51 protein-coding genes are annotated in these 50,567 nt (G+C 72.6%); 26 read left to right on the top strand and 25 right to left on the bottom strand.

Going from position 1 to position 50,567, the window contains the following annotated elements; genetic code table 11:
- Window positions 1-119: 119 nt before the first annotated feature.
- Both ACFV9D_RS33530 and ACFV9D_RS33525 read right to left on the bottom strand, forming a co-directional pair.
- The gene (locus tag ACFV9D_RS33530; RefSeq protein WP_385154885.1) at window positions 120-2,042 is read right to left on the bottom strand and encodes an N-acetylmuramoyl-L-alanine amidase; all 1,923 of its coding nucleotides are present in this window, start codon (window positions 2,040-2,042) and stop codon (window positions 120-122) included.
- A gap of 314 nt (window positions 2,043-2,356) precedes the next feature.
- Window positions 2,357-3,481 (bottom strand): aminoglycoside phosphotransferase family protein, encoded by a 1,125-nt coding sequence (locus ACFV9D_RS33525; RefSeq protein WP_385154853.1) that lies wholly within the window; start codon window positions 3,479-3,481, stop codon window positions 2,357-2,359.
- A 231-nt stretch (window positions 3,482-3,712) separates the two neighbouring features.
- Between ACFV9D_RS33525 and ACFV9D_RS33520 the strand changes: the two genes are divergently transcribed.
- Complete coding sequence (locus tag ACFV9D_RS33520) at window positions 3,713-5,209, top strand: hypothetical protein (RefSeq protein WP_385154850.1); 1,497 nt, start codon at window positions 3,713-3,715, stop codon at window positions 5,207-5,209.
- A 111-nt stretch (window positions 5,210-5,320) separates the two neighbouring features.
- Here the strand turns inward: ACFV9D_RS33520 and ACFV9D_RS33515 are convergent, their stop codons facing one another.
- Window positions 5,321-6,793, bottom strand: a complete 1,473-nt coding sequence (locus ACFV9D_RS33515) for a PP2C family protein-serine/threonine phosphatase (protein WP_385154847.1) — start codon at window positions 6,791-6,793, stop codon at window positions 5,321-5,323.
- Window positions 6,794-6,991: 198 nt separating this feature from the next.
- Here ACFV9D_RS33515 and ACFV9D_RS33510 point away from each other — a divergent pair, with 198 nt between their 5' ends.
- The 3 genes from ACFV9D_RS33510 to ACFV9D_RS33500 are packed head-to-tail and all read left to right on the top strand — an operon-like array spanning window position 6,992 to window position 9,839.
- A complete protein-coding gene (locus tag ACFV9D_RS33510; RefSeq protein WP_385154844.1) occupies window positions 6,992-8,866 on the top strand; it encodes a hypothetical protein in 1,875 nt (624 codons plus the stop codon).
- A 57-nt stretch (window positions 8,867-8,923) separates the two neighbouring features.
- Window positions 8,924-9,313 carry a hypothetical protein gene (locus tag ACFV9D_RS33505; RefSeq protein ID WP_385154841.1) on the top strand — a complete coding sequence of 130 codons (390 nt, stop codon included), beginning with the start codon at window positions 8,924-8,926 and terminating at the stop codon, window positions 9,311-9,313.
- A gap of 13 nt (window positions 9,314-9,326) precedes the next feature.
- A complete protein-coding gene (locus ACFV9D_RS33500; protein WP_385154838.1) occupies window positions 9,327-9,839 on the top strand; it encodes a GNAT family N-acetyltransferase in 513 nt (170 codons plus the stop codon).
- Here the strand turns inward: ACFV9D_RS33500 and ACFV9D_RS33495 are convergent.
- From ACFV9D_RS33495 to ACFV9D_RS33475, 5 genes are all read right to left on the bottom strand, one after another.
- Window positions 9,832-10,455 carry a YdeI family protein gene (locus ACFV9D_RS33495; RefSeq protein ID WP_385154835.1) on the bottom strand — a complete coding sequence of 208 codons (624 nt, stop codon included), beginning with the start codon at window positions 10,453-10,455 and terminating at the stop codon, window positions 9,832-9,834. The genes ACFV9D_RS33500 and ACFV9D_RS33495 overlap by 8 nt on opposite strands.
- Before the next feature lie 77 nt (window positions 10,456-10,532).
- The gene (locus tag ACFV9D_RS33490; RefSeq protein ID WP_385154832.1) at window positions 10,533-11,825 is read right to left on the bottom strand and encodes an ATP-binding protein; all 1,293 of its coding nucleotides are present in this window, start codon (window positions 11,823-11,825) and stop codon (window positions 10,533-10,535) included.
- 203 nt (window positions 11,826-12,028) lie between these two features.
- On the bottom strand, window positions 12,029-12,385 hold the full coding sequence (locus tag ACFV9D_RS33485) for a DUF805 domain-containing protein (protein ID WP_385154829.1): 357 nt from the start codon (window positions 12,383-12,385) through the stop codon (window positions 12,029-12,031).
- 213 nt (window positions 12,386-12,598) lie between these two features.
- Window positions 12,599-12,985, bottom strand: a complete 387-nt coding sequence (locus tag ACFV9D_RS33480; RefSeq protein ID WP_385154826.1) for an SPW repeat protein — start codon at window positions 12,983-12,985, stop codon at window positions 12,599-12,601.
- A gap of 288 nt (window positions 12,986-13,273) precedes the next feature.
- Entirely contained in the window at window positions 13,274-13,687 is a 414-nt protein-coding gene (locus ACFV9D_RS33475; RefSeq protein ID WP_385154823.1) for a VOC family protein, read from the bottom strand.
- Between the two features lie 138 nt (window positions 13,688-13,825).
- On the opposite strand from ACFV9D_RS33475, the gene ACFV9D_RS33470 reads away from it, so the two are divergent.
- The 4 genes from ACFV9D_RS33470 to ACFV9D_RS33455 all read left to right on the top strand — a co-directional run bounded on the left by ACFV9D_RS33470 (window position 13,826) and on the right by ACFV9D_RS33455 (window position 15,804).
- Entirely contained in the window at window positions 13,826-14,197 is a 372-nt protein-coding gene (locus ACFV9D_RS33470; protein WP_385154820.1) for a cupin domain-containing protein, read from the top strand.
- A gap of 111 nt (window positions 14,198-14,308) precedes the next feature.
- Entirely contained in the window at window positions 14,309-14,824 is a 516-nt protein-coding gene (locus ACFV9D_RS33465; RefSeq protein WP_385154817.1) for a DinB family protein, read from the top strand.
- Window positions 14,825-14,893: 69 nt separating this feature from the next.
- The gene (locus ACFV9D_RS33460; RefSeq protein ID WP_385154814.1) at window positions 14,894-15,424 is read left to right on the top strand and encodes a GNAT family N-acetyltransferase; all 531 of its coding nucleotides are present in this window, start codon (window positions 14,894-14,896) and stop codon (window positions 15,422-15,424) included.
- Window positions 15,421-15,804 (top strand): DUF4440 domain-containing protein, encoded by a 384-nt coding sequence (locus tag ACFV9D_RS33455; protein ID WP_385154811.1) that lies wholly within the window; start codon window positions 15,421-15,423, stop codon window positions 15,802-15,804. Before ACFV9D_RS33460 ends, ACFV9D_RS33455 begins: the two co-directional genes overlap by 4 nt.
- A gap of 139 nt (window positions 15,805-15,943) precedes the next feature.
- On the opposite strand, the gene ACFV9D_RS33450 is transcribed toward ACFV9D_RS33455, so the two are convergent.
- Window positions 15,944-16,303 (bottom strand): hypothetical protein, encoded by a 360-nt coding sequence (locus ACFV9D_RS33450; RefSeq protein ID WP_385154808.1) that lies wholly within the window; start codon window positions 16,301-16,303, stop codon window positions 15,944-15,946.
- Between the two features lie 37 nt (window positions 16,304-16,340).
- Complete coding sequence (locus ACFV9D_RS33445; protein WP_385154805.1) at window positions 16,341-16,736, bottom strand: hypothetical protein; 396 nt, start codon at window positions 16,734-16,736, stop codon at window positions 16,341-16,343.
- A gap of 242 nt (window positions 16,737-16,978) precedes the next feature.
- Between ACFV9D_RS33445 and ACFV9D_RS33440 the strand changes: the two genes are divergently transcribed.
- Window positions 16,979-18,433 (top strand): carboxylesterase/lipase family protein, encoded by a 1,455-nt coding sequence (locus tag ACFV9D_RS33440; RefSeq protein ID WP_385154802.1) that lies wholly within the window; start codon window positions 16,979-16,981, stop codon window positions 18,431-18,433.
- A 116-nt stretch (window positions 18,434-18,549) separates the two neighbouring features.
- On the opposite strand, the gene ACFV9D_RS33435 is transcribed toward ACFV9D_RS33440, so the two are convergent.
- Window positions 18,550-19,098 (bottom strand): DJ-1/PfpI/YhbO family deglycase/protease, encoded by a 549-nt coding sequence (locus tag ACFV9D_RS33435; RefSeq protein WP_385154799.1) that lies wholly within the window; start codon window positions 19,096-19,098, stop codon window positions 18,550-18,552.
- 64 nt (window positions 19,099-19,162) lie between these two features.
- Window positions 19,163-19,927 carry a metallophosphoesterase gene (locus tag ACFV9D_RS33430; RefSeq protein ID WP_385154796.1) on the bottom strand — a complete coding sequence of 255 codons (765 nt, stop codon included), beginning with the start codon at window positions 19,925-19,927 and terminating at the stop codon, window positions 19,163-19,165.
- Window positions 19,928-20,135: 208 nt separating this feature from the next.
- Between ACFV9D_RS33430 and ACFV9D_RS33425 the strand changes: the two genes are divergently transcribed.
- Window positions 20,136-20,828 (top strand): RraA family protein, encoded by a 693-nt coding sequence (locus tag ACFV9D_RS33425; RefSeq protein ID WP_385154793.1) that lies wholly within the window; start codon window positions 20,136-20,138, stop codon window positions 20,826-20,828.
- A gap of 14 nt (window positions 20,829-20,842) precedes the next feature.
- On the opposite strand, the gene ACFV9D_RS33420 is transcribed toward ACFV9D_RS33425, so the two are convergent.
- Together ACFV9D_RS33420 and ACFV9D_RS33415 are read right to left on the bottom strand one after the other, a co-directional pair.
- Complete coding sequence (locus ACFV9D_RS33420; RefSeq protein ID WP_385154790.1) at window positions 20,843-21,283, bottom strand: OsmC family protein; 441 nt, start codon at window positions 21,281-21,283, stop codon at window positions 20,843-20,845.
- A gap of 103 nt (window positions 21,284-21,386) precedes the next feature.
- On the bottom strand, window positions 21,387-22,136 hold the full coding sequence (locus ACFV9D_RS33415; RefSeq protein ID WP_385154787.1) for a type 1 glutamine amidotransferase: 750 nt from the start codon (window positions 22,134-22,136) through the stop codon (window positions 21,387-21,389).
- Between the two features lie 149 nt (window positions 22,137-22,285).
- Here ACFV9D_RS33415 and ACFV9D_RS33410 point away from each other — a divergent pair, with 149 nt between their 5' ends.
- Together ACFV9D_RS33410 and ACFV9D_RS33405 are read left to right on the top strand one after the other, a co-directional pair.
- The gene (locus ACFV9D_RS33410; protein ID WP_385154784.1) at window positions 22,286-22,624 is read left to right on the top strand and encodes a hypothetical protein; all 339 of its coding nucleotides are present in this window, start codon (window positions 22,286-22,288) and stop codon (window positions 22,622-22,624) included.
- Between the two features lie 102 nt (window positions 22,625-22,726).
- Window positions 22,727-23,728 (top strand): glutamate ABC transporter substrate-binding protein, encoded by a 1,002-nt coding sequence (locus tag ACFV9D_RS33405; RefSeq protein ID WP_385154781.1) that lies wholly within the window; start codon window positions 22,727-22,729, stop codon window positions 23,726-23,728.
- A gap of 88 nt (window positions 23,729-23,816) precedes the next feature.
- Here the strand turns inward: ACFV9D_RS33405 and ACFV9D_RS33400 are convergent, their stop codons facing one another.
- A complete protein-coding gene (locus ACFV9D_RS33400; RefSeq protein ID WP_385154778.1) occupies window positions 23,817-24,644 on the bottom strand; it encodes an NADPH-dependent F420 reductase in 828 nt (275 codons plus the stop codon).
- Between the two features lie 47 nt (window positions 24,645-24,691).
- Between ACFV9D_RS33400 and ACFV9D_RS33395 the strand changes: the two genes are divergently transcribed.
- The 4 genes from ACFV9D_RS33395 to ACFV9D_RS33380 all read left to right on the top strand — a co-directional run bounded on the left by ACFV9D_RS33395 (window position 24,692) and on the right by ACFV9D_RS33380 (window position 29,840).
- Window positions 24,692-27,049 carry a molybdopterin cofactor-binding domain-containing protein gene (locus ACFV9D_RS33395; RefSeq protein ID WP_385154776.1) on the top strand — a complete coding sequence of 786 codons (2,358 nt, stop codon included), beginning with the start codon at window positions 24,692-24,694 and terminating at the stop codon, window positions 27,047-27,049.
- A gap of 14 nt (window positions 27,050-27,063) precedes the next feature.
- Window positions 27,064-27,543 (top strand): (2Fe-2S)-binding protein, encoded by a 480-nt coding sequence (locus tag ACFV9D_RS33390; RefSeq protein WP_385154773.1) that lies wholly within the window; start codon window positions 27,064-27,066, stop codon window positions 27,541-27,543.
- Between the two features lie 184 nt (window positions 27,544-27,727).
- Window positions 27,728-28,192 carry a MarR family winged helix-turn-helix transcriptional regulator gene (locus ACFV9D_RS33385; protein WP_385154882.1) on the top strand — a complete coding sequence of 155 codons (465 nt, stop codon included), beginning with the start codon at window positions 27,728-27,730 and terminating at the stop codon, window positions 28,190-28,192.
- A 370-nt stretch (window positions 28,193-28,562) separates the two neighbouring features.
- Window positions 28,563-29,840: a YncE family protein gene (locus tag ACFV9D_RS33380; protein ID WP_385154770.1), complete on the top strand. Its 1,278-nt coding sequence runs from the start codon at window positions 28,563-28,565 to the stop codon at window positions 29,838-29,840.
- A 7-nt stretch (window positions 29,841-29,847) separates the two neighbouring features.
- Here the strand turns inward: ACFV9D_RS33380 and ACFV9D_RS33375 are convergent, their stop codons facing one another.
- Entirely contained in the window at window positions 29,848-30,234 is a 387-nt protein-coding gene (locus tag ACFV9D_RS33375) for a MerR family transcriptional regulator (RefSeq protein ID WP_385154767.1), read from the bottom strand.
- Between the two features lie 64 nt (window positions 30,235-30,298).
- On the opposite strand from ACFV9D_RS33375, the gene ACFV9D_RS33370 reads away from it, so the two are divergent.
- From ACFV9D_RS33370 to ACFV9D_RS33350, 5 genes are all read left to right on the top strand, one after another.
- Window positions 30,299-31,531: an MFS transporter gene (locus ACFV9D_RS33370; RefSeq protein ID WP_385154764.1), complete on the top strand. Its 1,233-nt coding sequence runs from the start codon at window positions 30,299-30,301 to the stop codon at window positions 31,529-31,531.
- 136 nt (window positions 31,532-31,667) lie between these two features.
- Window positions 31,668-32,621, top strand: a complete 954-nt coding sequence (locus tag ACFV9D_RS33365; RefSeq protein WP_385154761.1) for an alpha/beta hydrolase — start codon at window positions 31,668-31,670, stop codon at window positions 32,619-32,621.
- Window positions 32,614-33,813 (top strand): acyltransferase, encoded by a 1,200-nt coding sequence (locus ACFV9D_RS33360; RefSeq protein ID WP_385154759.1) that lies wholly within the window; start codon window positions 32,614-32,616, stop codon window positions 33,811-33,813. Before ACFV9D_RS33365 ends, ACFV9D_RS33360 begins: the two co-directional genes overlap by 8 nt.
- Window position 33,814: 1 nt before the next feature.
- Window positions 33,815-35,137 carry a sensor histidine kinase gene (locus ACFV9D_RS33355; RefSeq protein ID WP_385154879.1) on the top strand — a complete coding sequence of 441 codons (1,323 nt, stop codon included), beginning with the start codon at window positions 33,815-33,817 and terminating at the stop codon, window positions 35,135-35,137.
- Window positions 35,134-35,811, top strand: coding sequence for a response regulator (locus tag ACFV9D_RS33350; RefSeq protein WP_385154756.1), 678 nt, complete (start codon window positions 35,134-35,136; stop codon window positions 35,809-35,811). Before ACFV9D_RS33355 ends, ACFV9D_RS33350 begins: the two co-directional genes overlap by 4 nt.
- Window positions 35,812-35,860: 49 nt before the next feature.
- Here ACFV9D_RS33350 and ACFV9D_RS33345 read toward each other — a convergent pair whose 3' ends face one another.
- The 5 genes from ACFV9D_RS33345 to ACFV9D_RS33325 form a co-directional block, all read right to left on the bottom strand.
- Window positions 35,861-36,694 (bottom strand): hypothetical protein, encoded by an 834-nt coding sequence (locus ACFV9D_RS33345; RefSeq protein ID WP_385154753.1) that lies wholly within the window; start codon window positions 36,692-36,694, stop codon window positions 35,861-35,863.
- Window positions 36,694-37,971, bottom strand: coding sequence for a VWA domain-containing protein (locus ACFV9D_RS33340; protein WP_385154750.1), 1,278 nt, complete (start codon window positions 37,969-37,971; stop codon window positions 36,694-36,696). Before ACFV9D_RS33340 ends, ACFV9D_RS33345 begins: the two co-directional genes overlap by 1 nt.
- Window positions 37,972-38,062: 91 nt before the next feature.
- Window positions 38,063-38,971 (bottom strand): polysaccharide deacetylase, encoded by a 909-nt coding sequence (locus ACFV9D_RS33335; RefSeq protein WP_385154747.1) that lies wholly within the window; start codon window positions 38,969-38,971, stop codon window positions 38,063-38,065.
- Entirely contained in the window at window positions 38,968-40,134 is a 1,167-nt protein-coding gene (locus ACFV9D_RS33330; RefSeq protein WP_385154744.1) for a GAF domain-containing protein, read from the bottom strand. The genes ACFV9D_RS33335 and ACFV9D_RS33330 overlap by 4 nt, the downstream gene beginning before the upstream one ends.
- Window positions 40,131-41,456, bottom strand: coding sequence for an MFS transporter (locus ACFV9D_RS33325; protein WP_385154741.1), 1,326 nt, complete (start codon window positions 41,454-41,456; stop codon window positions 40,131-40,133). Before ACFV9D_RS33325 ends, ACFV9D_RS33330 begins: the two co-directional genes overlap by 4 nt.
- A 145-nt stretch (window positions 41,457-41,601) precedes the next feature.
- Here ACFV9D_RS33325 and ACFV9D_RS33320 point away from each other — a divergent pair, with 145 nt between their 5' ends.
- Together ACFV9D_RS33320 and ACFV9D_RS33315 are read left to right on the top strand one after the other, a co-directional pair.
- On the top strand, window positions 41,602-42,276 hold the full coding sequence (locus ACFV9D_RS33320; protein ID WP_385154738.1) for a GntR family transcriptional regulator: 675 nt from the start codon (window positions 41,602-41,604) through the stop codon (window positions 42,274-42,276).
- A gap of 66 nt (window positions 42,277-42,342) precedes the next feature.
- Window positions 42,343-43,533 carry a hypothetical protein gene (locus ACFV9D_RS33315; RefSeq protein ID WP_385154735.1) on the top strand — a complete coding sequence of 397 codons (1,191 nt, stop codon included), beginning with the start codon at window positions 42,343-42,345 and terminating at the stop codon, window positions 43,531-43,533.
- 76 nt (window positions 43,534-43,609) lie between these two features.
- Here ACFV9D_RS33315 and ACFV9D_RS33310 read toward each other — a convergent pair whose 3' ends face one another.
- From ACFV9D_RS33310 to ACFV9D_RS33295, 4 genes are all read right to left on the bottom strand, one after another.
- A complete protein-coding gene (locus ACFV9D_RS33310; protein WP_385154732.1) occupies window positions 43,610-44,326 on the bottom strand; it encodes a flavodoxin family protein in 717 nt (238 codons plus the stop codon).
- Between the two features lie 163 nt (window positions 44,327-44,489).
- Window positions 44,490-45,431: an endonuclease/exonuclease/phosphatase family protein gene (locus tag ACFV9D_RS33305; RefSeq protein ID WP_385154729.1), complete on the bottom strand. Its 942-nt coding sequence runs from the start codon at window positions 45,429-45,431 to the stop codon at window positions 44,490-44,492.
- A 51-nt stretch (window positions 45,432-45,482) separates the two neighbouring features.
- Window positions 45,483-46,661 carry a YncE family protein gene (locus ACFV9D_RS33300; protein WP_385154726.1) on the bottom strand — a complete coding sequence of 393 codons (1,179 nt, stop codon included), beginning with the start codon at window positions 46,659-46,661 and terminating at the stop codon, window positions 45,483-45,485.
- Window positions 46,658-47,290 carry an ankyrin repeat domain-containing protein gene (locus ACFV9D_RS33295; RefSeq protein ID WP_385154724.1) on the bottom strand — a complete coding sequence of 211 codons (633 nt, stop codon included), beginning with the start codon at window positions 47,288-47,290 and terminating at the stop codon, window positions 46,658-46,660. Before ACFV9D_RS33295 ends, ACFV9D_RS33300 begins: the two co-directional genes overlap by 4 nt.
- A gap of 272 nt (window positions 47,291-47,562) precedes the next feature.
- On the opposite strand from ACFV9D_RS33295, the gene ACFV9D_RS33290 reads away from it, so the two are divergent.
- The 3 genes from ACFV9D_RS33290 (at window position 47,563) to ACFV9D_RS33280 (ending at window position 50,314) form a co-directional block, all read left to right on the top strand.
- On the top strand, window positions 47,563-48,030 hold the full coding sequence (locus ACFV9D_RS33290) for a hypothetical protein (protein ID WP_385154721.1): 468 nt from the start codon (window positions 47,563-47,565) through the stop codon (window positions 48,028-48,030).
- Window positions 48,031-48,172: 142 nt separating this feature from the next.
- Window positions 48,173-49,393: an RNA ligase gene (locus tag ACFV9D_RS33285; protein ID WP_385154718.1), complete on the top strand. Its 1,221-nt coding sequence runs from the start codon at window positions 48,173-48,175 to the stop codon at window positions 49,391-49,393.
- Between the two features lie 3 nt (window positions 49,394-49,396).
- Window positions 49,397-50,314: an AAA family ATPase gene (locus tag ACFV9D_RS33280; protein ID WP_385154715.1), complete on the top strand. Its 918-nt coding sequence runs from the start codon at window positions 49,397-49,399 to the stop codon at window positions 50,312-50,314.
- Window positions 50,315-50,567: the final 253 nt, after the last annotated feature.

Genomic DNA, 50,567 nt, shown 5'->3' with positions numbered 1-50,567 from the left:
CTGCCCCCCCGGGGCCGGGGGGGGTTTTGGCCGGGGGTGCCGGGCCCGGGGCCCGTTGCGGGCGGGGCGGGGGGGCCCCGCCCCGCCCGCCACCCCTCACGATCCGGCCGACACCCCGCTCAGGCGCGGGAAACCCGCACGTCGGACGCCTTCACGAAGGCCACCCGATGGCCGAACTGGATCTCGTAGTACTGCTCTTGGCCCCGGACCACCGCGTGCCCGGTGGTGTCGAACACCGGCGCGAAGTAGTACTCGCCCGGGGTGCGATCGCCCACCACGTAGGCCTGGCCCGCGAGCAGCTTGTACGGGAGCGGCGACACCGACTGGACCGGCACACCCGCCGGATAGGCCGAGGCCTCCGGATAGGCACGCCCGTACACCGGGACCTCCGTCGCCCCCTCCTTCGGGGTCAGCACCCAGCCCCGCGCGTTCACCGCCGTCGGCCGCGCCTTCGGGTTGTGGAACCAGGCCTTCTGCCCCAGGTACCAGATCGCCGTCCAGTCGCCCTTCCGCTCCGCCACCGCGTACTGCTGGCCCGTCGAGGCCCGCGCCCCGGTGTCGTTGACCCCGGTCGTCGAGTCCTCGCCACCCGGCCGCAACCCGATGTCCTTGACCAGCGGGGCGTCGGCGCTCGGCGCCGTGTGCAGCCGGACAGCGCCGCTGCCGTGCGGGGCGCACGCCTCTCCCGCCTTCACGCACCCCGTGTACACCGGCTGGTGCGCGGTGTACTCCGGACGGATCGTCACCACACCCGCGTCCGGGCCCGCGCTCGGGGTGAACGGCCGGCCGAGCAGCCGGAAGTAGTGGGCCCAGTCCCAGTACGGCCCCGGGTCGGTGTGCATCCCGCGGATCGTCGAGGTGACCGTGCCCGGCACGTTGTCATGACCGAGGATGTGCTGCCGGTCGAGCGGGATGTCGTAGCGCTGCGCCAGATACCGCACCAGACGCGCCGAGGTCCGGTACATCGCCTCCGTGTACCAGGAGTCCGGGGCCGTCAGGAAGCCCTCGTGCTCCAGGCCCACCGACTTGGCGTTCACGAACCAGTTGCCCGCGTGCCAGCCGACGTCCTTCAGCGGCAGATGCTGCGCGATGTGCCCGTCGGAGGAGCGCAGCGAGTACTGCCACGAGACGTACGTCGGGTCCTGCACCAGCTTGAGCGTGACGTCCCAGGTCGCCTCGGTGTCGTGCACGATGATGTACTCGATCGACTGGGACGCGGGCCGGTTCGCCTTGTCGTGGTTGCCGTAATCACCGTCACCGAACTCCTCGTACGGCGCCGGGATCCACTCGCACGCCACCGTGCGCGGGCACTCCGTCGGCCCCGTCTTCGGCTGCCGCAGCTCCAGCGACTCCACCTGACCGGACGCGGGCGCGACATCCGGATCGGCCGCGAGCGTGACGACCTGCCCGCTGTCGGTCGTACGGGTCTCACCGCTCCGGATCACGTCGTACACGTCGTTCGCGTACGTCGTCGCGGTCGCGGTGTCGTCGGCGTCGGAGTACCGCGCCACCGCCCCGTACCAGTCGGCCGGGTCCGAGCTCAGTGGCCGGCCCGACGCGCGCTGGGCGGCGGCCAGCAGCGCCGCGCCGCCCTCGATGTTCGCGGCGGTACTGGTCCGCAGCTCCTCCGACGGAATGCCGGACAGCTCCGCGGCCCGCTCCAGCGTCTTGAGGCGGGCGGGCAGCTCGGCCGCCGTCGGCAGCGCGGCGCCTTCCTCCGCCCCGTGGCGCGGCGCCCGGGAAGCGTCGCCCCGCGCGTCCTCCTCGCCGTGCGAGTGGTGCGGGGCCTCCGCGAGCGCGGTCACCGCGTCCGTGAGGTGCATCGGACCGTAGCCGCCGGTCACGCTCGGCGCCCCACCGTGCGCGTCCCACCGCGACTGGAGGTACGACACCGCGAGCAGCACGCTCTGCGGCACACCCTGACGCTCGGCGGCGGCGGCGAACTGCCGCTGGAGCGAGCCGGACACCACCGGACCGGCGGTCGCCGGCGGGGCGGCCGAGAGAAGAGGGAACAGCAGGGCGGCGGACGCCACGGCGCCCACCGTTCGGGCGACCTGTCTGCGCGACGCGGAACGGTGCAAGGCAGCCTCCGGAAACAGGGGGTGACGAGGGGGCGTGCGGGGCCGAACCCGTACAGGGGTATCGGCTTCCGGACGATCCGTCAATCACGCCTGGCCCCAAGAGATTTCCCATGTCAGGGCCGTCTCGTGGAGTTTCGCGGCGGCGGCGCACGGGCCTGCGGCGCGTCAGTGGAGTGGACCAATGAGGCGGGTGCGAGGGGGAACGAACACCGCGCCCCGGTGTGTCGGCACCGGGTGCGCGGCGTGTCACCCCCGCTGGGTCGGTCGGTACGCGGTCACCTCGTACCGACCGCGGCGCGCACGGCCCGCCGTGCCATGGCGCAGTCGTCGTGCAGCCGCCGCAGCAGCAGCCGCTGCTCCTCGCCGGGCGAGACCGCGCCCGAGGGAACGGGAACCGAACCGGCGGGCGGCGCCTCCTTGATGGTGCGCTGCACCGCCGTCTCGTACGTACGGATCTCCCGCGTCAGCACGATCATCAGGTTCACCAGGAAGGCGTCCCGGGACGCCGCTCCCGCCTGCTGGGCGAGCTGACTGATCTGCCGCCGCGCCAGCGGCGCGTCACCGAGCACCGCCCACATCGTCGCCAGGTCGTACCCGGGCAGGTACCAGCCCGCGTGCTCCCAGTCCACGAGGACCGGGCCGGTGGGGGAGAGCAGGATGTTGGAGAGCAGGGCGTCGCCGTGACAGAACTGACCCATGCCCTGGCGTCCGCCCGCGTGTGCCAGGCCGTGCAGCAGTTTCTGCAGGTCGTCCCGGTCGCGGTCGGTGAACAGGCCCAGCTCGTGGTAGCGCGCGATCCGCGAACCGTAGTCGAGCGGCGCGTCGAAGGTGCCGGCCGGCGGCCGCCAGGCGTTCAGCCGGGCGATCGCGCCGAGCGCCGCGCGCAGGTCCGCGCGGGGCGGCGCCTCGACGGGGTGGCGTGTCAGCGCCGCAGCCCGTCCGGGCATCCGCTCGATCACCAGCGTGCAGTTGTCCGGGTCCGCGGCGATCAGCCGGGGGGCTCGCACCGGTGGACGGTGCCGGACGAACGAGCGGTAAGCAGCTATTTCGTGCTGGAACCGCTCGACCCACGCGGGGGAGTGGTCCAGTAAACACTTGGCGACCGCGGTGGTCCGCCCGGTCGTCCCGACGATCAGTACGGAACGGCCGCTGCGCCGCAGCACCTGCACCGGGTTGAACTCCGGGCAGATCCGGTGGACGGACGCGATCGCCATCCGCACCTGGGCCCCCTGGGGGCCCGACAGGTCGATTCTCCCGCTGGGAGCTTGAGCGGCACTGCCCGCCCATCGCCTCGCGCGGCCCGCCGGGGAGACGGGGGCGAGATACGGTCCGCTGCCGGCCGGTACGGAACGGTGCTGCGGCCGGGGCGGGGCGGACACGGAGGACGATGCTGTGTACATGGGGAGACAGATCCCTTCGTGTGCCGACGAGTTGCGTGCGTCGCCCCGCCCGGCCTCCGGTCCGCACCCTGGGGAATGAGGGCCGGTTGCCGGGGCGGGGTGGCGCGTTCCTACCTGACACCCGGGCGCGGGTGGCGGAACATCGGGCGCACCCTGGCGAAGCCTGGCGAATAGTCGCCAGCCCTATGACAGGGGGTTACTGTCAACTCAGCCGAGAACCTGGGGGCTTACGTGACCGGACAGACCAACACCCGCCTGGCAGACCTCTTCGGCCTGGCCGGCTGGTCCAAGGGAGAGCTCGCGAGGCTCGTCAACCGGCAGGCGGCGGCCATGGGCCACCCGCAACTGTCCACCGACACCTCGCGGGTGAGGCGATGGATCGACATGGGGGAGACCCCGCGCGATCCCGTACCCCGGGTGCTGGCTGCACTGTTCACCGAGCGACTCGGCCGTGTCGTGACCATCGAGGACCTCGGGTTCGTACGACACGGGCGCGCCGGGAAACGGCAGAACGTCAGGAACACCGACAACCCTGACGGGCTGCCCTGGGCGCCCGAGCGTACGGCAGCGGTCCTCACCGAATTCACGGGAATGGACCTCATGCTCAACCGACGCGGCCTGATGGGCGCGGGCGCCGTGCTCGCCGCCGGCTCCGCACTCACCAGCGCCATGCACGACTGGCTCCACACCGACCCCGCACGCGCCGCCGCGCCGGCCCCCCGCGCGAACGATCCCCTCCACGCCGACCCCGCTGGGTTCGACCGCTACGAGGCCGCCCCCATCGGGTCGGAGGAGATCGAGGCACTGGAGCGCTCGGTGGAGGTGTTCCGCGCCTGGGACGCCTCCCGTGGCGGGGGGCTCCAACGTAAGGCGGTCGTGGGCCAGTTGAACGAAGTGGGCGGCATGCTCGCCTACCACCACCCCGACCACCTCCAGCGGCGCCTGTGGGGCGTCGCCGCCAACCTGGCGGTCCTCGCCGGCTGGATGTCCCACGACGTCGGCCTCGAACCGACCGCCCAGAAGTACTTCGTCATCGCCGCCCACGCGGCCCGGGAGGGTGGCGACCGCCCGCGCGCCGGCGAGGCCCTGTCCCGCGCCGCGCGCCAGATGGTCCACCTGGGCCGGCCCGACGACGCCCTCGACCTGATGAAGCTCGCCAAGTCGGGCTCCGGCGAGGAGGTACTGCCGCGCACCCAGGCGATGCTGCACACCATCGAGGCCTGGGCCCAGGCGTCCATGGGCAAGGGCCAGGCCATGCGTCGTACCCTCGGCGAGGCCGAGGACCTCTTCGTCTCCGACCGCTCGGACGTGCCGCCGCCGAGCTGGATGCAGAACTTCGACGACGCCGACATGCACGGGATGCAGGCCCTCGCCTACCGCACCCTCGCCGAACACGATCCCGGGGCCGCCGTCCCGGCGCAGCGCCACGCCAAGCTGGCGCTCGAGCTGCGCCGCAACGGCCACAACCGCTCCAAGCTCTTCGACTACATCTCGCTCGCCTCGGCCTGCTTCATCGCCGACGACCCGGAACAGGCCGACCGCTACGCCCGGCTCGCCCTGGTCTCCATGGGCGAGACCTCCTCCCACCGCACCTGGGACCGGCTGCGCGAGATGTACCGGCTGACCGGGCAGTACGCCGGCTACGGCAAGATCGAGGACCTGCGCGAGGAGATCGAGCTCGCGCTGCCCAAGCCCGCCGCGAAGCGGCCGAGGACCGGCTCGATCTGAGGCGAGGCGGTACGCGCGCTCGTCGGCACATCACGTACGTACGAGAAAGGGCACACCGGCTCCGCCGGTATGCCCTCCTGTGGCGGTGCGCCCTCCCGGGCGCCGCCGTCGCTACTGGCCCACCCGGACCACCATCACGCAGGCGTCGTCCTCGCGCGGTGCCTCGCCGAACTCCTCCACCACCGACCGCACGCAGTCCTGCGCGTCCCGCGCTCCGGCCAGCCGTGGCGCAAGCGCGAGCAGGCGCTGTGTGCCCGTGTCGTCCATGCTGCCGCGGCGGGTCAGTCCGTCCGTGTGCAGCACCAGCAGGTCACCGGGGAGCAGCCGGATCTCGGCCTCTCCGTACGCCGCCCCGGTCGTCGCTCCCAGGAGCACACCGTCGGGTCGTTTCAGAGCGAGCCCCGTCCCGTCGCGGAACAGCAGCGGGGCGGGATGGCCTGCCTGCGCCCAGCACAGCGTCTGGTTCGCCGGGTCGTAGCGGCAGCACATCGCGCTGCCCAGGGCCGGCTGGACCGAGGTCTCGAGCAGTTGGTTGAGATGTGCCATCAGGGCGCCGGGTCGGATTCCGGCCACCGCCATCCCGCGCAGCGCGCCGAGGAGCATGGCCATCGAGGAGGTGGCCGAGACACCGTGTCCGGTGAGGTCGCCGACCGTGAGCAGCGCGTCCCCGTCCGGGAGCGCGAGGGCGTCGTACCAGTCGCCGCCGATCAGGCCGGTGGTCGCGGCCGGAAGGTAGTGGCCCGCCACGTCGAGCGGGGCGCCCGGGCCGCCGTGGGCGAAGCGCAGGGAACCGCGCCACGGAGGCAGGACGGCCTCCTGGAGCTCGACGGCGACCCGGCGCTCGGTGCGCTCGATGTGGCGGCGTCGCTGCAGGCTGTCACGGGACTCGCGGACCGCCCGCTCGCTGCGGCGCAGTTCGCTGACATCCCGTAAAACGGCCCACATGGAGGCCGTGCAACCGTCGCCGTCGAGGACCGGCTCGCCCATCATGTGCAGCGTGCGGACCCGGCCGTCGGTGCGGACGATCCGGAACTCGCCGTCGATCGGCTTCCCGTCGATCAGACAGTCCGTCACCATCGCCTGGAGCACCTGCTGGTCCTCGGCGAAGACCATCGAAGGGAGATCGTCCAGGGACATCGGACCGCTCTCCGGGGTCCGGCCGAAGATCTGGTACAGCTCCTCGGACCAGCTGACCTCGTCGTTGAGCAGATTCCACTCGGCGCTGCCGACACGGCTCAGCAGGGAGCCCGTACGGGCGGGGGCGGGGCCGCCGTAGGCGGCGCCGGGGTCCGACGCGGCCTCCGGCTCGACCTCGATGGGGTCGGCGCCGGGCATCGCGGGGAGCTCGTCCGGGAGACCGGCCTTGAGCTGCCCCAAGTGCGCGCCGAGGTCATCGAGTTGATGGACTGCGAGGTCGCAGAGGGCGCGCTGCCAGCGGTTCTTCGGGTCGTCCTCGTCCAGTACGGCGTCCCGGCGCACGGCGTCCACGTCACCGCGCAGACGGCGGGTCTGCGAGATCAACGCGTCCACCGTGCCGGGCTCCGGCGGCTGGGCGGGACGGTCCGCGAACAGATGGGACGGCATGTCGTACTCCGATACAGGCGCGGCGCGGGCGATCTGTGGAACAAGGCCCGGATACGACTGTTGCACAGGCGGGGACAGCCCGTAAGGGATTTGGCAACACTCGATACGGTGGTGCTTCTGGCATATGCCAAAGGCCCGCCGATTATCGGCCATCGGGGTGGTAACGAGAAGGGGCGGTAAGAAGGTTACGGTGCTGGTGTGGTGAACGACGAGGTGGACACGGTGGGTACGGCGGTGCTGCTGGCGGCGGCGCCGGCCGGGCGGGGACGGGCGGTGGACGCGGCCTCCGTGCTGCCCGCGCTGGCGGCGGTGCCGCCGAGCGCGTTGACCGGCACGCCGGTGGCGACGGTCGTCGAGCTGGCCGACCCGCTGGACCCGCAGGCCGTACTGACGCGCCTGCGCGCGGCAGCGGCGACGCCGGGGCCGCTGGCGGTCTACCTCGCCGGCCAGCTCCAACTGGACCGGCGCCAGCACCTGCCGCACCTGGCGCTCGCGCGCAGCACGCCGACGACGCTGCGGTACACGGGGCTGCCGTGGCACTGGCTCGCGGCGGAACTCGCGACGCGGCGGCCGGGGACGACGACGGTGGTGGCGGACCTGGTCGCGGACCCGGAGCTGTGGCAGCGCCTGCGCACCGCCCCGGGCCTCGTCTCCCTGGGCCCGGGCCCGCTCCTGTACGGCAGGATCGCCCCGGCCCCGCGCCGGGGCGACCCGGCGACCCCGGAGTACCTCCGCCACTTCGCCACGGTCTGGCGCACGGGCGCCCGCCCACCGCTGTCCCACCTCCACGCGGAGGCGGCGACGCAGGCGGGCGACGCGGAGGCACTGCTCCTGACCCCGGAGTGGGGCGCCGGCGCGCCCACGACCCTGCCCATGCCGGGGCCGGCGGCGGGGTCGCCGGTCGCGATGCATGGCGTCCCCGCGGGCGCCGGAGCGGGGCCGGGTACGCCGGCCGCGGTGTCCGGCGGAACCGACGGCGCGGGCGCGTACGGTCCCGGACGCATGCCGGAGATTTCGCGTGGCCCCGACGCGCAGCCGGTACCGGCTGGGCCCGGTGTCGCCGTCGTGGGACGGTCGGACGGCCCCGACGCCGTGGCGCAGGTCCGTCAGCCTCAGGACATGGGCGCTCCCGCCCGCCCGGACCACGGGCACCCGCCCGTCGCGGCGGACGGCTTCGGCGCCGGACGTCCGGCAGTTCCGGCGCCGGCCGCTTCGCGACCGCTCGACGACCCCGCCCGGGGGACGGCACTCGCGCACGCGCCGGGCGCGGGGACTCACCATCCGCCGACCCTGCCGGCTCCGAAGCCACTCGCCGCCGTGACCCCCGAACCGACACCCGCCCCCGCCGACCCCGGTCGGGGCTCGGCCACGGCGCCCGCACGGACCCCGACTGGGCCCGGTACAGGCACGGCCCTGGCGTCGGTGCCTGCTGCTCCCGGCCCGCCCGCTCCCGGGCTGTCCGGGCCCGGTACGGGCACGACCACAGGGGCCGTGCCATCCGTCACGGTGCCGGCGCCCGTCGCCTTCGGGACCGGAGCGTCGCCCGTCGCGGCGCCCGCGCCCGCCCCGAGCAATGGGCACCCGCTCGCCCCTGCTGGGGGCCGTGCTCGGGTGACCGGTGGTGCCGTGAACGGAACGGGGCATCCGCCCGTACAGACGGTGGTCGTGCCCGACCCCCACCCCGCCATCCTCGCCGCCGCGCGGGCCGGGCGGCACGGGGAGGCGGTGGCCGTGGCCGTGGCGTGGGAGCAGGAGGCGTTGCGGCGGTACGGGCCGCGGTCGCAGCAGGCGCTGCACTGGATGGAGGTGCGGGCCGATCTCGCGCGACTTGCTGGGGAGCCCGGCCGCAGTTGTGAGTTGTGGATCGCCGCCGCCCAGGCCCGGCTCGGGCTGAGCCAGGGGCCCGACGATCCCGACGTCGAAGGCGCCGTCGACCGCGCGCACCATCAGTGGGAGCAGATCGAGGACCCCGCCCGCGCCCGCGAGTTGGGGCCCGCTCTCGTCGCCCTGCGGCAGCGTGTCCCGGGCCGCAAGGCCGGGGCTCTGGCCGCGCTGCAGCGCCGGATGCGCTGAACCCCGCACCGGAGAAAGGCACCGCATGTCGTCGCCAGCGGCGGCGAGGCCCTCATCGTGACGGACGAACAGATGGCGGCCGCTCAGGGCGAGTTGGCAGCGCAGGGGCTCTGGCAGGAGACCTCAGCGGCGGCCGGGCTCGCCGGGCTGCGCGCACTCGGCGGGCGGGAGACCGACGGCCCGGTGGTCTGCGTCGCCACGTCCAGCGGCTACAAGGACATCGCCACCGCGACCGCCTCCCCCGCCCCCATGGCCGCCGACTGGTCCGCGATCAAGGCCCGCCTCGTACGCCAGGACGCCGCCGGCCCCGAGGCCGAGGAACGACCCCTCGGGCCGGCCCAGGTCCGCCGGCAGCCCGCTCACCGTCCGCTGGCCGCCGCGTCTCGGTGCGCGGAAGGGAGACCGTTGCCCGGCGGCTGGGGCTCCCCGAGAACCGGCCGCAGCTGAGATGATCGTACGTATGAACCACTCGTCCACCGCCCCGGCCGGCGTCGTCCTCACCACCGAGCGACTGCTGCTGCGACCGGTGCGGGCGCGGGACGTGCCTGCGGTGACCCGGCTGTGGACCGACCCCGACGTCCGGTTCCACCTGGGCGGGCCGGTCGTCGAGCAGGTCGTACGGATCCGGCAGCGGCGGATCGTCGGAGCACCCGGCGTCCACGCGGTCGTCCGGGCCTCCGACGGGACACTGCTCGGGCTCGTCACCGTGGAGCCGGCGGCACGGGACGGGGAGACGGAGGTCTCGTACCAGTTCCTGCCCGAGTACTGGGGGCAGGGCTACGCGCGCGAGGCCGTCGCCGCCGCCGTCGACCGGGCGCTGGAGACCACGCCGAGCGTGGTCGCGGTGACGCAGGAGGCGAACGGGCGCTCGCGGCGGCTCCTGGAGGCCGTCGGGATGGTCCACGCCGCCTCCTTCGTGGAGTTCGAGGCCCATCAGGTGCTCTACCGCCGGACCCGCGGACCCGTCACGTGATCCTCTCGCCGGCCGCCAGTTTCGCCATCATCCGCGCCAGCCGCTCGGCCCGGTTCTTCGGGGTGCGCGCCTGCCACAGCCGCATGATCACCAGGTACCTGTCGGTCTTTCCGAGCTGTTCGTAGAAGGCCCGGGCCGGTTCGTCGCCCGCCAGCGCCGCCGCCAGGTCGTCGGGCACGGTCGCCTCCGCCTGCGACGGGTACGCGTTCGCCCACCGGCCGTCCGCCTGCGCCGCCCGCACCTCCGCGAACCCCGGCTCGCGCATCCGGCCCGCGGCCGTCAGCGCCTCGACCTTGCGGACGTTCACCATCGACCAGAGGCTGCGCGCCCGGCGCGGGGTGTACTTCTGGAAGTAGTAGGCACCGTCCCCGCCCTTGCGCTGCCCGTCGATCCAGCCGAAACAGAGCATGCAGTCGAGGACCTCCGGAATCGTCAGCGACTCGCCTCCCTTGTCCTTCTTGGCGATCCTCAGCCAGACCCCGGGAGTGTCGGCGTGGTGTGTTTCCAGCCAGGACTCCAGCTCCGTGGTCTTCGTGAAGGTCATGAGCTCGAGCCCCTCGTACCGCTCCATGGGACCAGTCCCCCTCGGTTCGTCGTCGTCGCGCAATCCGCTCACGACCACGATATTCACCCCGGCCGGCGCGCAGCCGCCCGAGCGGGACGAACTGCGCGCCGCACACGAGCGGCACCTCGTCAGAAACGGGCGTGCGTGGTGATGTCCGACTCGAACTGGGTGATCATCTCCGGCGTCACCGTCGGGCGGCACTGGCCGATCGCCTCCAGGTAGTCCGCCGTGCTCGCTCCCGGTACCCGCTCCTCGGCGGCCGCCCGCCCACCGACCGAGACCAGATCGCGCTCGAAGGAGTTCTGGGCGGCGATCCGGGCGGCGTGCTCGATGTCGGCGGGCGTGAACAGGTCGCTCGCCGCCACCAGTTCGTCGATGTCCACGTCCGGGCGGCCCTCGGTGTACCGCGCCCAGATCGCCGACCGGGCCGCCTTGTCCGGCGTACCGATCGGAATGAGGTAGTCGAAGCGGCCGGGACGCAGGAAGGCCGGGTCGAGCGAGCGGATCGAGTTCGTCGCGCAGACGAGAAGCCGTTCGTCGCGCTCCCGGAAACCCGGTATCAGCTTGAGGAGTTCGTTGGTCACCCCGTGCATGCCACCGGGCTGCGCCGGTTCCTGGCGGACGGGGGCGATCTCCTCGACCTCGTCGATGAAGACCAGAACCCGCTCCAGCTCGGCGATCCGGGCGAATGCGGAGCGCAGCGCCGCCGCCAGATTGCCCTCGTCGGCCAGTCGGCTGGGCAGGATCTCCACGAACGGCCAGCCGAGCCGGGAGGCGATCCCACGGGCGAACGTCGTCTTGCCGGTGCCCGGCGGGCCGAACAGGCCCACGGCGCGCGGCGGGCGCACACCGTGCCGCGCCGCGCGCTCCGGCTCGGCGAGCGGCAGGACCACACGCCGCTCGATCAGGTCCTTCTCGCGCTCCATGCCGGCGACCTTCGCCCACAGGTCGCCGGGCAGCAGCCGGCCGCCGAGGTCGTCGAGGAGGTTGGCGGCGGGCCCGTGCAGCGGCTCGACCTTCTCGAAGTAGGCGACGGCGGGCTGGCGGGTGTACCCCGCGTTGAGCAGTCCCTCGCCGAGCAGGTCCTCCTCGGGCAGCACGTACGCGATCCGGCCGACCCGCGCGGCGACCAGGCGGCGCTCCAGCTCGACCAGGAGCGCGCTGGCGAGGCCACGGCCCCGCCAGGCCGAGGAGATCGCGATCCGCATGACCCAGGCCCGTTCCCCGGCCACGCAGGCGAGCGCCGTCCCGATGGGCACGCCCTGGTGGACGGCGACGACCGCCGGCTGGCGGGAGGTCAGGGCGCCGATGCATTCGGCCAGGGAGAAGACGGATTCCTGGCCGAGTTCGGCCGTGGTGTCGATCAGGTGGACCACTGCGGCGAGATCGCTCTCGCGGTAGTCATGGATGAGCCAGTTCACCGGTACCGCCCCTCGTTCGTTCGTTCTTCGCGCCGTGCGGCGAGGCTAGGGGCGGGGGAGGAGGCGGGTCGTGCGCCATCGTGCACAAGGCCCGCCCGGCAAATGCTACGAACCGTCACTGGGCTTGAGGCACCAGGAATGCGCGAAGCCCCCGGAAGGTACCCTCCGGGGGCTTCGTCAGGTGGAGCTCAGGACTGTGGAGCTCAGTACGCCGGCGCGAGCTTCGGGTTCGGGCCGTAGGCGTTGTCCGTCTGGTTGCCCTCGGTCGCGTAGAACACGATGAGGATGATCGAGCCGACCAGCGGGATGATGCCGATCAGGATCCACCAGCCGGAGCGGCCCGTGTCGTGCAGACGGCGGACCGTCACACCGAGGGTCGGCAGGAACACGGCCAGCGCGTAGACGGCGGTCAGCAGCGGAGACGTGGTGAGGACCGCGTCGATGATCGCGACGACGACGTACGCGATGAGGTTGAACAGCATGTACATCCAGTATTCCTGGCGGCGCGCACGGCCGGTGAATACCGCGTACTTCTTGAGAACGTCGAGGTACCAGTTCACTTAGTCCCCCCAAGGACTGGGAAATGCGAGCGGGAGCCTGTCCCTGTGGAGCAAGCTTACGCAGAACTTATGTGGCCGAAACGCCGTCGGTCAATTCGTTACCTGGGGTGGGGCGTTGGGGGCCGTTGTGTCTGGATTTGCGTACGCGGCACGGCTACGGCGTCGTATCCCTGGCCCGGGGATACGACGCCGTTCTGGGAGAGGATCAGAGCTTTATCCCGTTCTCCTCGTCTTGCTCATGAGGAGCCCGCCCGCCGTGAGGGCGAAGAGGCAGACGCATGCGCCGGTGATGACGTTGCTGACGATCGCGCCGGTGTCCGCGTCCCGGGCGACCACCCAGGGGGAGATGATCAGCCACACGCCACCCGCCAGGGCGACGAAGTTCAGGTCCTGCGACCTTTCCGGGGCCATCGACATACAGACTCCGAGAGCCGCGAGACCGATGCCGACGATCAGGTTGCTGAGGGCGAGGTCCGGGTGGAGGCCCGCGAAGTGAACCGTGTAGGCGGAGATTGCGGCCCAGATGCCGGCCAGGATGACCAGTTCCTCGACCGCAGCGACACCACGGGTCTGGAGCATCCGGGAGTAGCGGTCACGCATTTCCGATGCGTCGGGGTGTCCCCTGATATCACCAGGACGGTGAGAGACGTCAGACATACGACTCGCCTCCTTCTGGCGTCATGCACGTCTGATCGCGCTTGCGGCGTGGTGCCGCGGTTTCATTGTGCGCTTATCTGGGCTTTATGTGTAGATGTGTCCGATAAGGGATCCGCACAGAAATGACGCCACGGATATGCGGAGAACCACCAAAGAAGTGATCGCCGAATGAACATTCCCTGAAGAGCCACGCATGACGTCGTATCGATATGCGCGACCCCGGGCCGCCGGTCAGCCCCTGCTGTACGGGTGGGTCATGATCTCCATGTTGTGGCCGTCGGGGTCGGCGAAGTACGCGCCCCGGCCGCCGAACAGATGGTTGACCTCACCCGCCTCGGTGTGGCTCGGGTCCGGGTAGTACGTGACCCGCATCCGCTCGAGCCGGGCGATCATCGTGTCGAACTCCTCGTCGGACACGAGGAACGCGTAGTGCTGAGGGGTGAACGAGGCGTCGGCCGACTCGTAGAAGTCGAGGGCGACTCCGTTGCCGGTCTCCACCGGCAGGAACGGCCCGAAGGGCGCGCCGACCTCCAAGCCGAGCACCTCGGCCAGGAACTCGGCGGAGACCCGCTTGTCGCGGGCGAAGACGATGGTGTGATTGAGCTCGACGGCCACAGCGGCTCCTCTCGAAGGCTGCGCAGTCATATGACCACGCTAGCCCGTGATCATCGGGGCGGGCAATGGGGCAACGGGGCAGTGGCGAAGGGTCCGGCCGAACCCTCCGGCGTAGCCTGGAAGAGGACTCGGGGGCTGGCACGTCTCACCGCCGGGAGGCGGACGAACATGACCGGAATCGTGTCCAGGAGCTTCGACTCCGCAGATGAGACCCGTCCCTTCGAGGGTGGCAAGGGCAGGCTGGACCTGGTCAACACGGACCGTGGTCCGGTCGGCCGGGCCGTCTTCGAGCCGGGCTGGAAGTGGTCCCAGCACGTCAAGCCCATCGCCGGAACGGACAGCTGTCAGGCGGACCATGTCGGCTATGTCGTCAGCGGCCGGATGAAGATCGTCATGAACGACGGCGACTCGATCGAGGTGGGCCCCGGCGACTTCTTCGCCGTTCCTCCAGGGCACGACGCCTGGGTCCTCGGCGACGAGGCCTGCGTGGCCCTGGACTGGATGGGCTTCGGCGAATACGCCGTACGCCAGGGCGGTTGAGGGAACCACACGGGGCGGGACCGCGGCGTCGGCGGGGTACGTCGGCGGGACCGCCGGCAGGGCCGGGAAATTGCCGGGACCGCAGTCCGTGCCCGCTGGCACGATGACCCGATGAACGAAGATCGCCGCATTCAGCCACCCCGTACCGCCGATGAGCGCGCCACGCTCACCGCGATGCTCCAGTTCCAGCGCGACACCCTGGAGATGAAGTGCGCGGGGCTGACCGCCGAGCAGCTGAAGCAACGTGCGATCGCTCCGTCCGGACTCTCCCTCGTGGGCCTGGTGCGGCACGCGGCCGAGGTCGAACGCGGCTGGTTCCGCAATGTCGTCAACGGCGAGAAGAGCCGCAGCCCTTGGACGCCACCGGGCTCGACGGAGTGGGCGGACTTCGAGGTCGACGGCCTCGACGAGGCCGGTGTCGCGGAGGCGTTCGCGGTGTGGCGCGACGAATGCGCCCGGGCGCGCGCCGTCGTGGACGCGGCGGACTCCCTCGATGTGCGCGGACACATCGGCGGGGAGGCGTACTCCCTGCGCTACGTCCTCGCCCACATGATCGAGGAGTACGCCCGTCACAACGGTCACGCGGACCTGCTGCGCGAGCGCATCGACGGCGTCACGGGGGAGTAGCGGGGGTCGCCCGACAGGTGGAGCAAATGCCCTGATCAACAGGTCCGTTGGCCTGTTATCGTCCCCCGTATGCCCGAACTGGTCGCCCCCACCGCACAACTCCACACCTCCTGGCTCGAGGCACACGCCGAGTGGAGCCCCGGCGCCCACCAGGACGGTGCCGGGATGAGGCTCGCAGAAGGAGACGCCCTCGCGAGTCCGGAGGTCTTCGCCGCCTGGGTGGGGAGACTGCGGGCACAGTCCGACCGGACGCGGCCGCTCGCGGAGGGCTGGGTGCACGCCACGCACTGGTGGATCGTCGAGGACGGCGCGTACGCGGGCGCGATCGACCTGCGCCACGGCCTCAACGACTTCCTGCTGCGCGCCGGCGGGCACATCGGTTACAGCGTCCGCCCCTCGGCCCGCCGCCGCGGCCTCGCCACCTGGGCGCTGGGCGAGGTCCTCCCGGAGGCCCGCGCCCTCGGCCTCGATCGCCTCCTTCTGACGTGCGACGAGGACAACGTCGCCTCGGCGCGCACGATCGAGCGCAACGGCGGGGTCCTGGAGGACGTCCGCGTGACGGAGCTCGGCCGCAAGCGGCGCTACTGGATCGCCCTGTGAGGGCGCCGGACGAGGTCGCCGAGGCCATCGCGGCGGAACTCCGGCTCATGGAGCCCTCGGTCCGCACCTCCCGCGCACTCGCCCGCGAACTCCTCGACCCCGAGTTCGTCGAGGTCGGGTCCTCCGGCCGCCGCTGGACGTACGAGGAGATGCTCGCCGCGCTCCCGGACATGCTCGGCGGCACGGAGGACGGCCCGCGCTACGAGCCCACGGCGATGACGGGCACGCTCCTGGCCCCCGGCCTGGTCCACCTGACCTACGAAACCGTCATCGACGGCCATCGAGCCCGCCGCAGCTCCCTCTGGCGCCGAACCGACACCGGTACCGGCTGGCAGCTGTACTACCACCAGGCCACCCCGGTCCCACCGGAGACGGACTAGGGGACGATGCGGCTCCGTCGTGGCCGGGCCGCTCTGCGCAGGACCATGCGCCAGTACTGGGGCCGCACCCCGACGGCACCACGGCTTGTGCAGTGACGTGCGAGCTGTGGTGCCGCCGAGCACGCGGGACTGTGCCGTGTCAGCCGTACGCGTCCGTCACGCAGTACGCGGCGCAGGACGCCCGTTCGTACTGGAGGCGGAGGGCCGCCGCCGCGTCGGCGCGTCGTACCTCGGTGTGGCCGAAGCGTTCGGCCGCCAAGCGCAGCACGTCCTCTACGGTGACGACGGCCGGTTCCCCGTGGCCCGCCGCGTCGCGGGCCGAGGCGATCGCCAAACCGGCCGCGCGGAGCAGGACGCGGGAATGGGCGCGCTCGGTGGCGGCGCGGGCCCGAGCGGGATGCAGCGGGCGTACCGCCCGACCCCTCCGGGCGACGCCCGCCGCCATCAGGGCCGCGCCGGCGGCCACCACCAGGATCCCGACCACCGTCGACGCTTCCATGCCGCCGCCCCCTCCCGCCGAGCCGTTCGTACGCGGTCTACCCGAGTTCGGGGGAGCGATACCCCTCCCCGGACCGGGGAACCACGGACGGATCGTCAAGAACGCCGTCCTGTGCGAGAGTCACCGCACCGGCCGGCACCGCGTCCCGCCCGAGCGCCCCGGGCACCGGAACCGGCACGGACGTGGCCCCCGCCGTGAGGGCCCGCCTCCCGGCCAGGCGGGCGGCGATGCCGCGCTCCAACCAGGGGTGCCAGTCCGCGAGACAGCCGCCGAGCACGACCTCGTCCACGTCGAGCAGGCTCGTGACGGAGAGGACGGCCGCTCCAAGGACCTCCCCGGCCGCGTCCAGCGCCGCACGGGCCCGCTCCCCGCCCTGGGCCAGCTCCCGCCCGAGCGCGTCGGGGGCCGCGTCCGTGCCCTCCCGTTCGCGCACCTCCGTGAGGCCCGCCGCGTCCGTCAGCGCGCGGCCAGGTTGTGGCGGCGTACCGCGGCGGAGTCTGCCGGGGAGGAGGTCGAGGAGGCGGACACCCCGGGCCGATCCTCCCCGGCGACCTATATGGTTACACGTGCAAGTGACACGTGTCACTTTCTTACTTCCAGCGTTGACGTAATTGGTTCCCGGCCAGACGCTGTGGGCCCACCAAGAGCGTCAAGTGATCCCGCAGGAGCCCCCGCATGCCTCGCACCACCGCGCCCCTCGTCACCACCACCCGCGGCCCGGTCCGTGGCGAGCGCCGCGCCGACGGCAGCGTCCGCTTCCTCGGCATCCCCTATGCCCAGCCGCCCGTCGGCGACCTCCGCTTCGCCGCCCCCGTGCCCCCGGAACCCTGGACCGAGCCCCTCGACACCACCGCGTACGGGCCCACCGCCCAGCGCCGTCCGTTCGCCGAGGTCACCACCATCCCCGAGCCGTCCCTCCCCGGCGCCGGCGTGCTCAACCTCAACGTCTTCACCCCCGCCGCCGACCCCGAGGCGGGGCTGCCCGTCCTCGTCTGGATCCACGGCGGCGGCTACGTCGCCGGCTCGGCCGCCAGCCCCTGGTACGACGGGTCCGCCTTCAACCGGGACGGCGTCGTCCTGGTCTCCCTCGGCTACCGGCTCGGCATCGAGGGCTTCCTGCACCTGGCGGACGCGCCCGACAACCGCGGCGTCCGTGACTGGATCGCCGCTCTGGAGTGGGTCCGCGACAACATCGCCCGCTTCGGCGGCGATCCGGCCAAGGTCACCGTCGCCGGCCAGTCGGCGGGCGGAGGCGCCGTCCTGACCCTGCTCGCCGTCCCCGCGGCCCGTGGCCTGTTCCGCGGCGCGCTCTCCGTCTCCGGTGCGGTGATGCGGCCGGACGGCCCCGAGGTCGCCCGCGCCGCCGCCCGCCTGTTCACGGCCCGTACCGGCGTACCCGCCACGGCCGCCGCGCTGCGCGACCTCGACGACGACGAACTGCTCGACCTCCAGGACAAGCTGGGCGAGCCGGGCCCGGACCGCGAAGGGCTGCCGCCGCTGCTGTCCCTCGGGCCCTTCGCGGACGGCGAGCTGATCCCGGAACCGGTCCTCGAGGCGCTGACGGACGGCGCCGCAGGCGCCGACGTCCCGCTGATGCTGGGCTTCACGGCGCACGAGTTCAACGCCATCCCCGCCCCCGGGCCCGACGGCCCGCCCGTGCCGGTCCTCCTCGGCACCGTCGGCCTGGCGTCGGACCGGGTGGAGTCCTTCACCAAGGCCTACGCGGCGGCCGGCCCCGACCGCCTCTTCGGCCAGGCGCTGACCGACGCCACCTTCCGTGCGCCGTCCCTGGCCGTGGCCGATGCCCGCGCCGCTCGCGAACGGCCCACCTGGCTCTACGAGTTCGTGTGGGAGTCGCCGGTCAACGCGATGGCCTTCCACTGCCTCGACCTGCCGTACGCCTTCGACCTTCTGGACGCCGAGGGCGTCACGGCGGCCGCCGGTGACGCGCCGCCGCGCGCGCTCGCCGACGCGATGCACCGCGCCTGGGTCGCCTTCGTACGGGACCAGGACCCGGGTGAGTCCTGGCCTCGCTACACGGCCCGGGACCGCGCCACGATGGTCTGGGACACCGAGCCGCGCGTCGAACGGGACCCGCTGCGTCAGGTCCGCGAGATCTGGCTCGCCTGACCGGTCCGGCGGGCTTCCTGCGCCGCCTTCCTCCCCGCTTCCCCCCGCGGCTTCCCTCCCCGCGTCGTCTCAGCTCGGCGCGGGGACCCGCTCTAGGGCGGGGTCCCGCCCGCAACTCAGGACAGGGCCTCGATGATCGCCGCCGAGAAGGGCCGTACATCGGCCGGCCTGCGTGAGGTGATCAGCCGGAATCCGCCGGACGTGTCGACCACGACCTCGCGGTCCACCCACGTCCCGCCCGCGTTCACCAGATCCGTCCGTATCGAGGGGTACGAGGTCACTTCCTTGCCCGGGACAAGCCCGCTCTCCACGAGCAGCCACGGGCCGTGGCAGATCGCGGCCACGGTCTTCCCGGTCTTCGCGAACGTCTGCAGCAGCCGCTGGGCCGTGGGGTCCACCCGCAGGCGGTCCGCGTTCACGGTGCCGCCCGGTACGACCACCGCGTCGAACCGTTCCGCCGACACCTCGCCGTACGTCGTGTCGGGCCGTACGACGTCACCGGGCCGCCGGTCCGACACGAGCGTGTGCACGGGCTCGGCCTTCCGCGCCGCCACGGTGACCCGGGCGCCGGCCTCCCGCAGAGCCTCCACCGGCTTCTTCAGTTCGTCCTGCTCCGTGCCGTAGTTCGTCGTGAGGACGAGGACGCGTTTTCCGTCGAGGGACACGGCAGCCTCCCGCCTGCGGGCCGCGAACCGGCCACACCCCCGCGAGTCTCCGCCCACCGCGCCGCTAAACGGGGACGCTCCGGTAGTGGGTCGTGATCCTGCCCCCGTCGTCCAGGACGTGGAAGGCGAGCGACGGAGCCATCTCGTCGCGGTACACATGGCCGCTCGGGCGGTCGTACGACTCCCAGGGGAGCTTTGCCGTCGAGATCACGCCGGGGGCGACAAGGAGCGGGCGCCCCGCGAAGGTGGTGGCGGCCGCCGTGTGCGCGTGCCCGCACAGGAAGGCGACGATGCCGGGCCTGCGCGCGGCCAGCTCGGCGAGCCGGTCCTCCCCGAACTGGCGGATGCCGTCGACGAACGGGATGTGCAGCGCCGTCGGCGGGTGGTGGAAGCCGACCAGGACGGGCACGTCCTCCGGAGTGTCGTCCAGTACGGACTCCAGCCAGGCCAGGGTCTCCTCCTCCAGGAACCCCTCGTCCTTGCCGGGCACCGACGAGTCGCCCAGGGCGAGCACGAACCCCGCCCCGCGCAGCACCTGGTTCACCGGGGCACCGGGCCGCGTCGCGGTGTCGCCGAGGAGCACCTCGCGGAAGACGTCCCGCCGGTCGTGGTTGCCCGGACAGACCAGCAGCGGGTGCCGGGTCCGCAGCAACTCCCGTACGTGGAGGTACTCCGACTCCAGGCCGTGGTCGGCGATGTCGCCCGTCACCACGACCGCGTCGAAGTCGGCGTCGAGCGATTCCAGATAGGTCATCACGGACCTGGTGCGTTCCGCGCTGCGCGGCGAGCTGTCGATGTGGATGTCGCTGAGATGCGCGATCACGATCACGGCGGTGGACCCCTCCCCGGCGCAAGGCCGCGAGAACCACGGGACGGCCTCCGCGTCCCCGGCGCGAACCTACTGCGTCCCGCGCCCCCGCCGCGCGGGCCACCTCGGTACAAGTGGCCCGGGACCGCGCGATGCCCCGGCGTTAGCATCGCGCGACGGCCGACCGGGCCGCCGGACCGAGCAGCACGTCAGAGAACGGACATCACCGATGCTGAAGGACTTCGCCGAGCTCTCCACTCCCCTGATCGCCGACGCCTGCGTCCGGCTCGGTGAACCGCTGCGCGCCGCTCCCGCCGGTATCGCCCCCGTCGTGCCGGGACAGCGCCTCGCCGGACGGGTGCTGCCTGCCCGGCACTACGGCAGCGTCGACGTCTTCCTGGAGGCCTTCGGAGGGGCCGAACCCGGGGACGTGCTCGTCGTCGACAACGCCGGCCGCCGCGACGAGGCCTGCGTCGGGGATCTGGCCGTGCTCGAGGCCGAGGCGGCGGGAGTCGCCGGCCTCGTCGTCTGGGGGTTGCACCGCGACACCCCCGACCTCGTCGAGATCGCGCTGCCGGTCTTCTCCTACGGGCGTCATGCGCCCGGACCCGTCCGCCTGGACGCACGCGAGCCGGAAGCCCTGCGCACCGCACGGTGCGGCGAGCACCTGGTGAGCGCCGCCGACGTGGTCTTCGGCGACGACGACGGCGTGCTGTTCGTGGCCGCCGACCGGGTCGACGCCGTCCTCGAGACCGCCCGCGGGATCTTCCGCACCGAGCGCGAACAGGCGTGCAGGATCAGGGCCGGCGAGACGCTGCGCGCGCAGACCCGGTTCGATGAGTACCTCGCCGAGCGGGAGGCGGACCCGTCGTACACCTTCCGCCGGCATCTGCGCCGGATCGGCGGCGCCATCGAGGAGTAGCGGGAGTCCGCGGATCAGCCGGCCCGGAAGCCGATCGCCCCGTCCGGCAGCACCGCCTCCACCGTCGCGCCGTGTTCGACGGTCCGGCTCACCGTGCAGAACTTCTCGTGCGTCAGCCGCACTCCGCGCGCGAAGACCTCCGCCGCCCGCGGGTTGCTCTCCGGCAGTTCGAATTCGTAACTGACCCTGATCCGGCCCACCCGGCCGTCGTCGTCCGGGCCGGACGCGGACTCGACCACGATCCGCAGGTCGTCGTGGTCCACGGCGCGCGCCGTCCGGTCCACCACCATGCCGCCGCATCCTCCCATGGCCGCGAGCAGCAGTTCGACCGGGGTGAACGAGGGCTGCGCGTCCGCGTCGTCGGCCGCCCCGATCCGCACCTCCGCGCCCCGGTCGTTGCGGGCGATCCAGGTGCGGTAGCCGGTGCGGACGGTCTCGATGCGGTAGTCGGCCATGCTGTCGTGGACTCCTCGGTGTGCGTTTCAACGGTGCGGTCGACCGCCCAGGCAACCCCACGGGGCCGGGCCCGCCAAGCGGACGCGCCGGGACGAGTCGGAGTCAGGAACGGGTCCGCGCTCGGTCGTGGACCAGGGAGCCCCACGCGTCGGCCATCGCCCCCCAGACCGCGCGGAGTTCGGGCTCCGCCTCGCGTACGGAGGTGACGGCGGCCTCGGGATCGGCACCGGCCGACCGGGTGTGCGGGCCCTCGGTGCGCGCCCATTCGGTGAGCGAGTCGGCCAGCGCTTCGGGGTGGAACTGCACACCCCAGGCCGCCGTTCCGACCCGGAACGCCTGGTGCGGACAGTCGTCCCCGGTGAGCAACGGCACCGCTTCCGACGGCAGTCGCACCACTTCGTCCCAGTGCCACTGCGCCGCCGGCGCGCCCTCGGGGACCGCGCCGAGGACGGGGTCCGTCTCGGCCGCGGGCAACCGGCGCAGAGGGACGGCGCCGATCTCCGGGCCATGGGGGCGCGGTGCCACGGCGCCGCCGAGGGCGTGCGCGAGGATCTGGCCGCCGAGACAGATCGCGAGCAGGGGAGTCTCCTCGGCCACCGCGGACCGAACGAGCTCGCGGACCCGTGGCAGCCACGGCATGGCCGTCTCGTCCTCGCAGTTGGCGGCGCCCCCGAGGACCACGAAGCCCGCGTACCCCTGCAGCGAGCCGGGCAGGGGGTCGCCCTGCCAAGGGTGGACGACCTGGAGGCGGAGTCCGGCCCGCCGGAGACGGTCGCCCACGAGACCGGGGCCGGTGCCGTCCTCGTGCTGGACCACGAGCACGGACGGTGTCGAGCCGGATATGAAGGTCACAGTCAGCGCGCCTCCGCAGTCGGTTTCTTGATCGCCAGGGTGCCTCCCCACGGGGCCAGCCGACAACCCCCGAGCTGAGTATGTGCGGTCGGCCGGACTGAGTACGTCGGCCGATACCGCGGCCCGGCCTCCGCTGGTCGAATACGGTCATGACCTCGGACGCCCGGCTCAACCGCCGTATGCAGCACGTCACCACCACCGGCTCCGCACTTGCGGTGGCGGTGCTCCCGCTCGTCGTCGGCATGCTGCTGGCGAGGAGCGTGGGCGCGGACCCGATGACGCCGGTGAACGCCCTGATCACCAGCGGCGGCCAGCGCGCCCGGCTGTCCCGGGCCCAGCTTCGCGCGGTGCGTCCGATGCGGGACGGCGGCGGGGGCGTGGCGGTGGGCCGGGCCGTGGCGGTGGGCCGGAAGCTCGTACGGCCTTCGTTGCCGTCGCTCCAGTCGCTTCCGTCGCTTCCGTCGTTGTCGGGCCTGCGGGGACGGTGAAGCTTGTGCCAACGCGCTGCCAACTCTCCGATCAGTGGCGCGTGTTGAGGCCAGTCTGCGTAGCCTTGGGGGTGGGGAGTCGGCTGCGCGGGGGTGGGGCTTGTGACTGCTGGATCCGAGTCGGTACGCCGGGGGAGGCGGCTGCTGGGCGGCCGCACCGTGCTCTGGCTGCTGCTCACGGCGATGGTCCTGGCCGCGGCCCCGGCCGCCGCCGTCACGGCCGGTCCGCACGCCGCTCCGCCCGCCGCTCCGCGCGTGGCCGCCCCGCCCGTCGCCGCGCCCGCGGCCCGCGCCCCGTCCTGCGATCCGCGCCGGGCGAGTCCGCGGCCCTCGCGCGTGGACGGCCCGGCCGTACGGCGCATCCGCGAGCGCGGGCACCTCGTCGCGGGGGTGGACCTGAACAGCCACCTCTGGGGATCCCGGGACCCCCAGACCCGCCAACCGGTCGGCTTCGACATCGACCTCGTCCGCGCGATCGCCCGTGACATCCTCGGTCCGCAGGCCACGGTCCGGTTCGTCAGCATGCCGCCCAGCCAGCGGATCTCCCGGCTCCAGTCCCGCCAGGTCGACGTCGTCGTGCGCACGATGAGCATCACCTGTGAGCGGCTGGCCGATGTCGCGTTCTCCAGCGTCTACTTCGAGACCGGCCATCAACTCCTCGTACCCGAGGGCTCGGGGATCAAGGGCTTCGACGCGCAGCTGCGCGGGAAGCGCGTCTGCCTCAGCAAGGGCAGCTCGGCCTCCGACCTGCTGCGCGGCTCCACGACCGGAGCCGTCGCCGTGGAGACCGCGAGCCACCTGGACTGCCTCGTAGAGATCCAGCAGGGGACCGTCGACGCGATCCTCACCCACGCCACCCTCGCCGCCGGGCTGGCCGCCCAGGACCCCAACCTCCGGCTGGTCGGTCCGCGTCTGGACACCTCGCTGTACGGGGTCGCCATGAACAAGGACGACACGGACCTGGCCCGCAGGGTCAACGCGGTTCTGGAGGACTACCGCAAGGGCGGCGCCCGCAGCCCCTGGATGGCCTCGTACGACAGGTGGCTCGCCCCGAACCTCGGCGCCCACCCGCAGGGCCCGCCGCCGGCCGCCTACGCCGACTGACCGCACCGCGGCCCCGATGGCCACGTCCGACCTCCTCGGCGCAGGCGCCGAGCAGGCGCGGGTGAGGCGCACACGGAGTGCGCCGGTGTCAGCCGCGGAACGACGCGGGTCGCTCGGGGGAGGCTTCGGCGAGGGCCTTCGTCACCGCGTCGACTCCGCCCCGGAGGCCGTAGACCGGCGTGTCGGGCTGCTGGCGCCAGGAGTCGTCGATGCCGCCCGCGTCGACGGTGTCGAACCCCAGCTCGTCGATGAGGGCGCGGACCGTCTTCTTGGCGACCTCGTCGTCCCCGGCCACGGGCAGGGCGACGCGCTCCGGGTCCCCGGCCGGGAGGGGCCTGTCCAGGATGTCCTGGGCGTAGGTGCCGTTGAAGGCCTTGATCACCGGGTGGCCCAGGTGCTGCTCGGTCCAGCGGCTCTCGGTCAGGCCGTCGTCCTCGATGGCGTCGATCCGGCCGTCGCGCTGCTGCGGGTAGTAGTTGTTCGTGTCGATGAGGGCGAAGCCCTGCGCCGCGTCGTCGAGGAGCCCCGAGGGCAGGTCCGGGATCGCCTTCAGCGGGATGGTCACGATCACGATCTCGGCGCCGCGCGCCGCCTCGCCGACCGTGACGGGGGTCGCGCCGGTCTCCTCGGCGAGTGCCGTCAGGGTCTCGGGGCCCCGGGAGTTCGCCACGGACACCTCGTGGCCGAGGGTCGTGAGGCGCCGGGTGAGGTTGCCGCCGATGTTGCCTGCACCGATGATGCCGATCTTCATGGAACGTCCTTCCGAGCGGGTGGGGGAACTGCCGTGCTGAACTGCCGTGCTAGACCGGAACCGCAGGTCCGGGCCGGCTATTCCCCGGCTCCGACCCTCCCCTCGTGAGGGCTTGGCGTGCCCGGAGTGAATCCTGTGCCGTTCCGGGATCCGAGCGGGCGTCAAGTGCGCGATGATCCATCCGACTTCGTGGTTCGTCGAGAGGGCAGCCGATGACAGTGCGCGACGATGCGCAGCAGCACCCGCAGGAGGAGACCGCGCCGGGCGGCATGGGCCGGCGCCGGTTCCTCGGCTACGTCCTGGCGGCGCCGACCCTGACCGTCGCCGCCCAACTCGGCGAGGCGGTCCTGGCGCCCTCCCCGGCGGAGGCCGCCGCTCCCTCCCTGGTGCCCTCGTTGCCCGGGCCGTCCGAGATCTACGATCTCAACGACATGCTCACGCATGCCGCCCTGCCCACCGCGAACCTGATCACCATCCGGATCGAACCCGACGGCACCGCCTCCTTCGCCCTGCCCCGGGCCGAGGTCGGCCAAGGCATCACCACCTCCTCCGCGATGCTGATCGCCGAGGAGCTCGACCTGCCGCTGGACAAGGTGCGGGTCACGCTCGCCGACGCCCGTCCGGAGCTGCTGTTCAACCAGCTCACCGGCGGCTCCAACACCACCATCTCCACCTTCACGCCCATCCGGGTCGCCGCGGCCGTCGCCAGGGGCCGGCTGCTGCGCGCCGCGGCCCTCGAGCTGGGGGAGCTGGTGGGCTCGCTCACCGCGAAGGCGGGGGCGATCGTCTCCTCGACGACGGGGCGCAGCCTCACCTACGGCGAACTCGCCGTGAAGGCGGCCGCCGACACCGACACCGCCGTCGGCGTCGCCCTCAAGAAGCCTTCCGAGTTCAAGGTCATCGGCACCGCGCAACGTCGGATCGACGCCCTGGAGGCCGTGACGGGCCGCAAGAAGTTCGCCATGGACGTCCAGGTGCCCGACGCGCTGCCCACGATGGTCTGCAGGCCGCCGACCATCAACGGCACGGTCCGTGCGGTGGAGAACCTGGACGAGGTCCGCTCCATGCCCGGCATCACCGATGTCGTACGGATCTCCACCGGCGTCGCCGTCCGCGGCCGTACGTTCGGCCAATGCATCGACGCCGTCCGCGCCCTCCGGGTCACCTGGGGACCGGGCACGGCCGAGGGCGACTCGGACGCGACCGTCCTGCGCAAGCTCCGGACCGCCGAACTCCCGCTCGTGGTACCGCCGTTGCCACTCCTCACCAAAGCGGTCGACGCCCGCTTCACCTTCCACTTCTCCAGCAACAGCGCCCTGGAGACCAACTGCGCGATCGCGGACGTGCGGCCGGGCTCGGCCGAGATCTGGGCGAGCGTGAAGTCGCCCATCGTCGCCCAGGAGCAGATCGCCGTCGGGCTCGGTCTGCTGCCCACCGCCGTGAAGGTCCATGTCACCGAGGGCGGCGGCTCGTTCGGCCGCAAACTCTTCCACGACGCCGCACGCGAGGCCGCCGAGATCTCCCGGGCCATGGGCAAGCCCGTGAAGCTGATGTGGCACCGGACCGACGACTTCCGCCAGGGCCGTACGCATCCCATGTCGACCTCCCGGGTCCGGGCCACGTACACGCTCGGCGAGGTGCTGACCTACGAGCAGCGCCACACCTCCGTCGCCACGGACTTCGGCCACGGCCTCGGCGAGATCATCACGTCCACGGCCGCCCAACTGCCCGTGGGCGACCTCACCTTCTCCGAGACGATCTTCCAGCTCACGCAGCAGAGCCCGTACCACTTCGGCGTCACCACCCAGCTGCTCAGCGAGACCGACAAGGGCTTCAACACCGGCTCCATGCGCGGCATCTACTCGCCGAACGTCCGGTGCGCGCAGGAGCTGGTCGTCGACGAACTGGCGAAGCGCATGGGCAAGGACGCGTACGAGTTCCGCCGCAAGCACCTCAAGGACGAGCGGGCCCGCGCCGTCCTGGACAAGGTCGCGGAGGTGGGCGACTGGGGCCGGTCGCTGCCCGCCGGTATGGCCCAGGGGATCGCGATCCACCCCGAGTACCACGCCTTCGTCGCCGTCCTCGCGGAGATCGACTGCCGACCCGAGACCACCGGACGGCAGGTCGAGGACGCGTACACGGGTCCGCGCGTCACCAAGGTCGTCTGCGCGGTCGACGTCGGCCTCGCGGTCAACCCGCGGGGCCTGGAGGCCCAGATGATGGGCGGCATCATCGACGGTATCGCCCTCGCCCTCACCTCCGGCCTGCACCTCCAGGGCGGGCACTTCCAGGAGGGGAGCTGGGACAACTACTTCTACACCCGCCAGTGGAACACCCCACCCGAGCTGGAGATCGTCGTGATGCCGCCGGCCTCGGACCGGCCGGGCGGTGCGGGCGAGCTGGCCGTCGCGGGCGCGATGGCCGCCGTCGCCTGCGCGTACGGCAGGGCCGCCGGCGCCATGCCGACGACCTTCCCCGTCAACCACGCCGAGCCGCTCGGATTCGAGCCGCTGCCCACCACTCCGCCGATCCCCGCCTCGCCGGTCGACGGCCTCGACCGCGCCTTCTAGGACCAGGAGTCACCGTGCCGCAACACACCTTCATCCTCAACGGCAAGGCCGTCACGGCCGAGGTCGAGGACGACGTCCGGCTGCTGTGGGTGCTCCGGGACGTCCTGGGCGTCACCGGACCCAAGTACGGCTGCGGGCTCGGCGTCTGCCAGGCGTGCACCAGCCACATCAACGGCAAGGCGTTCAACCCCTGCTCCGTCCCGGTCAAGGACATCGCCCCCACCGACGAGATCACCACCATCGAGGGCCTGCCCGCCACCGTCGGCAAGGAACTCCACCCGATGCAGGAGGCATGGCTCGACCTCGACGTGGCCCAGTGCGGCTACTGCCAGCCCGGGCAGATCATGACGGCGGTCGCCAAGGTCCGCCGGGCCCGTGAGGCGGGACGGGAGATCGACGAGGCCGACCTCGACGAGATCCGCAACATCTGTCGCTGCGGGACCTACAACCGGATCCGTGAGGCCATCGTGGCGGGAGCCCGCCGCATGCCCTGACGGGAACAGCGATCCATTGCGCCGGGTCGACCCCGACGAGGTCCGGGCGCCGAAGGCGGAGCCCCGGGGGAGACCTGGTCCTCAGCGGCGCGGACCTTGGTACGAGCGCGGCGCCGACCGAGGGCCCCGTGCGGCCGGACCGCTGCCGTATTCTGGCCGAATGGGCAAGACCGTTGGTGAGCAGATGGGCGTCGTCGCCGCGCTGGTGCGATCGTCGTTCCTGGTGAACGCCGTCTACGCCGAGTCCGGCCGTGAGTACGGCCTGACGCCGCAGCAGGGTCAGCTGCTGTGCGTGCTCATGCCGCAGCCCTACGGCATGAGCGAGCTGGGCGCGGTGCTGGGCCTCGCGAAGTCGAGCCTCACGGGCCTGGTGGACCGGACCTCCCAGCGCGGTCTCGTGCGGCGCGAGCCGGACCCGGAGGACGGCCGCGCCGTCCGGGTGGCGCTCACGGAAGAGGGCGCGCGGCTGGCCGACGTGTTCTACACCGAGACGTGCCGTCGGATCGACCTGCTGCCCTCGGGGCTCGACGCGGCGGAGCGCGACCGGCTCGCGGAGCTGCTCGGCCGGGTGGTCCTGGACAACAAGGTGCCGACGGTCTTCGCCGAACCGAGCGAACCGGGGCCCCTCCCGGACGCGACGCGGAGATAGCGCCGGCCTGCCACCGCGGCGGCCCGGTGGGGCCATGGCCGGACGGAACCGAGGGGGCCCGGTGGGCCAGGGCCGGACCGAGCCCAGCGGTGCCCGGTGGGCCAGGGCCGGACGGAGCCTATTGGTGCCCGGTGGGCCAGGGCCGGACGGAGCCCAGCGGTGCCCGGTGGGCCAGGGGTCAGACAGCGCCTGGGAGCGCCTCGGCCCGCCCCTCGCGCTCGACCGGAACGGCGGACGCCGGCACGTCCGGGTCCGCGGCGACTTCCCCGTACCGAAGTCTTGTCGCGGGCGCGACAACTCCTTACCGTCGGGTAAGTTGCCCTGGCCGACAGGGCTGTTGATGCCCTACGGTCTCCCGGAAGGAACCCCCATGCCTGCTCTCCGGACGCGTGGTGCGCGCCGCCTCCTGCTCGGCTCCCTCGCCGCCGCCCTCGCGCTCACCGTCACCGGGGGCGGCACCGTGGCCGCCGCGCCGCCCGCCGACTCCGCGCGGCCGGCGGGGCTGCACGAGGTGATGTTCGTCGGGAACAACTGGGACGGCACCGCCGATGTCATCGAGTCCACCGGCGACTTCGCGCGCATCGGCCGCATCAACGTCATCCCCGACCGCGAACGCCGCATGTGGGAGATCGGGCTCAACCCGATCAAGCTGGCGTACTTCCTGGGCATCCGGCAGGGCCCCGGCGAGGGTCACGACCAGTTCGTCGACGACATGTACGCCACGCCGGACGGCTCGGCGATGGTGGTCAGCCGGCCGAGCTTCGCCGACGTCGTCTCGATCGACCTCCGCACCGGGGCGCTCAACTGGCGCTTCCCCGTGTCCGGTTTCCGCTCCGACCACATGGCCGTCTCGCCCGACGGCACCCGGGTCGCCGTCTCGGCCTCCACCTCCAACCGGGTGCACGTCCTCGACATCACCACAGGCCGGGAGCTCGGCTCCTTCGCCACCGGCGACAAGCCGCACGAGAACGTCTTCACGGCCGACGGCCGGTATCTGTGGAACATGGCCATCGGCGAGGTCACCACCGCCCTGGACGCCCCGGGCTGGGACTGGACCAAGGGTGATCGCCGCATCACCGTCGTCGACGCGCGGACCTTCGAGCAGGTCCGGGTGATCGACATGCGCGCCCGGCTCGACGCCTTCGGCCGTAAGGACCTCTCCGACGCGGTCCGGCCCGTCGCCTTCACCCCCGACGAGTCCACGCTCTACTTCCAGGTCTCGTTCTTCAACGGCTTCCTCGAGTACGACGTCGCCACCGACCGCATCACCCGCGCCAAGACGCTCCCCGAGAACCCGGCGACCGACCCGGACCGCACCACCTGGGTCAACGACTCCCGCCACCACGGCATGTCCATGAGCCCCGACGGCAAGCGGCTCTGCGTCGCCGCCACCATGGACGACTACGCCACCGTCGTCGACCGCGCGACCCTGACGGAGGGCCCGCTGGTGGAGGCGGACAAGCCGTACTGGGCGACGGTCAGCGGCGACGGCCGCTCCTGCGTCATCTCCGAGAGCGGCTCCGACCGCGTGACGGCGATCGACTTCGCCACCGGCCGCCGCGTCGCCTCGGTCGCCGTCGGAGACCACCCGCAGCGCGTCCGCCTCGCGCACGTGCCCGCCGACTGGACCGGACCGGCCGCGCGCTGAGGACGGTTCAACCCGCGCTGACGGACCCGGTGGCCAACTTCTCGCGTACGGCGTCGAGATACTCGGCCACCGCGTCCCGGTTGCGGGTCAGGAACCGGATGCGCTCGGTCATCCGGTCGCGCTCGTTCTCCAGCGTGGCGAGCATCTCCGGTGTGGCGTCGGGGAAATGGATGATCCGGGGCTTGTCGAGGCACGGCAGGATCTGCTTGATGATCCGGGTCGGCAGCCCCGCGTCGAGCAGACCGCGGATCTGCAGGACCCGGTCCACGTTCGACTCGTCGTAGGCGCGGTAGCCGTTGGGCGTGCGATCGGCGACGATGAGTCCCTGCTCCTCGTAATAGCGCAGCAGTCTGCGCGGGGTGCCGGTGCGCTCCGACAGCTCTCCGATGCGCATGGGGTCCTCCACCTCACGTGCTCACTTGACCTTCACATCAATGTGAGGGTTTCAGCATACGGGCATGAGCAACGACACGGCCACGAAGGCCGGTTCCTCGGTACGCCCCGGGAACCGGCAGCCCTCCGGAAAGCTGCCCCTGCCCGCCCTCCTCGCCCTGGCCACCGCCGTCTTCGTCACCAGCCTGACCGAGACCCTGCCCGCCGGCGTCCTGCCCGCGATGAGCGCCGACCTCGGCGTCGGCGAGGCGGCCATGGGCCAGTCCGTCACCATCTACGCGATCGGGACCGCCCTCACCGCGATCCCGCTGACCGCGGCCACCGCCGGCTGGCGCCGCAAGCGCCTGCTGCTCACCGCGGTCGCGGGCTTCGCCCTCGCCAACACGGTCACCGCCGTCTCCACCCACTACCCCCTCACCATGGCCGCCCGGTTCCTGGCCGGTGTCGCCGCCGGACTCGCCTGGGCCCTGCTCGCCGGTTACGCCCGCCGACTGGCGCCCGTCCACCTCCAGGGCAAGGCGATCGCCGTCGTCATGACGGGCATTCCGCTCGCGCTCTCGCTCGGCGTGCCCGCCGGCACGTTCCTCGGCGCCGCGGTCGGCTGGCAGGTCACGTTCCTGGTCATGACCGGCCTCGCCGCCGTCCTCCTCGCCTGGATCACGCTCACCGTCCCCGACCACCCCGGGCAGCCCAGGGGCGGCAGGGCTCCCATCCGGCGGACCCTCGCCGTCCCCGGCGTGGCCCCCGTCCTGTTCGTCACCCTCGTCCTCGTCCTCGCCCACACCGTCCTCTACACCTACGTCGCCGCCTTCCTCGACCACCTCGGCATGGGCGGCTCCACCGGACTCGTCCTCCTCGTCTTCGGCGGCGCCTCGCTGCTGAGCATCTGGTTCACCGGCCTGCACATCGACCGCCGCCTGCGCACCCTGACCCTCGCCGGGGCCGTCCTGTTCGCCGCCGCGTCCGGCGCGCTCGCCGTGGCCGCCGACAGCACCGCGCTCGTCCACGCCGCCGCCACGCTGTGGGGACTCGGCTGGGGCGGGGCACCGACCCTGCTCCAGACCGCCGTCGCCGACGCCGCCGGCGAGGCGGCGGACACCGCCCAGACCATGCTCGTCAGCCTCTGGAACGCGGCCATGGCAGGAGGCGGCGCCGTCGGGGGACTCCTCCTCGACCACCTCGGCGCCGCCGCACTGCCCTGGAGCGTCCTGCTGCTCCTGGTCCCCGTCCTGATCGTCGTGACGGCCGCCCGCACCCACGGATTCCCGGCCGCCCGGCGAGGCCCCGGCGGCCCCTGAAGGAGCCTTGCCCCTACCCGTAGTACTTCAGAGCTACCCGCCGACTGTCCCCTCCGGCGGGACGCCGACTACAGGCCGTGATCCATACGTTCGGCACCGGAACGAAGCACCTCGTCCGGTACGGAAGGACCACACCATGGCGTCCCGCCCGCGCAGCCGTCGCCTGCGCCGCACGCTGCTCGCCGCACTCGTCACCGCATCGGTGGCGGTGCCGACGGCGGGCGCCGCGAGCCCCGCCGCCGTCCCGGCACCCGCGCCGGCCGCGCTCGGCCCCCTCGCCCCGGCCACGGCCTCGGTCCTCGACGAGCGGTACGCCGCCAACCGGGACGCCATCCGCGCCGCCGAACGGACCGCAGCCGACTACGGCGACCGGAAGAGGGCCGCCACCCTGCGCGCCATGGCCGGCCCGACCCGCCACTTCCTCTCCTTCGACGGCCGCGACGGCGGCCGGAGCGTCGAGGTCGTCGGCGACCTCGCGCGCGCCGACCGCATCGCCGTCCTCGTCCCCGGCTCCGACACGGCGCTCGGCAGCAAGCGGTTCCGGGACGGCGCCGTCGCTCTCCAGCGGCAGTTGGGCGGGCGCGCCGCCGTCCTCGCCTGGCTCGGCTACCGCACCCCCGCCACCGCGAGCGCGGCCGTCCTCACCCCCGGGCGGGCCGACGAGGCGGCGCCCGCACTGCGGGACTTCATCGGCGAGCTGTCGGCCGCCAAGCCCGCCGCCCGCCTCACGCTCCTGTGCCACTCCTACGGCTCCGTCGTCTGTGCCAAGGCGGCCCCCGGGCTCCCCGCCGCCGGCATCGTCCTCTACGGAAGCCCGGGCACCGGCGCCGACAGCGCCGCGGACCTGCACACCGCGGCCACCGTCTGGGCCGGGCGCGGCGAGGACGACTGGATCGCCCACGTGCCCCATCTCCGCGTTCCCCTGCCCTTCGGGGAACTCGGATTCGGAACGGACCCGCTCGCGCCCGAATACGGCGCCCGCGTCTTCGACGCCGGCGACGGCGGACACAGCGACTACCTCCTCCCGGGCTCCCTCCCGCTGAAGAACCTCGCCCGCATCGTCGACGGACGGGACCCGGCCGATGCGTGAACTCGTCCGCCGCGTCGAGGCCGCCACCCCGCCGGACCGCGACCGCGCCCTCGACGCCCTGCGCGCCCTCGCCATCCTCGGCGTGGTGCTCGGCCACTGGCTCGTCACCGCCCTCGTCGCCGACAGCGGCACCGTCCGCGCCGCCAGCCCCCTGAACCACCTGCCCGAATTCACCCCCGTCTCCTGGGTGTTCCAGACCCTCGCCGTCTTCTTCCTCGTCGGCGGGCACGTGGCCGCCAGAAGCCACGCCGCCGCCCGGGCCCGGCAGGAGGGCTACCGCCCCTGGCTGGCGGCCCGCCTGGGACGGCTCTTCCGGCCCGTCGTCGCCGTGCTCGCGGTATGGACCGTGGCGTCGCTCGCGATGCTCGCCGCCGGTGTGCCGTGGCAGACCCTGCACACGCTGGGCAAACTCGTCCTCTCCCCGCTCTGGTTCCTGCTCGTCTTCGCCGCGCTGACGGCGGCGACCCCCCTCGTCGCCCGGGTGCATCCGCTGTGGCCGCTCGCCGTCGTCCTCCACGTCGACCTGATCCGCTTCGGCCTCGACGGACCGGCCTGGCTCGACTCGCTCGGCTGGATCAACGTGGCCGCCGGCTGGCTCGTCCCGTACTGCCTGGGCGCGGCCTGGTCCCGGCACGGCCTCAAGGACCGGACGACCGGCTGGTTCCTGCTGCTCGGCGGAGCCGCCGCCACCGCCCTCCTGGTCCTCCACGCGGGCTACCCCGCCTCCATGGTCGGCGTGCCCGGTGCCCCGGTGTCCAACCTCAACCCGCCCACGCTCGCCGCCGTCACCTTCGGCCTCGCCCAGTGCGGCGGAGCCCTGCTGCTGGTCGGCCCGCTGCGCCGGGTACTGCGGCGGCCCGCCGCCTGGGCGGCCGTGGCGCTGCTCAACCTGAGCGCGATGACCGTCTTCCTCTGGCACCAGACCGCGATGATGGCCGTCACCGTGACGGGGCTCCTCGCCGGCGGACTCCTCGGCCACGGACCGCTCCCGGGCCTGCACACCGTGCCCGACGGGTACGGCTGGGTCCTGGCGAGACTCGCCTGGCTGCCGCTCTTCGCGCTCGCGCTGCTGGTGTGCGTGGCCGCGTTCCGTACGTACGAACAGGGCGGCCGCCGCCCAGGCCGCCGCCCAGGTCGCCGCTCAGGTCGGGAGCGGCGACCCGCGGCGAGGGAGGAGATGCGACGTGCCTAGGCTGTACGCCGCGGACAAGGGGGAACAGGTGGGGGAGAGTTACGGGCAGTGGCTGATCGCTGCCCTGCGGCGGGCGCCGCGCGTGCTGCGCCAGGACCTCTGGACGGTGGCCCGCGACCCGCTGCCCCGCCACGTGTGGTTCGGGTGGCTGCCGCACGGACACCTCGTGCTGCTCGCGGTCCTCATGGGCGCGTTCAACCTCGGCGCCTACGCCAACGCGATGGTCACGCTCACGGCTCCGGTCCAACTCCTTGTCATCTTCCAGGCCGCGGCCCTGGTCCTCGCCCTGAGCCGGCCCGTGCCGGCCTGGTGGCTCTCCACGGTCGCCCTCTTCCTCATCGCCGAGATAGGCGAGTCGACCGTAGGACCCGACATGGGATGGCCATGGAGCGTCTGGGGCGTCGTGATCCATGCCTTCGTCGTGCTGCTCCTCGCCCTGCGGGCCCCGCTCCGGGTCACGGTCGCCACCCTCGCGATCACCGTGCTGACCGGAGCGGCCAACACGGCGGTGCCCACGAGCTTCCCCCACAACCAGGACCTCGCGACCGGCGCCATCGCCTTCGCGGTCGCCGCGGTGGTCGGCGCCTCGCTGCGCATGAGCCGCGTGGCGCGGACGCAGCTCGTCGAACAGGAGGTCCTCACCTCCGAGGAGCGGGCCCGGCGCACCCTCCTGGAGGAGCGCGGACGGATCGCCCGCGAGCTGCACGACGTCGTCGCCCACCACATGTCGGTCATCTCCATCCAGGCCCAGGTCGCCCCGCACCTCGTCGAGAACCCGTCCGACGAGCTCAAGGAGAATCTGGCGGGCATCCGCCAGAACGCCGTCGACGCGCTGACCGAACTGCGCCGCGTCCTCGGGGTCCTGCGCGCGGAGGACCCGGCCGCCGACGGCGTACGGCACACGCCCCAGCCCACCCTGGACCGGCTCGACGAACTCCTCGACAACGTCCGCGCCGCCGGGCTCACCGTCGAGGCGGGAACCACGGGAGAACGCCGCCCGCTCTCACCGGGTGTCGAACTCTCCGCGTACCGCATCGTCCAGGAGGCGCTGAGCAACGCGATGCGGCACGCGCCGGGGGCACGGGTGCGGGTGGAGGCCGGCTATCTCCCCACGAGGCTCACCCTCCGGATCGCCAACACCCCGCCGACGCGCCCCGCCGACCCCGCCTCGGCTCCGCTCTCGCCGGGTCCGGGACACGGGTTGCTCGGCATGCGCGAGCGCGCCGCCATGCTCGGCGGCGAACTGACCGCGGGACCCACCCCCGACGGCGGCTACGAGGTGACCGCCGCCCTTCCCACCGATACCCGCAAGGACGCCCTATGACGAGCAGTACGATCCGGGTCCTCATCGTGGACGACCAGATGATGGTCCGTCAGGGCTTCACCGTGCTGCTCGACGCCGAGCCCGGCATCGAGGTCGTCGGCCAGGCAGTGGACGGCGAGGACGCCGTCGCCAAAGTCGCCGAACTCGCCCCCGACGTCGTCCTGATGGACATCCGGATGCCCGGCACCGGCGGCATCGAGGCCACCCGCCTCATCACCGCGCCCGCCGACGCCACCGTGAAAGTGCTCGTCCTGACCACCTTCGACCTCGACGAGTACGTGTACGAGGCCCTGCGCGCCGGTGCCTCCGGCTTCCTCCTCAAGGACGCCTCCGCCGAGGAACTCGCCCATGCGGTACGGGTGGTGGCCGGCGGCGACGCGCTGCTCGCCCCCACCATCACCAAGCGGCTCATCGCCGAGTTCTCCCGGCTCAGCTCCGCACCCCGCGCCCCGCTCAGGGACCGCGTCGGCGCCCTCACGGAACGCGAGACCGAGGTCCTGAGCCTCATCGCCCACGGTCTGTCCAACGCCGAGATAGCCACCCGATTGGTCGTCGCCGAGCAGACCGTCAAGACCCATGTGAGCCGCATCCTGGTCAAGCTCGGCCTGCGCGACCGCACCCAGGCAGCCGTCTACGCCTACGACACCGGCCTGGTCCGCCCGGCCGGACATTGAAAAGCGGCCCGGGGCGTCGTCCGACGCACCGGGCCGCTCGCGCCGTGCGTCAGACGGCCGGGGGCACCCGAGACGGGCGGCCGGATCCCCGGGTCAGGGAGTACCCGGCGATACCGGCGAGCGCGCCGAGGACGCCGCCGACCGCGGTCCAGACCCAGCGGTCGGACCACCAGCCCGAGGACCAGCCGTCCTCGGGAGCCCGCGTCTCGACCACCGACGGCGTGCCGGCCGGGGCCGCGTCCTGTGTCGTGGCACCCGGAACCAGCGGGGCGGCGAGCGAGCCGCCGCCCGCGTACGCACCGCCCTGCTCGGCGGAGACCGCGCCCACCTCGGCCGTGAACGGCTGGCCGAGGTCGTCCTCCGGAAGGCCGGTGACCGTCAGCCGGACGTAATAGCTGCCGGGCAGCGGATCCTCGTCCCAGGTCTCGGCCCAGGGCCGGACCGTACGCAGGGTGCAGGACAGCTCCACGGCAGCGGCGTCCTTCGCCGCGGCCCTGGACTGCATCCCGTACATGCACGGCTGGCGGCGGCGCAGTCCGTCGTAGACGTCGATCCGCCAGGTCGAGGCGCCGTGCCGGGCGGCGGACTCGGGGAGCGTGACCGAGGCGGTCACGGTGGGTCGCTGCCCCGTGTCCGCGGGGAACACCCAGTAGAGGTAGTCACCCGTGGACGCCTCGGCGGTGGCCTGCTGGCCCTGCCGGAACGCCGCGGCGGTACGGAAGGTGGTGCCCGCCTCCGTCGGCCCGGCCGTCGCGGCGGCGCTCGCGCTGCCGCTCGGGGTCGAGGCCGGGGACGGGGAGTCCGCGAGGGCGGGCACGACGGCCGGACCCAGCAGCCCGGCGCCCGCCAGCAGAACGGTGGTCAGCGCGCGTACGGTACGCATCAGTTGGTCCTCCAGACGGCGACGCGCCAGCGGGACAGCCAGCCCCAGAGCAGACCGCCCACGAAGCCGGCCAGTACCAGCGCGCCGAGCAGCCACCAGCCACGGCCGAGCCCGAACGCGGCCACGTCGGACGCCTCCTCGGGCGCGTCGACCAGGTCCACCGTCAGCTCGATCGGCATGCCGGGCGTCGTCTTCACCCCGGGCGGCGCCGAGAAGGAGTTGCTGACCTGGAGGCACACGGTCTCGGCCGCCGGCTTGGTGTCGGCGTCGATGTCGTCGAGGGGCGGCTTGGGATAGCGCAGCCCGGTCGAGATGACGTCCGTGCGCCCGTCGCCCGCCTCGGAGCCGCGGACGGCCTCGCGGCCGTGCACGGTCACCGCGCGCAGCAGCACGCCGTAGTCGTTGTTGACGGCGCGATCGGCCGCCACGCTCACCGAGGCCCGCAGCTCCTGTCCGGGCAGCACGTCCACCCGGTACCAGCGGTGCCGGCCGAAGGTCTGCCGGTCGGTGTACAGACCGGGCTTGAGCTGCGGGGCGTCCGCGCACCGCTCGGCGCCCTCGGTCGCCACCGGGGTGACGACCGGGTCGGCGGCGCGGTCGACCAACTGGCGGACCCGCTTGGAGAGTTCTTCGGTGTGGCGGACCGAGGTGTACGTGCCGCCGGTCGCCTCGGCGATGCAGGTGAGCTGCTGCCGGATCTTGGCGTTCGGCACGAGACCCAGCGTGTCGATGGTCAGATGGATGCCCTTGGCGGCGATGTCGCGCGCGACCTCGCAGGGGTCGAGCGGGGCGCAGGTGTCCTCGCCGTCCGTGATGAGCACGATCCGACGGGTGGCGTTGTCATCGCCCTTGAGGTCCTCCGCCGCCCCGAGCAGGGCGGGCCCGATCGGCGTCCAGCCGGTGGGGGCGAGGGTGGCGACGGCCGTCTTGGCCTCGGTGCGGTCGAGCGGGCCGACCGGATAGAGCTGCCGGGTGTCCTTGCAGCCCGTCTTGCGGTCGTCCCCGGCGTAGTCGGCACCGAGGGTGCGTATGCCGAGCTGCACCTCGTCGGGCACCGCGTCGAGCACCTCGTTGAAGGCCTGCTTGGCCGCCGCCATCCGGGACTGGCCGTCGATGTCGCGGGCCCGCATCGAGCCGCTGACGTCGAGCACCAGCTCGACCTTGGGGGGTTCCTTCGCCGCCGGTTCGTCGGCGGCGGCGCCGGTCGGGAACAGCCCGACGGCCAGGACGGCGAGCAGCGCGCAGGCCCCGGTCGACAGCCGTTTTCTCGTGATCATGGGCGGATCGTAGGGATGATCGTCCGACAATCCAAAACGGCCCGGTGCGCGGACCCCCGACGGGGAGTCCGCGCAGGGCCGGCCGCTGCCGTCAGCGCATGTCCGCGGGGCGTTCGACGCCCTCGAAGGGGAAGCGGCGCCGGAAGTCGTCCGCCGCGTCCTCCAGGGTGCAGAAGCTGACGCCCTCGTGGCCCGACACGTACTCGATGAAGCGCTCCAGCATCAGCAGCACCTGCGGGCGTCCGCTCACGTCCGGGTGCAGGGTGACCGGCACGACCGCGTAGTCCAGCTCGCGGTGCACCCAGTCGAACTGGTCGCGCCAGTCCTGCTCGAGGGCGCGCGGGCTGACGTACCCGTGGCTGTTGTGCGCGTGCTTGTTGAACATCATCGGCGGCAGGTCGTCGACGTACCAGTTGCCGCAGAACTCGACCAGGTCCACCTCGTGGCCGTGGACCAGGGGCCGCATCCAGTCCTTGGCCTCCTTCGTGTAGTCGATCTTCGTCCAGCTGTCGCCGACCCGGGCGTAGAACGGGGTGAAGTCGCGGTAGTTCTGGCTGTGGTCGTACGAGAAGCCGTACTTGTGCAGCAGGGCCGCCGTGTGCGGCGACATCTCCCACCACGGCGCCACGTAGCCACGCGGCCTGCGGCCGGTGTACTCCTCGATGAGCTCGACCGAGCGGGCGAGGACGTCCTCCTCCTGCTGGGGGCTCATCGCGATGGGGTTCTCGTGCGAGTAGCCGTGCGCGCCGACCTCGTGGCCCGCCTCCACGACCATGCGGGTCTGCTCGGGGAAGGTCTCGATCGAGTGGCCGGGGATGAACCAGCTGGTGCGTATCCCGTACCGCTCGAAGAGCTTCAGGAGCCGCGGGGTGCCGATCTCGCCGGCGAAGACACCGCGCTGGATGTCGTTGGGCGAGTCCTCGCCGCCGTAGCTGCCGAGCCAGCCGGCGACCGCGTCCACGTCGACGCCGAGCGCGATCCTGATGTCCTTGGTGGTCATGCGGCAGGTGCCTTTCCGTACGTGTCGAGCAGGTGGTGCACACGGTCGATCGCGGTGGTCATGACGGCCTGGTCGGCGGCGCTCCAGTCCCGCTCGGCGAGGCTGTGGGCGGAGATCCAGCCCGTCATCTCCGTGTCGCGGACGACCGGCGAGAGAAGCTGGGCGTGGACTCCGTAGACGTCGATCAGCGCCTGCGGAGGGTGCGGGTCGCCGCCGAAGCGGGGCTGGACGAGCGGGACCCGGTGGCGCTCCAGCCACTCGACGGTGTTGAGTCGGCGCTGGTCGAGCGAGGCGTCGCGGCGGATCGACCGGACGCCGTCGCCGAGGGCCTCGGCCGCGGTGAGATCCACGTGCAGGCCGTGCCCGGGAAGGTCGAGCCGGAGTGTGGTCCGGTCCGCGCCGACGGCCTCCCGCAGCTCGCCGAGGACCTGCTGGAAGCGGGCGCGCAGGCTCCCGGAGCGCAGAAGTTCGCCGTGTCCGCCGAGGACCGGGTGCGCTCCGGCGAGGTCGAGAGCCTTCCAGAGGGTGGCGGCGACGCTGTCGAAGACCGGGACGCCGAGGGCCTGTTCGAGCCCGGCCGCCGCCCCCGCCCCGTACACGTTGGTGCAGACGACGGCGACCGCGTGCGCGGAGCCGGCGGCGGCCTCCTCGATCTGGCGGGCGACCTCGGCCTCGGGGATCCGGGCGAACGCCTCGTTGTCGCTGACGCCGAACGGCTCGGCGAGCACGCACTCCAGGCCCTCGGCCGCGTATGTCGCGACGATCCGCTCGGCGACGTCCGCGGTGTACGGGACGGCGAGCCCGAGCCGGGTCACGCCGTAGGCGGCGCAGGCGTCGAGCAGGGCGAGGGTGGAGGTGGTGGCAGGGATCCCGGTCGCCGCGGTGAGGGCGGCACAGAGCGCGCGGTCGCGCTCGACGCCGAGCCACGAGCCGGACGTGCCGTTCCACACCAGGACGTCCACCCGCGCGTCGGCGAGCTGCCGGGCGGCGGCGACCATCGACGCCGGGTCGAACTGGGCGTCGGAGCCCCCGTCGAGGGCGATTCGGGTGACGGGGACCCGCGCGAAGTGCGCGCTGACCTCGGGCAGGTCTCGCAGGAGGCGGTAGGTCACCGGCTCGAGGCAGGTGTTGGAGGACGGGGTGAGCATGCCGATACGGGTCATCGGACGGAGAGCCTTCTGCTGTAGTCGAGGACGAGGGAGGAGAGCGTGAACAGCACGCCGGCGCCGACGAAGTAGAGCAGCGCCCAGGTGTACGAACCGGTGCCGCCGACGATGTAGCCGACCGCGATCGGGGTGACGATCCCGGCGATGTTGCCCGAGAGGTTCATCGCGCCGCCGACGACTCCGGCGTTGGCCCGGCCGGCCAGGATCGAGGGCAGCGACCAGTACAGGCCGGCCCAGCGTAGGAAGAACATGACGACGGAGAGCAGGGTGACGGCCGTCGCGGCATCCGGGACGAGGACCACACCGAGGAGCCCGGCGACGACGGCCGTGCCGGCGACGCCCATCATCGAGCGCATGACCTTGTTCGCGCCGGCGCCCGCCGCCTTCCAGCGGTCGGAGACCCAGCCGCCGGTGAGTTCGCCGACGAAGCCCGCGCCGAAGATGACCAGCGTCGACCAGCCGATGGTCTTGATGTCGAAGCCCTTGGTCTCGGAGAGATAGAGCGGGCCCCAGGTGAGCAGTCCGTAGAAGACGCCGTTGAAGCCCATCCAGCCCAGGCACATGGCCCAGAAGGAGCGGTGCCGCAGGTAAGGGCGCAGCCCGGTGCGCTCGTTGCCCGGACCGGCGGCGTCCTCCTCGGCGTGCGCCCGCTCGATGTACGCGGCCTCCGCCTCGTTGACCCCGGGGTGCTCGCGCGGGGTGTCGCGGATGTACCAGGCGGCGTACAGGCCGACGGCGACGGTGAGGATGCCGGCGATGACGAAACTGAGCCGCCAGCTGCCCGTCCAGGCGATCAGCGCGGAGATGATGACACCGCCGAGCGCCGCGCCGAGCGGGGCTCCGCCGTCGAGCAGTACGGCACCCCGGCCGCGCTCCTTCGCGGGCAGCCACTGGGCGTTGAGCTTGCCGCCGGCCGGCATGACCGGGGCCTCGACGGCGCCGAGCAGGAGGCGGTAGCCGAGCAGTGAGCCCGCGCCGGTCGCGGCGGCGGTGACGGCCTGGGCGGCGCCCCAGCCGATGCACGCGCCCGAGACCATCTTCCGGGGGCCGAAGCGGTCCGCCAGCCAGCCGCTCGGAATCTGCATCAGCGCGTACGTCCAGAAGAACGCGCTCAGGACGAAGCCGGTCGTCTCCTTGGAGAGCCCGAGGTCCTCGGTGATCAGGGGCAGCGCGACGGAGACGGAGCCCCGGTCGATGTAGTTGAGGGCGACGACGCCGAGCAGCAGGACGAACATCTTCCAGCGCACCCGGCTCGGGCGTCTTCCGTGGGCGGGGGCGGCGGTTGCCTCGGCGGTCTCGCCGACCGATGGGGTACTCATGGGCAAACCCTCGATTCACGCATCGGACAGGGTGAAACACGGAGGAACCATCTCCTCCGCGTTTTGGTATACCAAAGAATGAGGGCACCCCCGGGTGCCGTCAAGCGTTTGGTATACCGTGATGACTTCGATACGGGGAGGACACATGACCGGGACCCAGGCGGCCGCCGAGGCCGCACCGACGGCCGGCGGCGGATGGCTTCGCGACCAGGTCTGCGAAGGGCTGAGGGACCGCATCATCACCGGCCGGCTCAAGCCCGGCGACCGGCTCGTGGAGCGCGATGTCGCCGAGGAGTTCGGGGTCTCCCGGGTGCCGGTGCGCGAAGCGATCCGGATCCTGATGGGGGAGGGGTTCCTCCAGGCGCTCTCACCGCGCCGGATCGTCGTCAAGCAACTGTCGCGCCAGGACGTCGAGAACCTCTTCGACATGCGCGAGGCCCTGGAGGTCCTCGCGGTCCGCCGGGCCGCCGAACGCCGCACCGACGCTCAACTCGACGAACTGCGCGAGCTGTTGGAGGAGGCGCGGACGGCGACGCTGTCGGGCAGGGCGGAACGCATCTCACGCGCCAACACCGCGTTCCACCACCACATCGTGGAGCTCTCGCGCAACGACCTGCTCGCCACGACCCTGGAGTCGCTGGAGGGCCGGCTGCGCTGGCTCTTCCAGCAGATCGACGACCCCGGCCCCCTGTGGGACGAACACCGGGTCCTCTACGAGGCGATCGCCGCGGCCGACGCCGACGCGGCGGCGGAGTGCTCGCTGCACCACATCCGCCACTACCGGGACGTGGCGCTCCGCCTTCTCTTCGAGCAGGACTAGCAGCAGTCCTATGATCGACTCGGCCGTCGGAGGTCGGAGGTCGGAGGCCGGAGGGGGTGAGGCACCGTGGACGAAGTCGAGGACGGTTCGCTGCGTGAGGTCGTCTGGGAGCGGGATCTGCCCCTGCGCTTCGCGCTCGTCAGCGAGGAGTGGGACGGGGAGCAGACGGTGTGGGCGCGGTGCGTCGAGGCCGACGGGCTGTTCATGGACCCGTCCGCGTTCCGGGAACGAGTGACCCTTTTCGGCTGCGCGCCCACCGGCCGGCTTCTCAGGGCCGCCGAGCGGTGCGCGGACGCTCCTGTTCCCTTCGGCGAGTTGCACCTCATGGTGAGCGACGTGGACGCCGAGGATCCGTACACCCATGACTACTGCGCGCTCGGCGACGTCGTCGTCCTCGACAGCAGGCCCAGCACGGAGGACCCCGCACTGGTCGACCTCGTCGTCGAGTGCGTGATCACCGAGCAGCCGCCCTCCTACCGCAAGGAGCCCGCGACGGCGGACATCGCCCTCCTGAACGGCACCAGCGGCGGCCCGCTCGGGTCCTGCCATCGGGCGGGCGGCGTGTACGGTGCCCGACCGGCTCCCGCCCGTCGACCCGTGCGGCTCATCGGCTGCGAGCCCTCGCCGAACCTGATGCGCCGGATGGTCCAGCCCCGCCACGGCGGGGACAACATGAAGATCTGGCTCCTCGACCGGACGGGCCGGCCGACCCCCGTCGACGAGCACATCGCTGTCGAGGTCGACGAGTGCCGGCCCTCCGCGCTGGGCGGCGCGCTGATCGACGTGACGCTCAAGGGCGGGCTCTTCCGCCGCATGCCCTTCCCACCCGAGGCCCGCCCCGTGTGGGACGCCTGGTACGAGGGCCCGCCCCGGGAACGCAACGGATGGGCGCCGTTCACGACCGCAGGGCGCGGCGAGTGGCTGCGGTTCACGAAGGTGTGTACGGGCCCTGAGGAGCCCGGCGCGGTGTGTGAGCTGGACGGGCGGTACGTCACCGACATCCCGGGCCTGCACTGCGCGATCGGCGAGGCGGTCGGCGGTCCTGGGTACCAGTGGCACCAGTGCTGGAACGCGCTGAGCGGCTGCCCGTGCGGCGGCGACGCGTCCCGGGCGCCCTTCACGCTCGTCTGGCACGACGCCGACGTGGCCCGCCGGGCCCTGGCGGACATCAGCGTGGACACGGACGGCGAGCTGAGCTACTTCGACGCGGTGGTGCCGTTCCTGGAGCGGATGGGCGTCACCGTGGTGCTGCGCTAGGCCAGTTCACGGGTGCTGCGTGAGGCCAGTTCACGGGTGCTTCGCCAGGCCACTTCACGTTCGGACGGGCCGGGTGCTAGCGGTGTTCCGGGTTCGCGAAGTCGGCGCGGCAGCCGGCGTCCCACGCCGAGCGCTGATTGCCGTGTGCCGGAATGCCGCCCGCTCGCTTCAGCATCCCCGCCAGATGCATCAGGTTCCAGGCCATGAACGAGGTGTTGCGGTTGGTGAAGTCGTTGTCGGGGCCGCCCGAACCCGGGTCCAGATACGACGGCCCCGGCCCGGCCTCGCCGATCCAGCCCGCGTCCGCCTGCGGCGGGATCACGTAGCCCAGGTGCTGGAGGCTGTAGAGCACGTTCATCGCGCAGTGCTTGACCCCGTCCTCGTTCCCCGTGATCAGACAGCCGCCCACCCGGCCGTAGTAGGCGTACTGCCCCTCGCTGTTGAGGAGACTGGAGCAGGCGTACAGCCGCTCGATCACCCGCTTCATCACCGAGCTGTTGTCACCGAGCCAGATCGGACCGCACAGCACGAGGATGTCGGCCCGCATGACCTGCTCGTACAGGTCGGGCCAGGCGTCCGACTCCCATCCGTGCTCGGTCATGTCGGGCCACACCCCGGTCGCGATGTCGTGGTCGACGGCCCGCATCAGCGAGGTCGTCACGCCCTGCCGCTCCATCACGGCCCTGCTGCGGTCGATCAGCCCCTCGGTGTTGCTGACCTCGGGGGAGCGCTTGAGCGTGCAGTTGACGTACAGGGCGCTCAGATCGTCGTAGCGGTACGGAGTCGCGGACATCGGCCGTCTCCTCGCGGGGGTGGGAGCAACTGGACCAGCCTCCCCTCCCCGGGCCGGCCGGGCCATCCCGGGACGACCGACCGGATGACGGACCCGCCGGCCGGAGCCGTGGGGCGCCGTAGGGCGTACTCGCCGCGGTCGGCCGCCCGCCGGTCCCGTGACGTCAGAACCGCAGGCGCGCGGCCACCGGCAGATGGTCGCTGCCGGTGTCGGGCAGCGTCCAGGTCGTGGTGACCTCCGCGCCGCGGGCCAGCACGTGGTCGATGCGCGCGAGGGGTGCGCCGGCGGGCCAGCTGAAGGCGAACTCGCCGCGGCTGCCGCGCACCTGGTCCATGACGGGACCGAGTCCCCGGTCGGCGGCCGTGCCGTTGAGGTCGCCGAGGACCAGCACGTTGGCGGCGCGCTCCGCGGCGAGCGCGCGGCCCAGCCGGACGGCGCTCTCGTCGCGCCACCCCGTGGCGTACCCCTCGGCCGCCCGTACCCGGACCGACGGCAGGTGCGCCACGTACGTCGCCACCTCTCCGTGCGGGCCGTGCACGACGGCCCTGAGCCCACGGTCCCAGCCGCTGTCCACCGCCCGCGGTCTGATGTCGACCCGCGCGATGTCCGTCAGCGGATACTTCGACCACAGCCCGACCGTCCCCACCGTCGCGTGATGCGGATGGGTCCGGCCGAGGACGATGCGGAACGCGGGCAGGCTCGACTCCGTCAGCTCCTGGAGCGCGACGACGTCGGGATCCGGGCCGAGCAGGATCCTCGCGACGCGGGACGGACTGGTGTTCTCGTCGCTCACGTTGTGCTGGACGACCGTCATGTCGTACGCGGCAGGCGAGCCGGACCCCGAGGTCGGCAGCGCCGCCCGGAACACGGCCACCCAGACGGCGGCGACGACCAGGCACGCCACCGCCGCGACCACCGACCGACGGACGACGGCCACGACCAGCCCGAGCGGCACGGCGAGAGCCAGCCAGGGCAGGAAGGTCTCCACGAGGCTCATCACGTTCCCCGGCAGGCGGGGCACCGCGGAGGAGAACAACAGCAGTCCGCCGACGACGGCCAGCGCCGCCCCGGTGACCAGCCCCCGCGTCCTTCTGATCGCCTCCATCGCACCCCTTTCCGGGGTGAGGACGCGGCGCGGGCTGAACCAGTTCCCAGGTCAGGGACGGGAAGCCGGAGGGGTCGTCCGAAGGACCGCGATGCCGAGCGGGCGTTCCCCGACGGCGAGGCGCCGGGTGTCGCCCGTCTCCAGGTCGACCACGGTGATGCCGTTCCAGTAGCCGTCCCTGGTGAAGCCGCCCGTGACGTACGCGGTGCGGCCGTCCGCCGTCACGGTGACGTTCTCGTGGGGGCCCTCCAGGGGGTGGATCCGTTCGGCGCCTTCGGGTGTGCGGACCGTGAGGGAGGGGCCCTCGTCCTCGTCCGGGTCGATGGGGCCGGTGCCGACGACGAGGAGCGTCCCGTCGGGCGTGATCGCGGCGCCGTGCTGGTGGGTGTCGGCGGTCATCGCCTCGATCTCCGTACGGCCGGCCCGCGGGTCGACCACGGCCAGCCGCTCGCCCTCGAAGGGGAGCAGGAGCCTGCCGTCCGAGGGGCGGACGGCGGTGTAGTGCGGCTTGAGCCAGGAGCCGAGACCGCCTTCGGTGCCGTACGGGGCGACCTCGATGCGGCGCGGTTCGAGCGTGTCGGCGGGGACGACCGTGACGTCGAACGAGTCGTGGTTCGTCGTGTACACCTCGGCGCCGTCCCGCGAGACGTCGACGTCGAACGGCCGCCGGCCGACCGGGACCGTGGCGGTCACCTCGCGGCTCGCCGTGTCGATGACCTCCAGGGTGCCGTTGCCGCCGGGAACGTTGACGCCGACGTACACCCACCGGCCGTCGGGGGCGAGCGCGATGCCCATGCCGCCGCCCCGGTACTCGCCGGTGGTGACCGGGCCGGTGTCGGTCTCGTACGGGATGCGGGCGAGCCGCTCGCGGGTCCGGGTGTCGACGACGGCGACGCCCTCGGCGGTGGCGACCCAGGCGCGTCCGTCGGCGCCGACGGCCAGGCCGTACGGAGCGGTGCCCACCTCCACGGAGCCGAGCGCGCCGCGCTCCGGGTCGATGAAGGTGACGGTGTCGGAGCCGAAGTCGGCGACGAGGAGGGTCCCGTCGGGGGTGGGGGCCGCCGGGGCCGAGCCGGTCGGAGCGGCACCGGCACCGGGGGAGGCCGAGGAGGATTCGGAGGTGTTCGCGGGCGCGGCGTCGTCGCTCGGCGCGCAGCCGCCGAGGACGGCCGCGACCGCGGCGGCGGGTACGAGGACGCGCCCGGCGCGCCCCGGACGGCGGGGGCTCATCGGGAGGTCTCCCGTCCCCTGGAGGTGGCGCGCGCGGAGGCGGCCTCCAACAGGCCGGCGATCCGGTCGAAGCCGTGTCGGCGCGCGTGCTGGAGCGGTGTCGTCCCGTCGTGGTCCGCGAGCAGGGGGTCCGCCCCCGCGGTGATCAGCAGCTCGACGACCTCCTCGTGCGGGAGACCGCCGTCACCGAGGATCACCGCCTCGAGCAGCGCGGTCCAGCCGAGCCGGTTGACGTGGTCCACGTCGATGTCGGTCTCGCGCAGGACGGCCCGTACGTACGCGACATGGCCGCGTTCGGCGGCCGGGATCAGCGAGGTCCCGCCGAAGCGGTTGGTGAGACGCAGGTCGGGGCCCGCTGCGAGCAGGACGCGCATCATGGGCACGCTGCCGGTGACTCCCGTGACGAGCCAGGGCGTGTCGTCCTGGGCGTCCCGTGCGTCGGGGTCGGCGCCCGCCGCGACCAGGAGCTCCGCGGCGCCCACGTGGTCCGCCCGCGCGGCCAGCAGCAGCGGGGTGCGCAGCTCGCCGTCGCGGCTCTCGACGTGCGCGCCGGCGTCGAGCGCGGCGCGGATCCCGGTCGTGTCCCCACGGCGTGCCGCCGCGAGCAGCAGCCGGTCGTTCGTCGGCATGGGCGTTCTCCTTCGCATGGCCGTGAGCAGCACGGACGTCGTCCCTTCGCGGGGGGGCGGAGGCAGTCGGTCCGCTCGCCTGGTCCATCGTGGGCCCGCCTTCGCACCGCGGCGGTCGGCCCAGCGGATCGCCGAGGAGAGCCGTCCGGTGGACCCGGGGGTCATCCGATCGGTCGACCCCCGGCTCGGAGATCGCGGTGGCGCCGAGCAGTCGTAAGTCGGCGCTAAAGTGATCACTTCAGACCAACTGAGCTTCATCTCTGGGGGATTTCTTGCGTTTCAAGAACACCATGGCCGCCTGCTCGGTGGCAGTGGCCGCGCTGCTCGTCCCGCTGGCCGCCACGCCCGCCGCGGCCGCGACGCCGACCACGGGGGACTCCGTGCGGGCCACGGACTACTCGTACTCCGGGAGCTTCGAGATCGGCTGGCGGGTCGGGCCGAACAAGCTGGACCCCGTCAAGATCACGCTCAGGGACACGAAGACCGACGGCTACGCCGTCGGCGCGCGCCTGATCACCAACGGCTCGGACGGCAAGATCGTGTGGCGGATGCGGACCATCCCGTCCGGCCAGGACACCGCCTCCTGGACGACGTACGCCGCCCCCGGCGGGTGGATCTCCAACGCCTACTTCGAGATCTGCAAGATCAAGGTGAGCACCGGCGCCGTCTCGTACTGCGACACCACGCGGGTGATGCACAACCCGATCAGCGACGACGACAACACGCCGTTCCCGGGCTGACCACCCCGGCTCGCGTGAGCGGGGAGGAGGGGCACCCGGCCGGGTGCCCCTCCTCCCCGAAGCCATCCTTGACCGGCACAAAAGCATTGTCGGTACGGGGCCTCCGCAGGTGACAATGAGTCACCACTGACCAGGAGGAACCATGAGCCAGGCACACCTGACTCTCCAGGAGCTGCTGCCCCCGCAGGAGTTGGCCGCGGCCATCGACGCCGGGCACGTCACCCGCAAGGCGCACCCCGAGCTGCCGCTGTCGATCTACACGTACACGCGGGCGTGCCAGTACGAGCGGATCTGGAACCAGGTGACCACGCGCTGCCGTGGGCTCGTCGCCGACGACACGACCGGCGAGATCGTCGCGCTTCCCCTGCCGAAGTTCTTCAACATCGGTGAGCACGAGGCCGGTCAGCCCTACGCGCCCGCGTTGCCCGACGAGCCGTTCGACGTCTACGACAAGGTCGACGGCAGCCTCGCGGTGATCTTCCACTACGCGGGCCGCTGGCAGGTCGCGTCCAAGGGGTCCTTCATCAGCGCACAGGCGACCTGGGCGCAGCGTCGGCTCGACGCCCGGAAGACCGACGCGCTGACTCCCGGAGTCACCTACCTCGCCGAGATCCTCTACCCGCAGAACCGTATCGTCGTCGACTACGGCGACCGCCGGGACCTGGTCCTCCTCGCCGCCTTCGGCCCGGACGGCACCGAGATCCCGCTCGCCGAGGCCGCCACCACATGGACGGAGATCGGCTCCGTCGTACGGACCTGGCCCGCGATGCCGCTCGACGAACTGCTCGCCCTCACCGAGTCGAACACGTTGCCCGGCGGCCGAGCCGCCACCGGCACCGACGCCGAGGGCTTCGTCCTGCGCTACGCCTCGGGCGTGCGGGCGAAGGCCAAGCTGAGCGAGTACGTACGGCTGCACAAGGTACTGACCGGGGTCACCGAGCGGGACATCTGGCGCAGCCACGGCATCCAGCGCTTCGCCGGCATGTCCGTCAAGCGGCTGGCGCAGGGCCTGGGGTGCTCGGTCGCCGAGCTCGGCGGCATCAGGACCTCGGGCGGCCGGCCGCTGGACGCCCTGCTGGAGCAGGTGCCGGACGAGTTCGACACCTGGGTGCGCGGGGTCATCGCCCGCCTGGAGGACGAGGCGGCCGGCCGCGAGCGCGCCATCGACGAGGCCTTCAAGGCAGTCGCCCATCTCGCCGAGGACCGCGGCGCCTTCGCCCGCGCGGTCAAGGCGCTGCCGGTCGACCCGGAGATCCGGGCGGCCATGTTCCTGCGCCTCGACGGTCGGCCGACCGACCTCGTCGTGTGGCGCTCCGTCAGGCCGGAAGCGGCCGACCCGTTCACGACCGATGAGGAGAACTGACCCGTGCCCGCAGTACACGTCATGACGGGACTCCCCGCCTCGGGGAAGACCACGGCCGCCCGCCGGCTGCAGGCGGAGTCCGAGGGCCGGATGCGCCGCGTCAACCTCGACGACCTCCGCACCATGCTCGACGTCCCGGCGCCCGAGCGCGGCCGCTCGCACGCGCACGAGCGGACCGTCCTCGACATCCAGGACGCGGCGGTCCGCTCCGCCGTCGAGGGCGGCTTCGACGTGGTCGTCGACAACACGCACCTGACGCCGCACATCCCCAAGCGGCTCATCGCCGCCGTCACCGGCCTCGCCGCCGACTTCGTCGTGCACGACTTCACCGACGTGCCGGTCGACGAGTGCGTACGGCGCGACGCCGCGCGCGAGCGCTCCGTCGGCGAGGAGATCATCCGCATCCTCGCCGACAAGCACGCCAAGGCCACCCGCGGCGGCTGGCGCCTGACCGCCGAGTGGCTGAGCACCCGGCCGTCGGCCGCGCCCTACGTCCCCGACCCGGCGCTGCCCTCCGCGGTGATGTGCGACATCGACGGCACGCTCGCACTGCGCGGCGACCGCGGTCCGTACGACTTCTCACGCTGCGACCTCGACCTGATCAACGTCTCGGTACGGCAGGCCCTGCGCGCCTTCCGAGCCGCCGAGAACGACACGATCGTGCTGGTCTCCGGCCGCAGCGAGGACCACCGGGCCATGACCGAGGCGTGGCTCGCGCGCCATGAAGTGCCGTACGACGAACTGTGGATGCGGGCCTCGGACGACGGCCGCAGCGACGACATCGTCAAGGCCGAACTCTTCGACGCGCACGTGCGGAACCGGTACGCGGTACGGGTCTCGCTCGACGACCGCGACCGCGTGGTGGCCCTTTGGCGCCGCATGGGCCTGCCGACCTGGCAGGTCAACTACGGCAACTTCTAGGCCGCGTCGCGTCTTCTGCGACATCGCCACGTCGCCACGTCGTCGTTGGGCTCGGTGCCGTCCAGCGGACACGTGACGTACGTCGCCGGCAGCTCGCCGAACCGGCCGGGTGGGGCCGGCTCGGCCGGTTCGGAGAGCGAGGCGCCTGGGTGCGGCGTCGTGCCGTCGACGATCCCCCCCGAACCCGCGGGAAGGGGAGGGCCCCGCCCCCCGGGCCCCCCCCCCCCCCCCCCCGTGGGATAAAAAAAAAAAA

The sequence above is a fragment of the Streptomyces sp. NPDC059875 genome, from assembly GCF_042731085.1.
Classification (GTDB): Bacteria; Actinomycetota; Actinomycetes; order Streptomycetales; family Streptomycetaceae; genus Streptomyces.
Note: the sequence above shows the minus strand (reverse complement) of the source record. Positions and strands in the feature narration are given on the sequence as shown.

Bases quoted from the DNA above. Each gene is read 5' to 3' on its own strand.
- ACFV9D_RS33525 (WP_385154853.1), bottom strand. From the start codon at position 3,481: ATGTACACAGCATCGTCCTCCGTGTCCGCCCCGCCCCGGCCGCAGCAC.
- ACFV9D_RS33515 (WP_385154847.1), bottom strand. From the start codon at position 6,793: ATGCCGTCCCATCTGTTCGCGGACCGTCCCGCCCAGCCGCCGGAGCCC.
- ACFV9D_RS33500 (WP_385154838.1), top strand. From the start codon at position 9,327: ATGAACCACTCGTCCACCGCCCCGGCCGGCGTCGTCCTCACCACCGAG.
- ACFV9D_RS33480 (WP_385154826.1), bottom strand. From the start codon at position 12,985: ATGCGTGACCGCTACTCCCGGATGCTCCAGACCCGTGGTGTCGCTGCG.
- ACFV9D_RS33475 (WP_385154823.1), bottom strand. From the start codon at position 13,687: ATGACTGCGCAGCCTTCGAGAGGAGCCGCTGTGGCCGTCGAGCTCAAT.
- ACFV9D_RS33470 (WP_385154820.1), top strand. From the start codon at position 13,826: ATGACCGGAATCGTGTCCAGGAGCTTCGACTCCGCAGATGAGACCCGT.
- ACFV9D_RS33465 (WP_385154817.1), top strand. From the start codon at position 14,309: ATGAACGAAGATCGCCGCATTCAGCCACCCCGTACCGCCGATGAGCGC.
- ACFV9D_RS33460 (WP_385154814.1), top strand. From the start codon at position 14,894: ATGCCCGAACTGGTCGCCCCCACCGCACAACTCCACACCTCCTGGCTC.
- ACFV9D_RS33450 (WP_385154808.1), bottom strand. From the start codon at position 16,303: ATGGAAGCGTCGACGGTGGTCGGGATCCTGGTGGTGGCCGCCGGCGCG.
- ACFV9D_RS33440 (WP_385154802.1), top strand. From the start codon at position 16,979: ATGCCTCGCACCACCGCGCCCCTCGTCACCACCACCCGCGGCCCGGTC.
- ACFV9D_RS33425 (WP_385154793.1), top strand. From the start codon at position 20,136: ATGCTGAAGGACTTCGCCGAGCTCTCCACTCCCCTGATCGCCGACGCC.
- ACFV9D_RS33420 (WP_385154790.1), bottom strand. From the start codon at position 21,283: ATGGCCGACTACCGCATCGAGACCGTCCGCACCGGCTACCGCACCTGG.
- ACFV9D_RS33410 (WP_385154784.1), top strand. From the start codon at position 22,286: ATGACCTCGGACGCCCGGCTCAACCGCCGTATGCAGCACGTCACCACC.
- ACFV9D_RS33395 (WP_385154776.1), top strand. From the start codon at position 24,692: ATGACAGTGCGCGACGATGCGCAGCAGCACCCGCAGGAGGAGACCGCG.
- ACFV9D_RS33385 (WP_385154882.1), top strand. From the start codon at position 27,728: ATGGGCGTCGTCGCCGCGCTGGTGCGATCGTCGTTCCTGGTGAACGCC.
- ACFV9D_RS33380 (WP_385154770.1), top strand. From the start codon at position 28,563: ATGCCTGCTCTCCGGACGCGTGGTGCGCGCCGCCTCCTGCTCGGCTCC.
- ACFV9D_RS33375 (WP_385154767.1), bottom strand. From the start codon at position 30,234: ATGCGCATCGGAGAGCTGTCGGAGCGCACCGGCACCCCGCGCAGACTG.
- ACFV9D_RS33370 (WP_385154764.1), top strand. From the start codon at position 30,299: ATGAGCAACGACACGGCCACGAAGGCCGGTTCCTCGGTACGCCCCGGG.
- ACFV9D_RS33365 (WP_385154761.1), top strand. From the start codon at position 31,668: ATGGCGTCCCGCCCGCGCAGCCGTCGCCTGCGCCGCACGCTGCTCGCC.
- ACFV9D_RS33360 (WP_385154759.1), top strand. From the start codon at position 32,614: ATGCGTGAACTCGTCCGCCGCGTCGAGGCCGCCACCCCGCCGGACCGC.
- ACFV9D_RS33350 (WP_385154756.1), top strand. From the start codon at position 35,134: ATGACGAGCAGTACGATCCGGGTCCTCATCGTGGACGACCAGATGATG.
- ACFV9D_RS33345 (WP_385154753.1), bottom strand. From the start codon at position 36,694: ATGCGTACCGTACGCGCGCTGACCACCGTTCTGCTGGCGGGCGCCGGG.
- ACFV9D_RS33340 (WP_385154750.1), bottom strand. From the start codon at position 37,971: ATGATCACGAGAAAACGGCTGTCGACCGGGGCCTGCGCGCTGCTCGCC.
- ACFV9D_RS33335 (WP_385154747.1), bottom strand. From the start codon at position 38,971: ATGACCACCAAGGACATCAGGATCGCGCTCGGCGTCGACGTGGACGCG.
- ACFV9D_RS33330 (WP_385154744.1), bottom strand. From the start codon at position 40,134: ATGACCCGTATCGGCATGCTCACCCCGTCCTCCAACACCTGCCTCGAG.
- ACFV9D_RS33325 (WP_385154741.1), bottom strand. From the start codon at position 41,456: ATGAGTACCCCATCGGTCGGCGAGACCGCCGAGGCAACCGCCGCCCCC.
- ACFV9D_RS33320 (WP_385154738.1), top strand. From the start codon at position 41,602: ATGACCGGGACCCAGGCGGCCGCCGAGGCCGCACCGACGGCCGGCGGC.
- ACFV9D_RS33310 (WP_385154732.1), bottom strand. From the start codon at position 44,326: ATGTCCGCGACTCCGTACCGCTACGACGATCTGAGCGCCCTGTACGTC.
- ACFV9D_RS33305 (WP_385154729.1), bottom strand. From the start codon at position 45,431: ATGGAGGCGATCAGAAGGACGCGGGGGCTGGTCACCGGGGCGGCGCTG.
- ACFV9D_RS33300 (WP_385154726.1), bottom strand. From the start codon at position 46,661: ATGAGCCCCCGCCGTCCGGGGCGCGCCGGGCGCGTCCTCGTACCCGCC.
- ACFV9D_RS33295 (WP_385154724.1), bottom strand. From the start codon at position 47,290: ATGCCGACGAACGACCGGCTGCTGCTCGCGGCGGCACGCCGTGGGGAC.
- ACFV9D_RS33285 (WP_385154718.1), top strand. From the start codon at position 48,173: ATGAGCCAGGCACACCTGACTCTCCAGGAGCTGCTGCCCCCGCAGGAG.